Source organism: Aquimarina sp. MMG015 (genome assembly GCF_018100855.1).
Taxonomy (GTDB): domain Bacteria; phylum Bacteroidota; class Bacteroidia; order Flavobacteriales; family Flavobacteriaceae; genus Aquimarina; species Aquimarina latercula.
This window is the reverse complement of the sequence record NZ_JAGJEB010000003.1, coordinates 230,686-288,356: the sequence shown is the minus strand read 5'-3', so window position 1 is coordinate 288,356 and position 57,671 is coordinate 230,686. Positions and strand designations below refer to the sequence as shown.

44 protein-coding genes, 1 tRNA gene and 1 riboswitch (2 of these 46 only partly in view) are annotated in these 57,671 nt (G+C 32.8%); of the genes, 33 read left to right on the top strand and 12 right to left on the bottom strand.

Annotated features, from left to right (window positions below; genetic code table 11):
- Both J8L88_RS07960 and J8L88_RS07955 read left to right on the top strand, forming a co-directional pair.
- Window positions 1-452, top strand: the 3' end of a protein-coding gene (locus J8L88_RS07960; protein WP_211060453.1) for an oligosaccharide flippase family protein. 793 nt of this gene lie to the left of the window's left edge; the window shows 452 of its 1,245 coding nt (coding positions 794-1,245); the start codon falls outside the window, past its left edge; it ends in the stop codon at window positions 450-452.
- 125 nt (window positions 453-577) lie between these two features.
- Window positions 578-1,795, top strand: coding sequence for a glycosyltransferase (locus J8L88_RS07955; RefSeq protein WP_211060452.1), 1,218 nt, complete (start codon window positions 578-580; stop codon window positions 1,793-1,795).
- A gap of 68 nt (window positions 1,796-1,863) precedes the next feature.
- Here the strand turns inward: J8L88_RS07955 and J8L88_RS07950 are convergent, their stop codons facing one another.
- The 3 genes from J8L88_RS07950 to J8L88_RS07940 are packed head-to-tail and all read right to left on the bottom strand — an operon-like array spanning window position 1,864 to window position 7,726.
- Window positions 1,864-3,405, bottom strand: coding sequence for a glycoside hydrolase family 2 TIM barrel-domain containing protein (locus J8L88_RS07950; protein WP_027395033.1), 1,542 nt, complete (start codon window positions 3,403-3,405; stop codon window positions 1,864-1,866).
- The gene (locus J8L88_RS07945) at window positions 3,402-4,634 is read right to left on the bottom strand and encodes a hypothetical protein (protein WP_211060451.1); all 1,233 of its coding nucleotides are present in this window, start codon (window positions 4,632-4,634) and stop codon (window positions 3,402-3,404) included. Before J8L88_RS07945 ends, J8L88_RS07950 begins: the two co-directional genes overlap by 4 nt.
- Window positions 4,634-7,726: a hypothetical protein gene (locus J8L88_RS07940; RefSeq protein ID WP_118387674.1), complete on the bottom strand. Its 3,093-nt coding sequence runs from the start codon at window positions 7,724-7,726 to the stop codon at window positions 4,634-4,636. The genes J8L88_RS07945 and J8L88_RS07940 overlap by 1 nt, the downstream gene beginning before the upstream one ends.
- 202 nt (window positions 7,727-7,928) lie before the next feature.
- On the opposite strand from J8L88_RS07940, the gene J8L88_RS07935 reads away from it, so the two are divergent.
- On the top strand, window positions 7,929-8,750 hold the full coding sequence (locus J8L88_RS07935; RefSeq protein WP_027395036.1) for a dolichyl-phosphate beta-glucosyltransferase: 822 nt from the start codon (window positions 7,929-7,931) through the stop codon (window positions 8,748-8,750).
- A 384-nt stretch (window positions 8,751-9,134) separates the two neighbouring features.
- Here the strand turns inward: J8L88_RS07935 and leuB are convergent, their stop codons facing one another.
- From leuB to leuC, 4 genes are all read right to left on the bottom strand, one after another.
- On the bottom strand, window positions 9,135-10,193 hold the full coding sequence (leuB, locus tag J8L88_RS07930; RefSeq protein WP_027395037.1) for a 3-isopropylmalate dehydrogenase: 1,059 nt from the start codon (window positions 10,191-10,193) through the stop codon (window positions 9,135-9,137).
- A 26-nt stretch (window positions 10,194-10,219) separates the two neighbouring features.
- Window positions 10,220-11,743, bottom strand: coding sequence for an alpha-isopropylmalate synthase regulatory domain-containing protein (locus tag J8L88_RS07925; RefSeq protein WP_118387672.1), 1,524 nt, complete (start codon window positions 11,741-11,743; stop codon window positions 10,220-10,222).
- A gap of 107 nt (window positions 11,744-11,850) precedes the next feature.
- Entirely contained in the window at window positions 11,851-12,447 is a 597-nt protein-coding gene (gene leuD, locus J8L88_RS07920; protein WP_118387670.1) for a 3-isopropylmalate dehydratase small subunit, read from the bottom strand.
- Window positions 12,448-12,465: 18 nt separating this feature from the next.
- The gene (leuC, locus tag J8L88_RS07915; protein ID WP_211060450.1) at window positions 12,466-13,863 is read right to left on the bottom strand and encodes a 3-isopropylmalate dehydratase large subunit; all 1,398 of its coding nucleotides are present in this window, start codon (window positions 13,861-13,863) and stop codon (window positions 12,466-12,468) included.
- A gap of 388 nt (window positions 13,864-14,251) precedes the next feature.
- Here leuC and J8L88_RS07910 point away from each other — a divergent pair.
- The 25 genes from J8L88_RS07910 to J8L88_RS07790 all read left to right on the top strand — a co-directional run bounded on the left by J8L88_RS07910 (window position 14,252) and on the right by J8L88_RS07790 (window position 43,362).
- Window positions 14,252-14,324: transfer RNA gene (locus tag J8L88_RS07910), tRNA-Met, on the top strand.
- A 75-nt stretch (window positions 14,325-14,399) separates the two neighbouring features.
- Window positions 14,400-15,131 (top strand): hypothetical protein, encoded by a 732-nt coding sequence (locus J8L88_RS07905; protein WP_211060449.1) that lies wholly within the window; start codon window positions 14,400-14,402, stop codon window positions 15,129-15,131.
- 209 nt (window positions 15,132-15,340) lie between these two features.
- Window positions 15,341-16,804 (top strand): cobyric acid synthase, encoded by a 1,464-nt coding sequence (locus tag J8L88_RS07900; RefSeq protein WP_211060448.1) that lies wholly within the window; start codon window positions 15,341-15,343, stop codon window positions 16,802-16,804.
- Entirely contained in the window at window positions 16,798-17,805 is a 1,008-nt protein-coding gene (locus J8L88_RS07895; protein WP_211060447.1) for a histidinol-phosphate transaminase, read from the top strand. Before J8L88_RS07900 ends, J8L88_RS07895 begins: the two co-directional genes overlap by 7 nt.
- Entirely contained in the window at window positions 17,796-18,737 is a 942-nt protein-coding gene (gene cbiB, locus J8L88_RS07890) for an adenosylcobinamide-phosphate synthase CbiB (RefSeq protein ID WP_211060446.1), read from the top strand. The genes J8L88_RS07895 and cbiB overlap by 10 nt, the downstream gene beginning before the upstream one ends.
- Window positions 18,730-19,260, top strand: a complete 531-nt coding sequence (locus tag J8L88_RS07885; protein ID WP_211060445.1) for an AAA family ATPase — start codon at window positions 18,730-18,732, stop codon at window positions 19,258-19,260. Before cbiB ends, J8L88_RS07885 begins: the two co-directional genes overlap by 8 nt.
- A 15-nt stretch (window positions 19,261-19,275) precedes the next feature.
- Window positions 19,276-19,479: riboswitch (cobalamin riboswitch) on the top strand.
- Between the two features lie 79 nt (window positions 19,480-19,558).
- Window positions 19,559-20,359: a ferredoxin gene (locus J8L88_RS07880; protein WP_211060444.1), complete on the top strand. Its 801-nt coding sequence runs from the start codon at window positions 19,559-19,561 to the stop codon at window positions 20,357-20,359.
- Between the two features lie 2 nt (window positions 20,360-20,361).
- Window positions 20,362-21,903: a uroporphyrinogen-III C-methyltransferase gene (gene cobA / locus J8L88_RS07875; protein WP_211060443.1), complete on the top strand. Its 1,542-nt coding sequence runs from the start codon at window positions 20,362-20,364 to the stop codon at window positions 21,901-21,903.
- Between the two features lie 18 nt (window positions 21,904-21,921).
- Entirely contained in the window at window positions 21,922-22,860 is a 939-nt protein-coding gene (locus J8L88_RS07870; protein ID WP_211060442.1) for a sirohydrochlorin chelatase, read from the top strand.
- A complete protein-coding gene (gene cobI, locus J8L88_RS07865; RefSeq protein ID WP_211060441.1) occupies window positions 22,857-23,567 on the top strand; it encodes a precorrin-2 C(20)-methyltransferase in 711 nt (236 codons plus the stop codon). The genes J8L88_RS07870 and cobI overlap by 4 nt, the downstream gene beginning before the upstream one ends.
- Entirely contained in the window at window positions 23,564-24,940 is a 1,377-nt protein-coding gene (gene cobJ / locus J8L88_RS07860; RefSeq protein WP_211060440.1) for a precorrin-3B C(17)-methyltransferase, read from the top strand. The genes cobI and cobJ overlap by 4 nt, the downstream gene beginning before the upstream one ends.
- Window position 24,941: 1 nt before the next feature.
- Complete coding sequence (gene bluB / locus J8L88_RS07855; protein WP_211060439.1) at window positions 24,942-25,583, top strand: 5,6-dimethylbenzimidazole synthase; 642 nt, start codon at window positions 24,942-24,944, stop codon at window positions 25,581-25,583.
- Complete coding sequence (cbiE, locus tag J8L88_RS07850) at window positions 25,584-26,780, top strand: precorrin-6y C5,15-methyltransferase (decarboxylating) subunit CbiE (RefSeq protein ID WP_211060438.1); 1,197 nt, start codon at window positions 25,584-25,586, stop codon at window positions 26,778-26,780.
- Window positions 26,781-26,783: 3 nt separating this feature from the next.
- The gene (gene cobM / locus J8L88_RS07845; RefSeq protein WP_211060437.1) at window positions 26,784-28,625 is read left to right on the top strand and encodes a precorrin-4 C(11)-methyltransferase; all 1,842 of its coding nucleotides are present in this window, start codon (window positions 26,784-26,786) and stop codon (window positions 28,623-28,625) included.
- 22 nt (window positions 28,626-28,647) lie between these two features.
- Window positions 28,648-29,403: a precorrin-6A/cobalt-precorrin-6A reductase gene (locus J8L88_RS07840; RefSeq protein WP_211060436.1), complete on the top strand. Its 756-nt coding sequence runs from the start codon at window positions 28,648-28,650 to the stop codon at window positions 29,401-29,403.
- The gene (gene cbiD / locus J8L88_RS07835; RefSeq protein ID WP_211060435.1) at window positions 29,400-30,485 is read left to right on the top strand and encodes a cobalt-precorrin-5B (C(1))-methyltransferase CbiD; all 1,086 of its coding nucleotides are present in this window, start codon (window positions 29,400-29,402) and stop codon (window positions 30,483-30,485) included. The genes J8L88_RS07840 and cbiD overlap by 4 nt, the downstream gene beginning before the upstream one ends.
- Entirely contained in the window at window positions 30,482-31,198 is a 717-nt protein-coding gene (locus J8L88_RS07830) for a hypothetical protein (RefSeq protein WP_211060434.1), read from the top strand. The genes cbiD and J8L88_RS07830 overlap by 4 nt, the downstream gene beginning before the upstream one ends.
- Entirely contained in the window at window positions 31,195-32,862 is a 1,668-nt protein-coding gene (locus J8L88_RS07825) for an AAA family ATPase (RefSeq protein WP_211060433.1), read from the top strand. The genes J8L88_RS07830 and J8L88_RS07825 overlap by 4 nt, the downstream gene beginning before the upstream one ends.
- Window positions 32,859-34,199: a cobyrinate a,c-diamide synthase gene (locus tag J8L88_RS07820; protein WP_211060432.1), complete on the top strand. Its 1,341-nt coding sequence runs from the start codon at window positions 32,859-32,861 to the stop codon at window positions 34,197-34,199. Before J8L88_RS07825 ends, J8L88_RS07820 begins: the two co-directional genes overlap by 4 nt.
- A gap of 68 nt (window positions 34,200-34,267) precedes the next feature.
- Window positions 34,268-34,855 (top strand): cob(I)yrinic acid a,c-diamide adenosyltransferase, encoded by a 588-nt coding sequence (locus tag J8L88_RS07815; protein WP_211060431.1) that lies wholly within the window; start codon window positions 34,268-34,270, stop codon window positions 34,853-34,855.
- Between the two features lie 61 nt (window positions 34,856-34,916).
- The gene (cobW, locus tag J8L88_RS07810; RefSeq protein WP_211060430.1) at window positions 34,917-35,984 is read left to right on the top strand and encodes a cobalamin biosynthesis protein CobW; all 1,068 of its coding nucleotides are present in this window, start codon (window positions 34,917-34,919) and stop codon (window positions 35,982-35,984) included.
- A gap of 65 nt (window positions 35,985-36,049) precedes the next feature.
- Window positions 36,050-39,796 carry a cobaltochelatase subunit CobN gene (gene cobN / locus J8L88_RS07805; RefSeq protein WP_211060429.1) on the top strand — a complete coding sequence of 1,249 codons (3,747 nt, stop codon included), beginning with the start codon at window positions 36,050-36,052 and terminating at the stop codon, window positions 39,794-39,796.
- Between the two features lie 272 nt (window positions 39,797-40,068).
- Entirely contained in the window at window positions 40,069-41,163 is a 1,095-nt protein-coding gene (locus J8L88_RS07800; RefSeq protein ID WP_211060428.1) for an AraC family transcriptional regulator, read from the top strand.
- Between the two features lie 153 nt (window positions 41,164-41,316).
- Window positions 41,317-41,838, top strand: coding sequence for a hypothetical protein (locus tag J8L88_RS07795; protein WP_211060427.1), 522 nt, complete (start codon window positions 41,317-41,319; stop codon window positions 41,836-41,838).
- 111 nt (window positions 41,839-41,949) lie between these two features.
- Window positions 41,950-43,362 carry a S41 family peptidase gene (locus J8L88_RS07790; protein WP_211060426.1) on the top strand — a complete coding sequence of 471 codons (1,413 nt, stop codon included), beginning with the start codon at window positions 41,950-41,952 and terminating at the stop codon, window positions 43,360-43,362.
- Window positions 43,363-43,527: 165 nt separating this feature from the next.
- Here the strand turns inward: J8L88_RS07790 and J8L88_RS07785 are convergent, their stop codons facing one another.
- The 5 genes from J8L88_RS07785 to J8L88_RS07765 all read right to left on the bottom strand — a co-directional run bounded on the left by J8L88_RS07785 (window position 43,528) and on the right by J8L88_RS07765 (window position 49,698).
- Entirely contained in the window at window positions 43,528-44,394 is an 867-nt protein-coding gene (locus J8L88_RS07785; RefSeq protein ID WP_211060425.1) for a hypothetical protein, read from the bottom strand.
- A gap of 156 nt (window positions 44,395-44,550) precedes the next feature.
- Complete coding sequence (locus J8L88_RS07780; protein WP_211060424.1) at window positions 44,551-45,354, bottom strand: DUF4249 family protein; 804 nt, start codon at window positions 45,352-45,354, stop codon at window positions 44,551-44,553.
- A 4-nt stretch (window positions 45,355-45,358) separates the two neighbouring features.
- Complete coding sequence (locus J8L88_RS07775) at window positions 45,359-48,064, bottom strand: TonB-dependent receptor (RefSeq protein ID WP_051336308.1); 2,706 nt, start codon at window positions 48,062-48,064, stop codon at window positions 45,359-45,361.
- A gap of 87 nt (window positions 48,065-48,151) precedes the next feature.
- Entirely contained in the window at window positions 48,152-49,108 is a 957-nt protein-coding gene (locus J8L88_RS07770) for a FecR family protein (RefSeq protein WP_211060423.1), read from the bottom strand.
- A gap of 71 nt (window positions 49,109-49,179) precedes the next feature.
- A complete protein-coding gene (locus J8L88_RS07765) occupies window positions 49,180-49,698 on the bottom strand; it encodes a sigma-70 family RNA polymerase sigma factor (RefSeq protein ID WP_027395234.1) in 519 nt (172 codons plus the stop codon).
- Window positions 49,699-50,060: 362 nt separating this feature from the next.
- Between J8L88_RS07765 and J8L88_RS07760 the strand changes: the two genes are divergently transcribed.
- The 5 genes in view from J8L88_RS07760 to J8L88_RS07740 are tightly spaced (at most 14 nt apart) and all read left to right on the top strand, a layout consistent with a single transcriptional unit that may run on beyond the window.
- The gene (locus J8L88_RS07760; RefSeq protein ID WP_211060422.1) at window positions 50,061-51,569 is read left to right on the top strand and encodes an aspartate aminotransferase family protein; all 1,509 of its coding nucleotides are present in this window, start codon (window positions 50,061-50,063) and stop codon (window positions 51,567-51,569) included.
- Between the two features lie 14 nt (window positions 51,570-51,583).
- Window positions 51,584-52,915: a lysine N(6)-hydroxylase/L-ornithine N(5)-oxygenase family protein gene (locus tag J8L88_RS07755; RefSeq protein WP_211060421.1), complete on the top strand. Its 1,332-nt coding sequence runs from the start codon at window positions 51,584-51,586 to the stop codon at window positions 52,913-52,915.
- Window positions 52,916-52,926: 11 nt separating this feature from the next.
- Entirely contained in the window at window positions 52,927-54,108 is a 1,182-nt protein-coding gene (locus J8L88_RS07750; RefSeq protein WP_233557583.1) for an MFS transporter, read from the top strand.
- A gap of 10 nt (window positions 54,109-54,118) precedes the next feature.
- Window positions 54,119-56,566, top strand: a complete 2,448-nt coding sequence (locus J8L88_RS07745; RefSeq protein WP_247666441.1) for a GNAT family N-acetyltransferase — start codon at window positions 54,119-54,121, stop codon at window positions 56,564-56,566.
- A 13-nt stretch (window positions 56,567-56,579) separates the two neighbouring features.
- A protein-coding gene (locus tag J8L88_RS07740) for a GNAT family N-acetyltransferase (RefSeq protein WP_247666440.1) crosses the window boundary here: on the top strand, window positions 56,580-57,671 show its start. Its footprint extends 1,359 nt past the window's final position; the window shows 1,092 of its 2,451 coding nt (coding positions 1-1,092); its start codon is at window positions 56,580-56,582; its stop codon lies off the right edge, out of view.

Genomic DNA, 57,671 nt, shown 5'->3' with positions numbered 1-57,671 from the left:
TTGTTACTTGGATGTTCGTGATGCTTTTATTACCAGCGGTAATAGAAAAGAAAAAGTTAGGAGAAGCTACAGCACCAATCTTGGTTAAATATGTCGGCTATGTTGTAGGGCTAGCCTCTGTAGTTGTTTTAGGTTGTTATCTTTTTCCAGAATTAGCAATCCACGTTTTATTTGGAGACGCATATTTATCAATGGCTCCGTTACTTTGGAAATATGCTGTCGCAACTGCATTGTTTGCAGTGTCTAACATATTTGCTTATTACTTTTTGTCTCTAGATCAGTATATACCAGTCGTAGTTTCGGGGTTATTGGGAGTTTCTCAAATTTTATTGATCATATTTTTTCATAGTTCTTTGCTAGAAGTAGTATTGGTACAAATAATTGCAATGGCTGTTTTATTAGTTGTTCAGCTAGCGTATTTCTTTTATAAATATGGGGAAAATTCAAACTAAATTAGTATATTTTACATTCGTCGACATAAAATTGCATCTCAACGAAAATAAATGTAGTCCTAAAGAGATATAGTACATATTTGTGGTATCACTTTAGAATCCAAGTTTAATATAAATTTACAATTATGAAATTAGCAATTGTAACTGCGTATCCACCAAGTAAAGTAACATTAAATGAATATGCATTTCATTTAGTGAAGCATTTTAGACAACAACAAGAGGTTACTGAGTTAATCTTGTTGACGGATATTTCGGAATCGGAGGCTAATGTAGAGTTCGAAGAAGCAGGTTGTAAGGTGATTGTAAAGTCCTGTTGGAAATTTAATAGTTATAAAAATATAAGAACGGTTATGAAAGCCGTTAAGCAAACAAAACCGGAAGCGATTCTTTTTAATCTTCAATTTATGAAGTTTGGAGATAAGAAGATTGCTGCTGCCTTAGGTTTATTATTACCTTTTTTATGTAAAATGAAAAAGATTCCAACGGTTGTTTTGTTACACAATATTATGGAGCAAGTAGATTTAGGTAAAGCTGGTTTTACAACTAATGTTGTATTAAAAACGGTGTTTAATTGGATTGGAACAGCATTAACAAGATTCGTATTAGCTTCTGATCGAGTAGCGGTAACGATAAGTAAATATGTTGATATTCTTGAAAAGAAATATAATGCCAAAAATGTAGTACTTATTCCTCACGGTACTTTTGAGATTCCGGAAGAACCTTCTTATGATCTACCGGATGGGCCACTCAAGGTTATGACTTTTGGGAAGTTTGGAACTTATAAAAAAGTTGAAATTTTAATTGATGCAGTAAAAAAAGTAAGAGCTGCTACTGGTGCTAATCTAGAAATAGTTATTGCAGGTACAGATAACCCAAATACACCTGGATATTTAGAAAATGTAAAAAAACAATATCAAGATGTACCACAATTAACATTTACAGGATATGTAGAAGAGGAGGATGTTCCTGTAATTTTTGGAGAAAGTGCCATGGTGGTATTTCCTTACACCTCTACTACTGGAAGTTCTGGTGTATTGCACCAGGCGGGAAGCTATGGTAAGGCTGTAGTAATGCCTGATCTAGGTGATCTTAGTATATTAGTAAAAGAAGAAGGGTATAGGGGAGAGTTTTTTGATCCTAAAAGTACAGCTAGTTTAGCTACGGCAATAGAAAAAATAGTAGTTGATACAGCATATAGGAATCAATTAGCAAAGGCTAATTACAAAGCGGCAACAGCATTCCCTATGAGTAGAATAACTAAAATGTACTTAGATACTTTTAAGAATATTAAGAAAGGTAAAAGCAAAAAGAACGAGAAAGAATTACAAGGAGTATCTGTTTAAATAAACGTATTCTTTATGTATTTCTATTTAATAGTTAAGTGTTTATATGTTTTATCCAAAGATGTTTTTCAATAACTTATAAATTGAAAAGCATCTTTTTTATTTCCTTCAGCATCAATAAATCCAAAATGTTTTTGAGCATTTTTGCGCCAAGGTAATCTACCAACTACTTCCGTAGGAATATTATCAAAATCATATAATGTCCAAGACATATAGTGGAGTTCATTCTGTTGTATAATTTCTTGCATTTTCTCGTGATAAGAAGCTTGATCTTTTTTCGAATTTCCAAACGGAGCCCATAATCCTCTATTAGATGATAGTCCAAATTCTTGTAGCACAAGAGGTTTATCTATTGAGGATATAGTACTAAAAGATTGAGAGAAGTTTTCTAATTCCAGATAGTAATGAAAAGAAATAATATCTAATTCATCACTTAATAAATTTGCTGATTCTATAGATGACCAACCAATTGTTATAGGATGTGTACTATCTAATGATCGTACCTGACGAATCATCTCCTTTAACCAAGCAAGCACGGTTTCTTTTCTTCGACTCTCAAAATCTAAATTAGGCTCATTTTTAATATCCCAGACCAAGAGTGCATTATGATCTTTAACGGCATTTATGATTTGCTCTGCATGTCTATGCGTAAAAGTCCAATCGTCAATGGCATAATTTCCATAAAAATCAAAAAGTGTTAGCACTACTTTTAAGTTAGTGTCTTCTGCTAAGTCCAACACTTGTTTTAGTTTTTGCAGTTTTTCGGCTTTTACATACTCTTTGCCAAATTCTTTATAGGGAACAAAAATTCTAATAGTATTAAGTCCGGCATTTTTAATAATTTCAAAATCTTTTTTTATGGTGGAAATTTTAAAATTATCGCCGAACATATTCCACGGAGTTTTTTGAGGATAATAATTAATGCCTTTTATTTGATAGGTACTACTGTCAACTATAATTTTCTTTCCTTTTACATATGTGGATTTCTTTTGTTGTATGGTATCTGGTTTTGATAAAGGTTGTTTAACGATATGACGCACTCTCCAGAATCCATCTTCTAGGAGCATGGCTATTTTATAATCAGAAGTATCTGTTGCTTCAAACTGTAACTCATTCTCTTTAAAATACTGAGTATAGGATGTTACATTTTGATCTTCGAAAACTACTAACTGACCATCAGCACTATAAAAATCTAAAGCTAGATTGTGATTTATGGTAGTACTAACCACTTTTATATTTTTTTCTAAATTGAATTCGATACTTTTTATCAAATTTTCACGAGCACTTTCTGTATAAAAATCAAAAATCCCTAGTGAGTCATAAGTCTTATATCCTACGTTTCTAACATACCAAGAATTAATATAGTCTTTTTGAATATCCATCATGGTTTGTTTTTCAATAGATCTTGCGGGATTAATGGAGTCTTTCCAAGCGACTTTGGGTATATATGCCTGTTTGTTTTTTACACCAATATGCAGCATCATAGATCGATCTGCACCAGTATTGAGAAAAGATAATGTTTGACTTATACCAAAGAGGATAAGTCCATTTATGATTATAAATGAAATAATAATGAAAGATCTGTATATCATTTTATTTTGTTTCTTCATTCCAATACTATGTGATCGTATTTTTTAGTAATGCCCATTCCTGTAACTTCTAAAGTATATTCTCCCGCTGGAAAGAAATCATTTGATAAATAAAAGTCTACAAACCCTTTAGAAGAAAATTCAGTAAATGTATCTGTCAATGTATCATTATTATATACGTGTAAAGAAATCATGGCGCCATCCGGTATAATTTGATTCATAAAGCTTAAGATAGCTCCTACTTTAATATTTCTTTTTCCTTTATCAAAAGTAATTGTATAGTCCGTTACTGCGGGTTTAAATTCTAAAGTAAGTTGGTCACTATCTGCCATTTCGGGTATAAAGGCCTGCGCAGTCCATGATGATGCTTTAGCTGGATGTATCATATATCCTGTTGCCACACCCTTAATAGTAGTTCCAGAAGCTCGTAATTGTTCATTATGGTTTGTTAGAACGCTAAACTCTACGATACGTCCATCACTTATAGTATTACCATATTCATCTTTAATTTCAGAAGTAAAAAATTTTACAATTTGATTTCCATCGGCATACTCGTGTTTTTTTGAAACTTTTAATTCAAAATCTTGAGCTTGAGCTGGAAAAACATTAAGTGTAAATTCTTTCGAAGCTAAATTATCGGTATTTGCGCTGACAAGTATTCTTCCTGATTTTTGATAAGAGTATATGTTTTTCCAAACAATAAAATCATTGATAAATAGATCAGCATCTTTTTCTAAATCTAAAAATTGATGTTTGATTGTTACCAAAGTGCTATCTCTTATCGGATTGTCATATGTGTCTGAGGGTATTACTGTGAACATTCCATAATCTTTTCCTCCTGCAGTAATGCTGGTCGGACCTAAATAAGATTCTAGAGGTTCTGTAATCATTTTAGAGGCTCTGATGTATAAACTTCCTGAGTAAATCTCTTGCAGATTATGAACTAATTTATAATTAATTATCCCTCTTTTTTGAGATAAAAAAGGAGGAATTTTAAAAACTAAATTGCCCTCTTTTTCTTGAGAATTAAGAACTGATATCCCATAAGAGCTTTTTACAATAAGAGAAATTTCACTAGATTCTTCTGCTTTAAATTTCAAAATAATTTCTTCACCAGCAGTATAAGTGTTTTTAGTTTGCAGCGTTGTAATATCTATTTCTTGAATATTCTGAATAATTGGATTGCTTGTAGTAAACCCTAAAATGAGAATCACTAAAAATAATAGATATGTATATGTTCTCAGTTTCATTAATTGGGGGCTCCTATATAATTGTTAACGTCTATTTTTATAAAACTATAACTAGCTCCGTCTACTGGTATAAAGGAATAATCCTTTTGATCTCTTCTTCTATTAGGGGTTACTTTATTACTAATATCTTTATTAGGCAATCCATTAATAAAAATATTCTCCATGTCCTGACTTATAGATTTTAAATTGCTTATTTCTTTTAATTCATAAGTAAATGGTCTTTTACGCTGAGGTCTGATCCCTTCTCTTATATAAGAATGATCCACCCAAATAAGTTCTTTTTGATCATTATAATACGATATAATCAATTGAGGGATAGTGATTTCTTGTAAACCAGAATTAAATAAGATACCCTGTACTTTATTTTTATCAATTTTAACTTCAGAAAGAGCAAGTCCTTTATATAAATCCGTTGTAGCTACATTACCCGCACATTGTAAGTTAAAAGTTATTGGAGAATCTGTTAGGCTTATCGCAGTAAATTCATCTGGATTAAAGGTTTTAGGTTTTTGTTCACCTTTATTCATCCAGGCAATTCCTTCAAAATTAATTCTAAAACTAGTAATTTCTTTAGGTACGAGCTTATGTTTCATTTGATCTTTAGCATTATAGACGGCCAATTCTTGATTTTCAGAATCATAAAGTGTAGCTTTTATCACAACATCTGCTGGTACATTATCAATATTTTGTATTTCTCCAACTACCGTATATATCGTATCATTTTTAACAAGATTTGCATAGAGAACTTCTAAAACGGGCTGTTTTAAAACATCTTCATGAAAGGTTTGTTCGGAGGATATTCTTCTTCTTCCGTGATTATAAAACTGAGTTTTATTTTGCGAAAATAATTGATCGGGAGGAATGTCAAGATCATAATTAGGTGGTTTTACGAACCATTTTCCTTGATGTTTGACTAATTCTAAGTAAAATACTTTATCTATTCTTTCCAATGGAGTAATCCAATACGTAGTAGCTCTGGCTTTTGCAGTGTTATCGGTTTGATCTAGAATTTCAACATTGATTTCATCCATCTTAGCATAAGAACTCAATAAACCATCTGTTACAGCGATTTCTAACATATATTGATCTTCTTCTTTATTACTTTCAGGGTCAATATAACTATATGCTCTTTTAAACTCTTTGAAGTCTAACGCATCATAATATGCTTTTACCACGTTTTGTGGACTTATTTGGGTAGCATTTTTGATGTAAAAAATATAACTACCATAACTTATGACTAATAAAAGTAATATGGCCCAGATATGCTGTAAACGAATCATATAATTTTTAAAGTCTTTGTATTTTATTCCGTACTTAAAAAAATCTGGATGTTTTTGATCTCTGGTTTTAAGAGCTTGGATCCAGATTACTTGAATATTGATAATAAAAGCAAGTAAAACTGTTATTACCGGGATTAGACCCCACATTAGTTTTAGAGGTAAAGCAACATCATCTTTTGGAATAATGTTAGGTATGGGCGGGATGTTTAATTTTTCCCAAACCATTATCCCGTTTTCTAATTGTCTTAGTCGCTGCCAACCACAGAAATAAAGAATTGGATCATAAAACTTATCATTAGAAAACACATATTTTAAATTGTATTTTTCAGGGACTGTTAGAAATTGTTGTAATGACCCAATACCTTCTACTCCTCTAAATTTGGAGTTTTCTAATCTTTCGACAGCTCTAGAAGTCAATTCTGGAAGTCTTCTTGCAGAATGATAATTACCATCTACTGTCATTGCATTGGTTTGAGCAGATAACCAAGCCATTTGATCTCCAAAACCTAGTGGTAGATACCGCCAATGATCATGCTGATCTTGTTTCAGAAAATTCAAAATCGGAAGCATTTTTATTTTTTGAGGCTGAGAAGGTCTAAAATATCCTAGACTCATGGTAAATATGCATACGAAAATATAGGCCCCGGCTAGAGAACCTCCCAATATTCGATGATAGACGCTACCAAATTTTCTTTGGAGGGCACTCTTAATATCTCCTTCTATAAAACGATAACAGAATTCTCCAAACATGGGCAACGACATAATAGAAGCCCACAATGTAAATCTATCTAGTGTTAGGATATTAAAAGCATTATCACCTAGTAAGACTTTAGGAATAGGAGTTGTTCCTCCTGTACCTAATATACTTAGTAAGGTCAAGGATAAACCAAAAAATAAGTATCTTTTACTATAATACCGATAAAATAAATAAGGAAAAATAAACAAAAGTACTCCCCATGGTATTAAGAAGAAAACGAGTCCAGATGAAGTAATTTCTAAAAAATTATCTCTAGAACCATGCGGGATAGGAACCTGAGTAATAGGGTTATTTTTGGTGTTAATCCAATAAGGTAAAATGCAAAAAATAATAAGCGTTAAAGACCCCATGCCAAAACCTACAATTCTCCAAAAAAGCTTAAAGAATGTATTTAAAAATGTTTTAAATCGAATAGCAGAATACGAACCGACTTGATCTTTAGCACTATCCATAATTACCATTCCGATAAGCGGAAATATAAAAAAGATCATTCCGAAAATTGGAGTAACATGATGAGAGGTTACTGTAACAGCTAACAGACTAAAAGCTCGAATTAAATATTTGTATTTTCCGGTTTTGATCCACAAATAAATTTCCGGTAATGCATGCATCAGAACTGAGATTCCAATAATACTTGGTAATTGACCAAAAATATGTAAGGTTTCTACAAAAGAAGACGAGAATACAGCAACCAATGCAGCATATCCAGCAATATTTCTCTTGCCAGTCATCAGTAACGAAAATCGATATACTCCTGTTATAAATAGAATGATAGCAATGATACCTACTGTAAAAAGCCCAAACTTAAGACCTCCTATAAGAGATAATAATCCTATGCTTTGGTGTACTAATGGAGGGTATCCCATAACCGTAAAACCAGTGTACCAACTATAGTTCCAAGGCTCAAACCAGCTGGATGCGTAATGGTCCGCAAAAAATAGATGAATCAATGCGTCATAAGTAGTTTCTAGTGTAAAGAAGATACTAGAACCATGGAATAAAACTCCAATAAGTAAAGCACTGATTAAATATTTGTTTGTAATTCTTTTCTCCATTCAATAACCCTAAGCGGAAACTTCCCTTTAAATATACACGAAACTTTCTTTGGATTAAATATACAATAAAGCTTTGGGTTTCGACGAGTGGTACGTCTTTCGATCAATACCATTCATCGATAGCTTTTTTATAATGGTCGAATTACCCGACTTTCGGCTACCTACCTATCATACTTTTGACCTGTAACCCAAAATAATGTTTATGAAAACCGGAATTATCATACCGTGCTATAACGAGGAAAAAAGATTAAACGTAACAGCTTTTAAAAAATTTATTAGTAAAGAAAATGACTATCATTTATGTTTTGTAAATGACGGAAGTAAAGATAATACACTAAAAGTTCTACAAGAAATCAAAGAAGTAAATCCTGCTAAAGTAAGTATAGTGGACATGAAAAAGAATGGAGGTAAAGCTGCAGCTGTAAGAGCTGGATCTCGATACTTATATAGTTTTGTGGAAATAGACTATATAGGATTTATCGATGCAGATCTTTCTACGGATTTCGAGGATTTTGGTGACCTATTAAAGACTTTAAAAACAAACAATGAATTAAACTTTGTTTTTGGTTCTAGAGCGAAAAATGCCTCAGAAGCAATAGAAAAAGATAAAATAAGATCTTTATTGTCTAAGGTAATTAATATACTCATAGTTTTGATCGTAGGACTATCAATAGATGATACACAATGTGGAGCTAAAGTATATAAAGCGGAATTAGTTCCTATTGTTTTTGCAGAGAGTTTTATGAGTAAATGGCTTTTTGATGTAGAGATGTTTATAAGAATGAAGAAGTATTTTGGAAAAGAACAGACGGCAAGAAGTATTTTCGAACAGCCATTAAAAAAATGGGTACATATGGATGATTCTAAAATAGGATTAAAGGACTCTCTAGAAATCCCTTATAAATTGTTCTCGATATGGCTTAATTATAATGTTTTACCTACAATGTCAACTAACGAGGATGTTATGATTAGTGAACCCGTAGTTGAGATTTATAATAATTCAGCTCCAGCTATGGTGGCATAACTTTAAATCTACTCAAATCTTATAACCTAAGCCTGGAAATTATGATTAACTATCCCATTAAGTTCGAGCCCATACTTAAAGAAAAAATATAGGGTGGTAATAAATTAAAAAACGTTTTATGTAAGAAAACTACTAAAAGTAATATTGGAGAGAGTTGGGAAATTTCGGATGTAAATAAAGATATATCGGTTATTTCTAATGGTGTTGCTATAGGTACTACTTTAAGAGAATCGATCAATTATTGTGAACTATTAGAAGTTTTTATTTAGTATCAGATTTAGGTAAGAAAAGGATAGTAAATAAGTTTGTTTCACGATTAATTGTAGAAAAGGAAAATCCAACAGTTTGAGAAAACTGCAAAATTTTCCTTTTTTTATTTTAAAATTAAATGTTTTGAGTAAGCCAATCTCCAACTTCGCTAGTTTTATAAGCTTTTTGATCTCCAGCTAAATCTTCGGTTACTACACCTTCATTTAACGATTTGTCAACTACATTACGAATTACCTGAGCTTCTTCTTGAAGTCCAAAAGCTGTTTCAAACATCATAGCTGCAGATAATACTGTTGCCAGCGGATTGGCAATGTCTTTGCCTGCAGCTTGCGGATATGATCCGTGAATAGGCTCAAACAAAGCCGTTTTTTCTCCAAGAGATGCAGAAGGCATTAATCCCATAGATCCAGATATAACAGAAGCCTCATCTGTAAGAATATCTCCAAATAAATTTTCCGTGATTAATACATCATAAGAATTCGGCCACTGTACCAATCGCATGGCTACAGCATCCACAAATTCATAACTAACCTCTACTTCTGGATATTCTTTTTCCATAGCTTGTACTGTTTCTCTCCATAATCGAGAAGATTCTAATACATTTGCTTTGTCTACACAACATAATTTCTTTTCACGTGTCATAGCCATCTCAAATCCTTTTTTAGCTAAACGCTTAACTTCTTCTCTTGTATATGTACACGTATCATAAGCAGTATCTCCATTATCCTCTCTACCTCTTTTTCCAAAATAAATACCGCTAGTTAATTCGCGGAGAAAAACTAGATCGGTTCCCTCAATTCTTTCTTGTTTTAAAGGAGATTTATCAATTAGAGAAGGGAATGTAAAAGTTGGTCTTACATTAGCAAATAAACCTAATTTCTGGCGCATTTTCAGTAATCCTTGCTCCGGACGTACTTTTGCAGAAGGATCGTTGTCAAATCTAGGATGACCAATAGCTCCAAACAACACAGCATCTGCATTCATGCAAATTTCATGAGTTTCATCGGGATACGGTTCTCCAACCGCGTCAATAGCAGCGGCACCAGTTAATGCCGATGTCCAATTTATTTGATGGTTATATTTTTTCGCAACTGCATCGCAAACCTTTACAGCTTGATCGATAACTTCGGGACCAATCCCATCACCAGCTAGTAGTGCTATGTTTAATTCCATATGTTTATATTCTCAGTTCTATTTTATTATAATTCAATAATATTTAGCATTTTTTCTGTTGCTTTAATGGCAGAAACAGTTTGATCAGAATCTAGTCCCCTGGTCACAAATTCTTTTGTTTCAGTTTTCCAGGTGATCACAGTTTCACAAAGCGCATCAGAATTACTTCCTGGTGGGATCCGAACGGCATAGTCAATTAATTTTGGTAAACTCTTCTTTTTTTGAGTATATACTTTTTCTAAGGCATTTATAAATGCATCATACTGACCATCACCTTGAGCATGTTCTTCAAGAACCTCATCATCCATTTTAATAGCAAGTGTTGCAGAAGGTTTTAACCCTTTTGCATGGTTTAAGACATAAGATTTGATTTTTACTTTGTCTTGATAGAGTTTACTATCTAATACATCCGAAATGATATATGGTAGATCTTCTTGAGTTACCACTTCCTTTTTATCACCTAACTTAATGATCTTCTGAGTAACTTTTTTGATATCTTCGGCACTAAGCTTTAACCCTAATTCTTGAAGGTTTTTTTCAATGTTAGCTTTTCCTGAAGTTTTTCCCAATGCATATTTACGTTTTCGTCCAAAACGCTCAGGCATTAGGTCATTAAAGTATAGATTGTGCTTGTTATCTCCATCAGCATGGATTCCTGCTGTTTGTGTAAATACATTATCTCCAACTACAGGTTTATTAGCAGGGATTTTAAATCCAGAAAAGGTTTCTACCAGTTTACTTACTTTGTAGAGAGCGGATTCTTTTACGTTAATACGAATTTCTGGAAGGTAGTCATTAATTACAGCAACTACACTTGCTAAAGGAGCATTTCCTGCTCGCTCTCCCATACCATTCATAGTAAGATGTAAACCATTTACACCAGCCTTAACTCCTTCAATAGCGTTCGCAACGCCAAGATCATAATCATTATGAGCGTGAAAGTCAAAATGTATATGAGGATATCTATTTCTTAAAGAAGATAAATATGCATACGCCTCGGAGGGTATAAGGACTCCTAATGTATCAGGGAGTAAAATTCTTTTTACAGGCTGTGTAGATAGGAAATCCAGAAACTGGTATACATATTCAGAAGAGTTACGCATACCGTTACTCCAATCTTCTAAATATACATTTGTAGTAATTTCTTCTTGTGTTGCTTGTTCAAAAGCCTTTGTAATATCTCCAAAATGTTGTTCAGGAGTTTTTTTTAATTGGTATGTTAAGTGGTTTAGTGATCCTTTGGTAAGAAGATTCTGAACTTTAGCCCCAGTATCTTTCATCCATTGTATAGATTTACCACCATCTACAAAGGTTAATATTTCTATCTGGTTAATATACCCATTCTCATTTGCCCAATCAATAATATTCTTAACTGCTTCGAATTCACCTTCGGATACTCTAGCGGATGCTACTTCAATACGATCTACACCTAATTCTTCGATTAATAGCCGAGCTATTGTTAGTTTTTCTGAAGCAGAAAATGAGATCCCAGAGGTTTGTTCACCATCTCGGAGCGTAGTGTCCATGATTTCTATTGATCGTTTACTCATACGATTTGTTTTTGCGTTAGGGATAGTAATGAAAATCCCACAGCTTGAGGAACGAAGTGCGAGGAATTGAAATGATAGCCCGCTTGAACGCCCAAAAAATTATATAGTTAGAAAGGTCGGGCTGTTGCGAACTCTTGAATTTCTGACTTCATTTTGGTTAGATAATCAATATCATCGTACCCATTGAGCATATTCTCTTTTTTATAGCTATTAATATCAAAAGATTCTGATTCCCCAGTAGCTTTGATTGTAATGGTTTGTTGAGGTAGATTTACTTCAATCTCAGTATTAGGATTTGTTTCAATAGCTTTAAATATTTTTTCTAAAAATTCTGGACTTACCTGTACAGGTAAAACACCAATGTTAAGGCAATTACCTCTAAAAATATCTGCAAAAAAACTTGATACTACACACCTGAATCCATAATCATATACAGCCCAGGCGGCGTGTTCACGGGAAGATCCTGATCCAAAATTTTTACCTCCAACAAGTATTTTACCACTATATATAGGGTTATTTAGTATGAACTCTTCTTTTGGAGTATTATCATTGTTGTATCTCCAATCTCTAAATAGGTTATCTCCAAAACCTTTACGCTCTGTAGCTTTTAGAAAACGTGCCGGAATAATCTGATCCGTATCTACATTTTCTATTGGTAATGGTACAGCAGTAGAGGTTACTACATTAAATTTATCGTACGCCATTTTGTTTATTCTTTTTAATTATGCTAAAAGTGTTCTTGGATCTGTTACTACTCCAGTAACTGCTGTTGCAGCTGCAACCAGAGGGCTTGCGAGTAAAGTTCTCGAACCAGGTCCTTGTCTTCCTTCAAAATTTCTGTTAGATGTACTAACTGCTAACTTTCCTGCTGGAATTTTATCTGCATTCATTGCTAAACATGCAGAACATCCAGGCTCTCTCAATGTAAATCCTGCTTTGGTGATGATGTCTAACAATCCTTCTTCTTTAATAAGTCCTTCTACTTCATGAGATCCAGGAACCAGCCATGCAGTAATATTTTCTGCTTTCTTTTTGCCTTTTACAATAGAGGCGAAAGCTCTAAAATCTTCAATTCTACCATTAGTACAACTTCCTAAAAAAACATAATCCACAGACTTACCTATCATAGCATCTCCTTCGTTAAAATCCATATATCCTAAAGATTTTTTATAGGTAGCAACACCACCTTCTATAGTTTCTGCATCTGGTATAGTATTGGTAATACCAATACCCATTCCTGGATTAGTACCGTAGGTAATCATAGGCTCAATATCGGCTCCATTAAAAGTAAGTTCTTTGTCAAAAACTGCATCTTCTTCTGTTTTTAGGGTTTGCCAATATTCCATAGCAGTATCCCAAGCTTCTCCTTTAGGAGTTAATGGTCTTCCTTTAATGTAGTCGAATGTTTTTTGATCTGGAGCAATCATTCCTCCTCGTGCTCCCATTTCTATACTCAGATTACATACAGTCATACGACCTTCCATTGTCATATTACTAAAAACATCGCCAGCATACTCTACAAAGTAACCGGTAGCACCAGAGGTTGTTAATTGAGAAATAATATATAATGCAACATCTTTTGGCGTTACCCCAAAACCAAGTTCTCCATTAACATTGATTCTCATTTTCTTTGGCTTAGGTTGCATAATACACTGTGTAGATAATACCATCTCTACTTCTGATGTTCCAATACCAAAAGCAATAGCTCCAAAAGCACCATGCGTAGATGTATGAGAATCGCCACAAACAATAGTTGCTCCTGGTAATGTTATTCCATTTTCTGGTCCTACTACGTGAACGATACCATTTTTTTGATGCCCTAATCCCCAGTGAGAAATGCCCCAAGCTGCTGCATTTTCTTCTAAGGCTTTTAGTTGATTTGCGGATAAAGGATCTTCTACAGGCAAGTGTTGATTTATAGTTGGTGTATTATGATCTGCGGTTGCAAAAGTGCGTTCTGGATATAAAACAGTATTCTTTCTACTTTTTAGACCTAGAAAAGCAACAGGACTAGTCACTTCGTGAATGAAATGGCGATCAATAAAAAACACATCAGGTCCATTCTCAATGTTTCTTACTACGTGTGAATCCCACACTTTGTCAAATAATGTCTTATTCATTTTTATGATCTTTACTACTATATAGATGATGTATTTAGCATCTTCTTATTAAAATGTTAAAAAGGAGGTAAATTTACGAGTTACGATAGATTTCAGCTAATAAAACTATAAAGAGAGGAGTAGTTTTAAGTATATCTCAATTTTAGCTAGAATTTTAGATAATTTGACAAAAAAGATATTGATTTTAATGAATACTATTATTTTTAATTAGAGTATATGATTTAAAATCAAGGCATAAGAAAATTTGGGGTAAAAAAAATGTTAGTTTTTGTTAATTATCCTTTGTAAAGCTAAAAAAGGTTGTATATTTGCCGTCCGCAAGGAAAGATAAAAACTTGTTGAGCTCATAACTCAAAGTTTTAAAGACAAGTAAGTTGTTATCTTATATCGCGGGATAGAGCAGTAGGCAGCTCGTCGGGCTCATAACCCGAAGGTCACAGGTTCGAGTCCTGTTCCCGCTACTAGGTAAAGCCTCACAGAAATGTGAGGCTTTTTTTTGTATAATATTCCGAAGTTAATAGATAAAATTACATTTTATGAGTGATGAAAATATAATAAAGATTAATGAAGTGATAACTCATTACTTTGCGACAAATACTTCGATTGATTGGATTCCTGTAAAAACAATTATGCCCTCATTAATTGAAGCAGGAGTTTTTAATAAGGATGAAAAAAAAGGATTACCAATTCGTAAAGTATTTCGGAAATTAGATTTAGAATCGAAACTTGATGAAATTCCAACTGTGCATGCAGAAAGAAGATCGGATAGCGTATATTGGTATTTGGTAAGACCTGGGAAGAAATATGCTCCAAAAGAATTAATAAACTCTATCACCAAAAAAGAACAGAATTTACTTGCTATCCAAAATAGTGACGAGTATTATCTAGTGAATTTATGTGATGAATTATTAAAACAAAAAGCATCAAGAAAACATACCTTTCCTAATTTAGTAGGGAATCTTCATAAAAAAGGAAAAAGAAGAACAAAACTCCCTTTAGATGCCTATTATGAAGATTTGAAATTGGTTCTCGAGTTTTTTGAAAAAAATGCAATAACTAATGAGTTGGATGAAAAAGAACAAGCACGTAGAGCTCAGATAAAGTATTATAACCAGCTTAAAAAGAAAGCTGTTCTTGCTAAAAATCTACACTTAATTGAGGTTAATTACGGCTTATTTGAGCGTAATAATGAAAATAAATTGGTTAGAAATACGGATAACGATATGTTGGTTCTAAAAGATGTTTTAAAAGATTTTGTATTGAATTAATAACCTAAAAACAGAGAGGTGAGTTAGTGGGGATTTAGTTGGTAATATCAAGATTAAAGAGTCTGTGCTGTACTTGATTCGGTATTGTAATCCTTTTTATCGGTTGTAATAATATGAAGGTGGGTGCGCACTACTATAATAACTTTATCATTAAGCTCATATAAAATATATATAATTCAATATTTTTGTTCTTCGAAAAAATGTTGAATATGCAAAAAATACAGCCTATAATGTTAGTAGGTACTGGCTCTGATGTTGGTAAAAGTTGGATAACAACAGGTATTTGCAGATGGCTGAAACGGAAAGGATACAATCCTGCTCCGTTTAAAGCTCAAAACATGTCATTAAATAGTTTTTCTACACCCAATAATCTAGAAATTGGAAGAGCACAAGCGGTGCAGGCTGAAGCTTGTGGTATTCCACCAACGGTAGAAATGAATCCTATTCTGTTAAAACCTTCATCCGTAAATAAATCACAAATTGTTTTACACGGAAAACCAATTGGTGATCAAACTGCTAAAGAATATTTTTTAGGAGATAATAAAAAACAGCTATTTGAAGAAGCTAAAAAATCATTTAGGCAATTAGCATCAAAACACAATCCTATCGTAATAGAAGGTGCTGGAAGTATTAGTGAACTTAATTTAAAACATAGAGATATTGTAAACATGCGAATGGCGGATGCAGCAAATGCGTGTGTTTATTTAGTAGCAGATATAGATAAAGGAGGTGTATTTGGTAGTGTATATGGCACTATTGAATTACTCGAAGATTGGGAACGAAAACTGATTAAAGGAATTATAATTAATAAATTTCGTGGGGATACAGCTTTATTCATTGATGGGAAAAAGAAATTGGAATCACTCACAAATCTTCCTGTTTTAGGTGTTTTACCTTATGCTAAGGATATAATTATTGAAGAAGAAGATTCTGTTGCGTTGAATCAACGAATTACAACTGCTTCTGATAATAAATTAAATATTGCTGTTGTAAGGCTTAATTATATGTCTAATTATACAGATTTTCAAGCTTTGGAGCAAGAACCATTAATCAATTTATATTTTACTAGAGATGTAGAAGAGTTAAATAAAGCAGCCATAATTATTATTCCAGGGACAAAAAATACTATTGAAGATTTAATTGCCTTAAAAAAAGATAGGTTAGATATTGTTATCAAAAAACGATATACACATATTCCTATAATTGGAATATGTGGTGGTTATCAAATGCTAGGTAAGGTGGTAAAAGATCCTTTTTCGGTGGAAAGTAGTACAAAATTTGAAGAAGGTTTAGGGTTGTTTGATATTGAAACAACTCTTTCTAAAACGAAACAAACCATACAACGTAACTTTCAGTTTAAAGATTTTGCAACATCTTGTGAAGGGTATGAAATTCATATGGGAGAAACTATAGTGCCAAAAAAGAAAGGCTTAAACCATGTTGATGGTAAGGAAGAAGGTTATTTTGATGGAAATAAAAGTTGGGGGACTTACTTTCATGGAATATTTGATAATCAAGAAATAGTTACAGAATTACTACAATTAAAATACCCTAATGCTAAGGCAAAAAACTACAAAGCGTTTAAGGCAGCACAATTTGATAAATTAGCAGATTGGATAGATGAAAATTTAGAAATGTCAACCATCTTAAAAAATAGTTTACAAGAATGTTAAACGGACATGGTGATGATCTTCATTTAATCGAAGGAAAAATTACGCATAACTTTAGTTCAAATGTGTATTACAAAGGGTGCCCTAAAACATTATTGGCGCATATTTCAAAGAATGTTTCTCTAATTCAAAATTATCCTTCACCCGCGGCAAGTGAGTTAAATAAACTGGCGGCTCATAAATTTCAACTCCCTAGTGAACAGTTCTTATTTACCAATGGTGCGACAGAAGCGTTCTATCTTATAGCGCAATTGTTTTCTAATAAAAAAGCAACTATTGTGGCCCCTACTTTTTCGGAATATGAGGACGCTTGTAAAAATTTTCAGCTAGATTATCTGTTAGTTTCTAGAACCGAAATAAAAGATACTGATGCCGATTTAGTGTTTATATGTAATCCTAACAATCCTAATGGAGCTATTTTCTCTAAAAATGATTTAGAGTTTCTTTTTAAACAAAAACCAGAGACTACATTTGTTATTGATGAGGCGTACATAGAGTTTACCAACAGTGTTGAATCCATCATTTCATTAACAAAAAACTACAGGAATTTAATTGTTGTTCGTTCATTAACCAAAACATTTACAATTCCGGGATTGCGTTTAGGATATATCGTTTCAAACACTTTAATCATCAAAAAGCTATTAACTTTAAAAATGCCTTGGAGTGTTAATTCATTAGCGATAAAAGCAGGAGAATATATTTTCAAAAATTATGAAGCATTTCAATTTGAGGCTGCTGAATTAATAGAAGAAACAATCATTTTTAAGGAACAACTTGAGCAATTAGATGGAATGAAGGTTTGTGAAAGCAACACCTCTTATTTTTTAGTTGAATTGTTGCAGAAATCTGCAATGGAGCTAAAAGAATATTTAATCGTAAAACATCAAATCCTGATTAGAGATGCGACAAATTTTAAAGGGTTAACAGGAGAATATATTAGACTTTCTACACAAAGTAAAGAAGCTAATAAGATATTGATTCAAGCGTTGAAGGAATGGATGTAAACCAAATGTACATAGTAGTTTTTGCTTTTGGTTTAGATGCAGTATTGGGAGACCCTAGAAAATTGCCGCATCTTATTGTGGGCTATGGAAATAGTATTGCTCTTGGAGAAAAATGGCTAAATAAAGGTTCATATAAATTCTTAAAAGGTGCCTTATTAACGATTGTATTAGTAGGGCTTTCTTTTACGATACCTTTTCTAATTATTAGATCGTTAAACACGTATGGTTTTAAAATTTTGGCACTTGCTTTTTCAATACTTATGCTGTTTTATTGCTTGGCCAACAAAACATTGATAAAAGAAGGATATGCAGTATTTAATACTTTGAAAAATCAAGGGCTAGAATCAGGACGCAAACGTTTGTCTTGGATTGTGGGACGAGAAACTGATAATTTAAATGAGCAACAAATTAGAGTTGCTACTTTTGAAACCATGTCTGAAAACTTAAGTGACGGCGTTATTGCACCCTTATTTTATTTTTTGATTTTAGGTGTTCCTGGAGCAATGGGGTATAAAATGATCAATACTTTAGACTCTATGATCGGGTATAAAAGTGATCGTTATATACAGTTTGGTAAGTTTGCCGCAAAATTAGACGATGTTGCTAATTATATTCCTGCTCGAATTACTGCACTGTTAATATTAGTTGTTCAAAATAAGTTAAGCGGACTTTCTTTTTTGTTTAGAGAAGGAAAGAAGCATAGTAGTCCTAATGCGGGCTATCCAGAGGCTGCTCTAGCATATGTTTTAAATTGCCAATTCGGAGGACCAAATTATTATCATGGAAAATTGGTTAAGAAACCTTTTATAGGTGTTAATAATCGCGAAATTAAACACGAGGAAATTAAAAGAGTAAGTAAAGTAAATTATGGGGTAAGTATTGTATTTTGTTTATTAATAGTAGGTGTGTTATTAGTATTCCAATATGCATAATTTTCAAAAAAAACATATTATTACCGGGGCTCCTGGGACAGGTAAAACAACATTAATAAACAATCTAAAAAACACCATACCGTGTATGGATGAGGTTTCCAGAAAAGTAATTATTGATGAACAAAAAAACAACAAAAAAGGAACACCTTGGGGGGATATTAATCGATTTACTGAACTTGTGTTTAGGCGTACAAATCAAGAATTATTGAACACTAATACGCTAATTTGTGATAGATCCTTGTTAGATCTAGAAGCTTATTTAACGGTAGAAGATAAGGTGATTCCAGACTACCTAACAGACTTTCCTTATCAAGAAACATATCATAAAATTGTTTTTTTTACGCCAACATGGTTTGAGATTTATTGTAAAGATGGACAACGATTACAGGAATTTGAATATTGTTTAAGATTAGAAAAATCCCTGTTAAAGCTTTATAAAAATAAAGGATTCGAAATCATAATATTGCCTAAATCCTCTCCTCTAGAAAGAACAAAAGTCATTTTAGAAACTATTTACTATTAAATCAAAAATTAACAATACATTTGTGTCGCTTTTGGTTTCTTATTCTTTTCTTTTAAAAGAATATAGAATTAAAAGGGAATTTGGTGAGAATCCAAAACTGTTCCCGCAGCTGTAAGCTCTGCAAAAAGCTTTTAACATAGTAGTCACTGTTTTAAAAAAAATGGGAAGGCGTTAAAAGTAGAGTGAGTCAGAATACCTGCCTAAAGCAAAACATAATATTAACTTTCGGGAATAAAAGTTTAAGTGTTAGATGGCTATTTTGTGGCTTCTTACCCTACTTTCCCCCATAATAATAAGAATGGGAAAAAACATAGCAAATACAAAAGATACTTTTTTCTTTTGTGATGGAGGTTCTTGTCAAAAAGCAGGATCAGAACAAGTTATAAGAGCTGCAAGAGCTTATTTACGTAATAACGAACTTTGGGATACTACACATACAATTAAAACCAGATGTAATGGAAGGTGTGAAGATGCACCCACCTGTATTGTACATCCTGGAGAGTTTTGGTATAAAGAATTAACTGCAGAAAAAATAATTCCTATTGTAAAAAGACATCTCAATAACGAAAACCCTGTCGAAGAGGAGTTATTGTATCAAAAAGGTTGGGAACAACAAGCTTCAAGTAATGAAAGAACTCCTATTAAACCAAAACCTTTTGAGTTAAAAGATGACACGGAATTAGGTGAATGTTATATTACCAAAGGGTTTAGTTCAGATCAATATTTATATCCATTATTTTTGTATCTGTTAGAAAACCCAAAAGGCGTACTCCTATATATAGATGATAAAAACCCTATTTCGTTTGAAGAAATAGATGCAGTAGAGTACTCAAAGCCACACACACTAGAATTGCATACCAAAACTGAGAGTATTGCACTAACTATTGCTGCCGTTCCCAAAGAAAATAAGGAATTACAACAATCAAAAATTTCTAATACAGAATATTTCCATCAAAAAGGAACAGAACAAACTGGTATCCGTTTCAAGAATAAATTTGGAGAAATTTTAGGGAAAATTGAATTTGATTCTGCTCAAAATAAAGCTTGGGAGTATTGTATAAAAATTCAATTACAGAATACAAGTCTAGTTTCAATATAGGCATGAATAGGCATATCTCTATATTAGGATTGGGTTGGTTAGGATTACCACTTGCGTTGAAACTTCAAAAAAATGGATATTCAATTCACGGAAGCACGGCTGAATTAGATGCATTGAAATCATTATGTAAGCATTCATTTCTAACAAGTAGAATAAAAATTGAATCTGATAACATTATAGGAGATTGGGAATCTTTTATAGATGAAACATCGACACTTATTATCAATTTCCCTCCAAAACGGATCGATGATATAGAAACGATACACCCGTTTCAGATCAAACAGATTATAAAACATACGCCTGCCTCTACAAAAGTTATTTTTGTAAGCTCCACGTCAGTATATCAAAATAGTAATAGTCTCATAGATGAAACTGAAGATTGCGTTCCAGAAAAAGCATCTGGTAGGGCGTTAATAAAAGCAGAACAATTATTGCAACAGCATTTTGGTGATAATGTAACTGTTTTGAGATTAGCAGGACTAATTGGACCACAACGTCATCCAGGAAGATTTCTAGCAAATAAAAAACAATTAAAAACTCCTAATGTACCTGTAAATCTTATTCATCAAAAAGATGCTATAGATCTAATCGAGGCAGTTTTGGAAAAAAAATGTTTTGGTGAGATTATTAATGGTTGCGCAGATATACATCCAAAACGAAAAGAATTTTACGAAAATGCAGCTATTAAATTAAACTTGCCGGCACCAGTTTTCGAAACTACAACAAAAGAAAATTTTAAAATAATTGATAATTCAAAATCAAAATCACTACTTAATTTTGAGTATCAATTTTCAAATCCAGAATGGATTTTTACAAAACAACATTTACCTGAAATTAATATTATTGGAGCTGGACCTGGGAATAAAAATTTATTAACCTTAAAAGCTCTTGAAGCTATTGAAAAAGCAGAGGTTATTTTACATGATAATTTAATTTCTGATGAAATATTAGATGTGAATACGAAAGCTAAGCGGATGTATGTGGGTAGAAAATTTGGTGATTCAGAAGATCAAGAAACCCGACAAAATAAGATCAATAGATTGATGAAAAGCCATTGCGAGCAGGGAGAAAAAGTTGTTAGATTAAAGTCTGGAGATCCTTACGTTTATGGCAGAGCGGCAGAAGAAGCTCGTTTTTTAAAGAAACATCAGTTGCCTTTTACAGTTGTACCAGGAATTTCGGCAGCCTTGGCGGCAGCTAATATTTGTAATATTCCTATTACCGAACGTAACCAATCTAATGCCATGTTAATATGTACTGCGCATACTGCTGATTATTCATTTGAGCAGTTAAATGGAATTGCACATATGCTAAAAGCAGGAAATACGATTTCTATTTATATGGGATTAAAGAGCTTGCATAGAATTGTTCCTAAACTATTAGAAGTATGTAAAGATGATACGATTCCTGTAAATGCAATCTCAAACGCATCAAGAAAACAACAAGTGATTGTTACTGGCAACCTAGGAAATATAGAAGAAAAAGTAGCTAAAGCTACGATACAAATGCCAGTAGTTTTTATTATCGGCGCAACACCTATTTAATCTAAAAACTAATAGTAAATGAAAGAAGGAATTTTATTATGTGGACATGGTACGCGAAGAGAAGCAGGCGTAAAATCATTTAAACGATTTGTTGCTATTCTTAAAGAACGCTATCAAGATTCATATGAAGTAGATTATGGTTTTTTAGAATTTAATCATCCTACGTATGAAGCTGCGGTAGAACGTATGTATGCAAATGGTATCCGTAAAATTTATGCCTTACCTGTTATCTTATTTGCAGGTTCTCATGCCAAAAATGATATTCCTTATGAATTAAATACGTTACAAACCTATCACGATGATTTAACCATTTCTATGGGGAAACATATTGGTGTAAGTTCTTTTTTACTGGATTTATCTTTAAAACGTATTGAGGAAACAGAAAAAAACTTGCCTAAAGTAGATAGAAAAGATACGTGTTTGGTGGTAGTTGGAAGAGGGACTACGGATCCTGATGCTAATAGCGATGTTGCTAAATTAACCAGTATGCTTTGGGACGGAATGGGATTTGGCTTTGCAACTACATCGTATAGCGGAACAGCATATCCTAAAATTGATGAAGGTTTACAATTGGTTGAAAAATTAGGCTTTAAACGTACCATTGTAATTCCATTTTTCTTTTTTACAGGTGTTTTATTAGAAAGAATTTATAAGAGTGTTTCTGAAATGGATGCCAACTCAGATTTAGAATATGTCTATACGGATCCTTTTGGTGCAGATGAATTGATTCTACAAGCTTTTGATGAACGTTTACACGAAGCCAAAAATGGAATTGCTAATATGAATTGCCAGATGTGTAAATATAGAAAACAAGTTATTGGTTTTGAAGAATATCAAGGAAAAGAACAAATGGGGCATCATCTAAATGTAAAAGGAATTTTATTTGAGGAAGATGAAAAACCTAATGAAAAACAAAACAGTCTAGGGAATAAAGTTAAAAAGATGTTAGGTATATGACGGCGGGCCAAATATATGGAGTTTCCTTGGGGCCTGGTGATGCTGATTTAATCACATTAAAAGGACTAAAAACTTTACAGAAAGTTGATAAAATCTATTATCCAGGTTCATTATTTAAGGACGGGAGGAAATCGAGTTATTCGTTATCTATTTTAAATCAATATGATTTAAATATGGAGAAACTCCAAGGATTCTATTTGAAAATGGATTTAGAAAGAGCCCAAGCAAAAACAGTTTACGAAGCTACATTTCAACAAGTATATACGGATTATAACAAAGGATTATCTGTTGCTATTGTTAGCGAAGGAGATATTAGCACATTTAGTTCTTTTTCTTATTTATTGGAAAAAATACAAGCGTGTAAATTAAACATCAACTTAATTCCTGGTATTAGCTCTTACCTGCATTTAGCATCTGAAAGCAAAATACCTTTATGCTTGCAAAATGAAAAAGTGGTGGTAATTCCTAGAATTCAAACAAGAGTAGAATTACAGGAAGCTATTGATAATTTTGACACTGTGGTTTTGATGAAAATAAAAATGGTTATGAATAGTATTAATGAAGTAATCGATACGAAAAAGCATAGTATTACGTATGCCGAACGCTTAGGAACCGAAAAACAATTTATTACCAATAATTGGGCAATTGTAAGTTCAAGAGAGATCCCTTATTTCTCTCTTCTTATTATAAAAAAAAATAACCAATGAAAATAACAGTTGCAGGTTTAGGACCTGGAGATATCAATTATATGTTACCTGTAGTTAAGAATGTTTTAGAAAAAGCAGACGTAGTTATTGGTTACGATTATTATTTTCAATTTGGAGCATCGCTTTTTAGAGAAGATGCAGAACTCATTTCAATGCCCTTAGGTAAAGAAGAAGCAAGAGCACATAAGGCGATTGAAAAAGCGAATGAAGGTAAATATGTTGTAGTTATTGGTTCTGGTGATGCTAGTATTTACGCAATGGCAGCTATTGTTTATGAAGTAGTTTCTAAAGAAAATCACGATGCTATTGAATTAGAAACATTACCGGGTGTTTCTGCTTTCTTAGCTGCTGGTAGTAAATTAGGAGCACCTTTGGGTCATGATTTTTGTTGTATTTCTTTGTCGGATTTGATGACGCCTTGGAACAAAATAGAGCAAAGAATTAGAGCTGCTGCATTAGGAGATTTTGTAACAAGCTTATATAACCCAAAGAGTAAAAAAAGACACTGGCAACTAGGTAGGTTGCAAAAAATATTTTTAGAAGAACGCTCTCCCAATACACCTGTTGCAATTATAAGACACATTACACGACCAGAAGAAGAGCTAAAAATCACCACCTTAGGAGAATTTAACCCTGAAGATGTGGATATGTTTTGTTTGGTGATGATTGGAAATTCGCAAACATATCGTTTTAAAGATTACTTGGTAACGCCACGTGGGTATCTTAATAGAAAACCACATACTGGTAAAGAAATTCAACAAGAGAGTTTTAGAATTGTTACCCAGCACATTACCGATATACCTTTTTCTATTTCAGATAAATGGGCAATAACAAGAGTTATCCATACTACAGGAATTTTAGAAGATTTTAACCATTATTCGGCAACACCAGAAGCGATTGAAAGTTGGCATAATTACCTTAAGAGTGGAGGAGAAATTATTACTGATGTCACGATGGTAAAAGCTGGAATCACAAAAGCTTTCACAAAAGAATACGGAAATCAGATTCATTGTTTATTAAATGATGAAGACGCGCAGTTATTGGCAAAATCAGCCAATATTACACGTTCTCAAGCGGGTATCAGAAAAGCCATTGAAAAACATCCAGATGCTTTATATGTTGTTGGGAATGCACCTACTGCATTATTCGAAATTGTAGAGCAATTAAGAGAAAATATAACTTTTAAACCTGTTGGAGTTGTTGGTGTACCTGTTGGTTTTGTAAATGTTTTGGAAGCAAAAGAACAGTTATCTCAAATTAAAACTACGGATTGGGCAATTGTAGAAGGAAACAGAGGTGGTAGCAATGTTGCCGCCGCAATTGTAAATGCTGCTTTTACTTTACCCGAAGCTTTAAACTATTTTAAATCTTAAGATGATCAAATTTACTTCAGAACATATAGAAACTTTGGAACAGATAATCCTTGCACGCCGAGACGTAAGAGGAAATCGTTTTATAAATACACCGGTCTCTCAAAAGGATATAGATAAAATTCTATTTGCTGGAGTAAATGCACCTTCTGTTGGGTTTTCGCAACCTTGGGAATTTGTGATTATTAAAGATTTAGACATTAGAAATAAAATCAAGCAAAGCTTTTTTGAAGAAAATGAAAAGGCGAAGCAACTTTTTAATGAAAAAAAAGCAGAGGCCTATACTCAATTAAAACTGGAAGGTATTATAGAATCTGCTTTGAATATTGCTGTTTTCTATAAACCAAGCGAGCACCCTACTTTAGGGCAAACGGCGATGAAGGAAGCCGGAGTGTATTCTGTGGTTTGTGCAATTCAAAATATGTGGTTAATGGCAAGAGCTTTAGATATTGGTCTAGGGTGGGTAAGCATATTAGACCCAAATAAAATTAAAACCATTTTAAACGCTCCTGAAGACAGACAACTCATAGGTTATTTATGTTTAGGACACGTAGATAAGTTCTATGAAAACCCGGAATTAGAGCGCTTGCAATGGGAGAAACGTAAGAATATGAATGATGTGGTTATAAAAGAGTCTTATAAATAGGTGAATAAAACGAATACACATATCGATTTTTATTTGATTGGAATTAGCAATCATCCTATTCCAAAATGGAGTGATGAAATTTTGCAATTAATCAAAAAGCATACTGTTTTTTCTGGTGGAAAACGCCATTATGAATTGGTGAAATCATACTTGCCTAAAAACCATACATGGATTGAAATTTCTGGAAAAATGGATGCGTTGATTCAGCAATATAAAACGGTTGAGGTTTCCATTGTGATCTTTGCTTCGGGAGATCCTTTTTTTTATGGCTTCGGAAATACGTTGCAACGTTTAGTCCCCGATGCACAACTAAAAGCATTTCCGTATTTCAATAGTATTCAGATACTCTGTCATAAAACACGGACCAATTATAATAACATAACATCAATATCTGTTCACGGTAGAGATTGGTCAGCTTTAGATGAAGCATTAATCAATAGAAATGAGTTGATTGGCGTTTTAACCGATCATAAAAAAACACCGTCTGCAATAGCAAAACGTATGTTACAATACGGTTTTGATAATTATTCAATCACCATTGGTGAATCTTTAGATGGTGACGCAGAACATATTGAACAACTTGATGTATCTACTTGCTCGACCAAAATACATCATACTTTAAATTGTGTGTTATTAAAACAGATAAGATCTAAAGAAAAATCATTTGGTATTCCTGATACTGCTTTTATTCCTTTGGAGAATCGAGCAAATATGATTACCAAAATGCCTATCCGTTTAAGTACTATTAGTGCTTTAGGATTACAAAATAAACGTGTCTTTTGGGATATAGGTTCTTGCACAGGTTCCGTAGCTATTGAAGCAAAGCAACAGTTTCCGCATTTAAAAATAGTTGCTTTTGAAAAGCGAGCAGAATGTAGCACTATTATTCAACAAAACACAGAATGTTTAGCAACACCAGGTATTGAAATTGTTATTGATGATTTCTTTAATCTAAATTTAAAAAATTTTCTTATGCCCGATGTAGTATTTATTGGTGGGCATGGAGGTCGTTTAAAAGAGTTGATACATACTGTTCATCAATTAAATCCAAAAGTTCGATTTGTAACCAATGCCGTAAGAGAAACCAGTAGTACCATATTCATTTCAGCACTTTCGAAGTTAAAATATACGATTAGCACGAATACCCTAAAGTTAAACGAACATAATACGATTAGCATTCACAAAGCAGAAAACTAATACATGAAAAAAATAGCCATCATAGCAGTTACTGAAAAAGGGATTGAAAAAGCCCTCATTATTCAGAAAGAATTTCCAAAATCATTGGTAATTACAACATTGCAATCCAATGATGAAAATGTATCGACCATTGCATCTATTTCGGACTATCTAAAGGAAAATTTTATAAAATTAGATGGTATTTGTTTTGTTACTGCCTTAGGCATTTGTGTACGACTAATTGCACCTTATATTCAAGATAAAAATATGGATCCTGCAGTAGTTTCTGTGGATGATTTAGGGTTGAATGTACAATCAGTATTGAGTGGACATAAAGGTGGTGCAAATGATTTTACATCAAAAATTGCTGTGATTTTAGGAGCAAAACCTATTATATCTACCTCGAGTGATGTGCAAAACATATGGGCATTAGATACGCTAGGTACTCAATTTGATTGGCAAGTAGAAAGTTCTCCGTCAATGAACAAAACGATGGCGTTGTTCGTAAATAATAAACCAACAGCTTTGCTATTAGATATTAAAGATAAAGGAACAAAGCATTTAGAAAAAACGGTTCCTTATTTTGTTACTGTTTTTTATAGTGAAGCAGATATTGATTACTCACAGTTTGAATTACTAATAGTTGTAAGTTACAAAGTGTACGAGGCAAGTATTCCAAGTTTATTTTATATCCCAAAAGTACTCTCTATTGGTTCAGGATGCTCCAAACAGTTAGATTCAGTGCTGTTTGAAACTACTTTAAAAGAAGAACTAAAGCGTAGAAACATTTATTTTTTAGCGATTAAAAACTTTGGTTCTATAGACATAAAAGCAAAGCAACAAGCATATTTAGATTTCAGTAGCAATAACAAGATTCCATTTAGCACATTTACAGCGGATGAAATCGATACGATTACAGTGCCAAATCCAAGTGAAGTAGTGAAATCTAAAATTGGTGTACATGGTGTGTCAGAATCTACGGCAATGTTGTTTTCTGGAAATAAAAATGTATTGGTTGAAAAACAAAAAATCCATTTAGATAATGGTGAGAAATTTACATTTTCCATAGCTGTAGACACCAATGCAGAACGTAGAACTGCTGTTGCCATTATTGGAGCAGGACCTGGAGATGAGGACTTGATAACTGTAAAGGGAAAACAATATTTACAAGAAGCTGATTGTGTATTATATGCAGGTAGTTTAGTGCCAGAAGAAATGACTAGTTGGTGTAAACCAGGTGCTATTGTTAGAAACTCTGCAATGATGACCTTAGAAGAGCAAGTATCTATAATGCAAGAACATTATAGAAAAGGAAACTCAATTGTGCGTTTACAATCTGGAGATCCATCTTTATATGGGGCGATTCAAGAGCAAATGACCATTTTTGATGAGTTGGGGATGGATTATTTTATTGTACCAGGAATTTCTGCTTTTAGTGCAGCGGCAGCCGTCTTAAAATCAGAATTTACTATTCCTGAAGTTGTGCAATCTATTGTATTAACTCGCGGAGAAGGCAAAACACCAATGCCTTCTAGAGAGAGTATTTCAGCTTTTGCGGCAACGAATGCTACCATGTGTATTTTTTTAAGTGCTGGAATTGCTAAAAAAGTAGAAGCACAATTGTTAGAACATTTTGATGCAGATACTCCTGTGGCAGTGATGTACAGAATATCATGGAAGGATGAAGAAATTTTTCAAGGAAAATTATCGGAATTAGCCGCTATTGTAAAGAAAAGCAAGAAAACAAGAACCGTATTAATTGTAGTAGGTCATGCTATTGGCGCACGTAAAAACCGTTCTCAATTATATAGCCCAGAATGGAAACATATTTTTAGAACTAATAAGAAATTTGTAGTAACAGAATAATAATTCATCAATAAGAAACAAAATGACACTAGTTTTTGGAGGTACAACAGAAGGTAAAAAAACAGCCACTTTATTAGAAGGTATTGCGCTGCCTTTCGTGTATTCTACAAAAACAAACATTCCTTTTATAACCACTAAAATTGCCAGTTACAGATATGGCGCTTTAGATGAAAAGCAATTAGAAAAATACATCATAGATAACTCTATAAAAACAATTGTTAATGCTTCTCATCCATTTGCAGAACTATTACATAATACCATAGCCAAAGTTGCTGAACGTATGCAAATACCTGTAATACGCTTTGGACGACAATTACTCTCTAAAACAGCACATTCATTAGTGTCTTATGTCAACACATATAATGAGGCTTTAGAGTTATTGCAAGAAAATCAAAGAGTATTAGCGCTAACTGGAGTACAATCGATTAAAAGATTAACACCTTGGTGGAAGGAAAACGCTACGTGTTTTAGAATATTAAACAGACCTGAATCATTAGCAATTGCAGCAGAAAGTGATTTTCCAAAAGAACAGTTGATTTTAGGTTTGCCTTCTTCAGATCTGAAAAAAGAAATAGACTTAATTAAGAAGCATCAGATCGATGTTGTTTTAACCAAAGAAACTGGAAGCAGTGGGTTTTTAAGTACAAAAATTGAAGCGGCTTTAAAAACAAATGCACAAATTATTATTATTAAGCAACCTAAAATACCGGAGTACTTTAAGATAGTATATACTATTGATGAATTGGAGTTGCTTATTTCTAAAACGGAGGTAGTATGAGTTTAAGGAAAGTTCCAAAAGGTCCATTAAGAGATGGGTTTACAACGGGTACTTGTGCTACTGCTGCCGCTAAATCAGGTTTGAAGGCTATTATTCACCAGAAAAAAAGTAAAGTTGTTAAAGTATACTTACCTATAGATAAAATCCTCGAAATACCTATTCACCATTGCGAGTTTACAGAAAGCACATCCAATTGTTCAGTAATTAAAGATGCTGGAGATGATCCAGATGTTACCAATGGGGTAGAGATAGGTTGTATGCTAAAATTAACACGAGAAAAAGGTATTCAGTTTATTGCTGGAGAAGGTGTTGGCACAGTTACTCTTGAAGGTTTAGAGCTTGCTATTGGCGAACCTGCTATCAACCCTGTTCCAAGAAAAATGATAACTAGCGCTCTTCAAAAACTATTGCACGATTACGATTTAGAATGTGGTGTATCTGTTACTGTTTATGTTACTGATGGGAAAAAATTAGCCAAACGAACCCTTAATGAAAGAGTAGGTATCATGAATGGGATTTCTATTTTAGGAACAACCGGAATTGTGAAGCCTTACTCTGCGTCATCCTATATAGCAAGTATAGAACAAGGAATTGATGTTGCTATTGCAAACAAGGTAACAGAATTGGTTATTAATTCTGGTGCTAGAAGTGAAAAATATTTATCCAGTAAATTCGATTATTTACCAGAATACGCTTTTATCCATTATGGAAACTGGATAGGAGAGACCCTCAATAAAATTAATCAATCATCAATAGAAAGAGTAAGTATTGGCATTATGTTGGGCAAGGCTGTGAAACTAGCTGGTGGAGTTACGGATACGCATAGTTGTGTCTCTAGTTGGAATAAAGGTTTTGTAGTGGAATTAGCGCAAAAGGTTGGTTATAAGGATGCAGATAAAATCAAATCCTTAAATATGGCTGGACGGTTGATTGAATTATTTGATTTTGAGCAAGACTCTTCTTTTTTTCAGTTGCTATTAAAACATTGTTATCAGCATACACATGTAAAAATTAAACAGGTAACGCTCGATATTTACCTTATTCATAAAAACGGAACATTTATTAAATATAATAAAAAATGACTTTTACTTCTTTAATTAGACCTTTGATGGCGGGGATTTTACACTCTTTTGAGCCAGATCACGTAACAGCAGTTTCTGTGCTAGCTACGGAGAATGCTATTAATAAAAAAAAGGTAAGCTTTAAATCAGTATTCAAAGCATCTCAATGGGCATTTGGCCATTCGGTTACCTTATTACTATTTGGAGGAGTGGCATTATTTTTTAAAAGTATGGCCACTTTAGTGGTACATGATATTTCGTTTTATGCAGAATTAGCTGTTGGTCCTATTATGATTTGGTTAGGTATTGTAGCCATTAGAAGAAATCACGCTATTAATGAAATGGTAAAAGATCATAAAAAAATTGAACCTCACGAACATGAACTTTCTAACCCAATTCATTTACATGGAACCAAAGGTGAAGAAATAGCCGTAAATCCAATGAATAGATCGTTTTGGATTGGTATGTTACACGGATTGGCAGGTACTGGTGGTGCATTAACTTCTGCGCTAGTCTTAAGCAGTGCTACAATTGGAGATGCGCTTCTTGTTTTAGCTATAGAATCCATAGGGATCATTGTAGCAATGGGAGTATATAGTTATGTTTTGATTGTTGTGATGAGTCGGTTTTTAGAACGTAATTTATCTATTTTCAAGTGGATGAACGGTATTGCTGGATTAGCGTCAATAATTATTGGTTTGATATGGATCTATAATAATAGTACGGTATTATGATACAAGACAAAAAACAAATCAATTTTCCTTTTTCGGCTATTGTTGGTCAAGATGATTTTAAGCTAGCACTTATATTAAATTTAATTGATCCTCTTATTGGAGGAGTATTAGCTATTGGTGATAAAGGAACCGGAAAAACCACGTTAATTAGATCGTTAACAAATCTAATGAGTCATCAAGAACATTATCCTTTTGTGAATTTACCTATGGGTGTTACAGAAGATCGACTTATTGGAAGTATTAATTTGGAAGAATTAATTAATGCTAAAAAAGAAGTTGTTAACCTGGGATTAATGGCACAAGCGCACCAAGGTGTTTTATATGTAGATGAAGTTAACTTACTACAAGACTACCTTACAGACATCTTATTAGATGCCGCCGCCTCTGGCAGCTATTATGTAGAAAGAGAAGGCGTATCTCGTTATTTTAAAAGTCAATTTTGTTTGGTGGGCTCTATGAACCCTGAGGAAGGAAATGTAAGGCCGCAATTAAAAGATCGTTTTGGATTAAGCGTCAATATAACAACACCTACAGATCCTAAAGTGCGTCAAAAAATCATCAAACAACGTTTTGAGTTTGATGATAATCCTGTCGAATTTGTCACTAATTATAAAAATAAAGATGAAGAGGTAGCAATACAAATAGAGATTGCTAAAAACAATTTAAAATCTGTAAAAGTAAATGATTCGATTATTGAATATTGTAGTGAACTAGCTATTCAGCATCAAGTAGAAGGTTTGCGTGCAGATATCTTACTATTAAAAACAGCAAGAGCCTATACTACATATCAAAATGGATCAGAAGTTACCAAAGAGTCAGTAGATAAAATTGCCGATTTTGTATTAAATCATAGACGTTTAAGCAATCCGTCGAACCAACAAAACTCATCACAAAAACAACATAATCAACAAGAGCAAACTCCTTCTAAAACAGGCATTTATAAAGAAGAAAAAATAAATATTCTACCTCCTCAAAACGAATTTAGGAAGCCAAAAGAAATAACAGCAAATACAATTGATAATCAAAATTCAATTCGAAACAGCAAAGGAAATGTTACTTCTACGGATACAAAAAAGACAGTAAGTCAATATGTAGCCACAGATAAATTTGAATTAAAAACCAAAAGGAAGAGCAACTTTTTGAAACAGCATCATATCTTTTTAATAGATTCTAGTGGCTCTATGCTTAAAGATGAAATCATAGCATATGCCAAAGGTGCTGTGCATAAAATTGCAGAACAATCGAAAAAACAAAACACGCAATTCTCTATTATTTCTTTATTTGATGGTGAAGCACAACATATTCTAAATCAAACGGGAATATTAAAAGAAATAGAAATTGTATTAGCAGGTCTTAAAACGGGAGGAAAGACCAATTTAATTGCTGGTTTTAAAGAAATAAAAGGGATTTGTGCAGATATAGCGTTTCATCACAATCTTCATATTATTACGGATGGGAAATTAAACGCAACGCATATATTAGAAGATATAGTACTAGCTTTTCAAACCTATTGTAAAGGAATACATAGGACTCAAATAATTGATGCAGAAAAAGGGATGGTGAAAGTTGGAGTTGCTCAAGAATTAGCAAATCGCATTCAGGCTAATTACGAAATTTTAGTAAGAACAACAGTTTCTGAAATCCCAACACATACCATAGGATGAGCAAACAATTTATCATATCTGCTCCAAGTAGTAACGCTGGTAAAACTACTGTTACTTTAGGATTATTGCGGTTGTTTAATCGTCAAGATAGAGCAGTCCAACCTTTTAAAGTCGGGCCAGATTATATTGATCCAAAATTTCATGAATTAGCTAGTGGAAAAATAGGTGTCAATTTAGATCTATTTATGATGACTCAAGCTGAAATAAATAACAGTTTAAATTTCTATGGAAATAATACTCAGATTAATTGCATAGAAGGTGTTATGGGATTGTTTGATGGTGCAAAAAAAGACCAAGGTAGTACCGCCGAAATGTCAAAAAAACTACAAACACCTGTTTTAATGGTGATTGATGCTAAAGCAGTTGCTTATTCTGTAGCTCCGCTTATTCAAGGTTTTACAAATTTTGATGCAGCCGTAAAAATAATGGGAGTTGTGTTTAACCGAGTAGGTTCAGAAAGACATTACACTATGTTAAAAGAAGCTTGCGAAGATATTGGTATAGATTGTTTTGGGTACCTGCCTAATTTAAAAAATATTGAAATTCCGTCAAGACACTTAGGTTTAAATATACAAGGAATTGAAAAGTTTGATAGTGTAATTGACAGAATAGCTACTCAATTAGATAAAACGGTTGATTGGGAAGCGATTTTAGAAGCTTCAAAAGAAGTAGTACCAAAAGCTATTTCAGAAAAGAAATCAACAGTAGGCAAGAACATAAAATTTGCAGTGGCCAGAGATGAAGCCTTTAACTTTATATATCCTCAGAATATTTCAGCAATGAAAGAGGTAGGTGAAGTAACCTATTTTAGTCCTTTGCACGATGCTATGCTTCCTGATTGTGATTTTGTCTATGTACCAGGTGGCTATCCAGAATCCTATTTAGGAGAACTGTCTAGTAATAAAGCGATGCTTTCTAGTATTAAAGAATTTGCTCAGAATAATGGTCAGATCTATGCAGAATGTGGGGGCATGATGTATTTAGGAAAGTTTATGATATCTGAAAATAATGAGGCTTTTGAAATGGTTAATTATTTTGATTTTGAATCGACAATCGCTAATAAAAAATTGCATTTAGGATACCGCACCTGCAAAATTAATGGTCATACTTTTAAAGGACATGAGTTTCATTATTCAAGCTTAGTAAATGATAATGAAACGACTATAGAGGTTATGATTACAAACGCAAGAGGTGGTGAAACTACCACAAAAATTCATAAAAAAAATAAGGTAATGGGTTCTTATGTACATCACTATTTTGGTACATCAGAAAAATTATTACAATTGATTAACCAAGTAAACTACCTCGGGGAAAGTCCGCGAGACATTGATAGGTAATTAAATTTTAATTTCGAGGCAAACCTCGGGTATTATACCCTTTGGCGGTGCCAATAAATAAGTAACGTATGAAGATTTATACAAGAAAAGGAGACAAAGGAACTACCGGAGTTTTTGGAGGCAAAAGAACTTATAAAAATTCTGCACGAATTGAATGTATCGGAACCTTAGATGAGGTGAATTCTACCATTGGGTTACTGCGTTCTAAATTAGAAAATGATCACGAATGGCAACCCAATCTACATCGTATTCAAAAAGATATGATGAATATGATGTCGCATTTAGCAAGGCCATCGGATTCTAAAAAAGAAAACCCTAATCCAGAACCTAAAGATGGTGCTGAATTTTGTGAACAATGGTTAGACGAAATGGAAGATAGTATTAGTTCTCCTTCTGATTATTTTTTATTACCAGGTGGAAACGAAATCTCCGCACTTTGTCACGTTTGTAGAACGCAGGTAAGAAGAGGAGAAAGAACGTTGGTTACCTTAATGCAAGAGGACCCAGAGTGCGTACACGATTATATTATGAGTTATGTAAACAGAATGTCTGATTTGTTTTTCACAATGGCAAGAGCAGAAATGGACAAGCACGGTGTTGCGGAAGAAAAATGGAATTTATTTTTATATAAGCGTAAGAAGAAGAAAACAACATAGTATTATCAATACTAATAATTTAAACATACAATTCATCATTAAGAACTTATAATTTAAAGAAATGAATAAAATACCAATTACCATAGTTACCGGATTTTTAGGCGTAGGAAAAACGACTTTAGTACATAACATGTTAAAGAACGCTAATGGAAAGCGTATCGCTGTTTTGGTAAATGAATTTGGAGAAGTAGATGTAGATGGACAATTAATAGCATCTTCAGAATGTGATGATGATGGTTGCAATTTAATTCAATTACCCAACGGATGTATCTGTTGTACGGTGCAGGAAGAGTTTTTACCGTCTATGTTACAGTTGTTAGAGCGTAAAGAAGAAATTGATCATATTGTGATAGAAACTTCGGGTTTATCTATGCCTAAACCTTTAGTAAAGGCAGTAAACTGGCCAGATTTAAAACCTCATATTACTATAGATTCTGTAATTACTGTAGTAGATGCTGTTGGAATTGCCACTGGAGAAATTTGCGATAGAGAACGTGTGCAAGCGCAACGTTTGGCGGATGATACGTTAGACCACGAAACACCAATTGAAGAATTGTTTTTAGACCAATTATCCTGTGCTGATTTAGTTTTAGTAAGTAAAAGAGATTTGGTGGATGATGAAAGTTTTTCAGCCATCACTAAAATAGTTACAGAGAAAGCAAGACCAAACACTAAAATTGTTCCTGTTGTAAAAGGAGAATTAGATAATTCTATTTTATTAGGTATTCAGGCCTCTGCAGAAGATGATGTAGATAATCGTCATTCTATTCACGAAGAGCATCATAAACACGGACATCACCACCACCATAATGATGATATTAAAACGGTTTTATTAGAATACCCTGAAACAGCAGATATTAAAGCGTTAGTAAAAGATTTAAAAGCACTTGTAGAGAAACATGAAATTTATAGAATTAAAGGTTTTGTAAATATCCCTAACAAACCCATGCGTATGGTTTTACAAGGTGTAGGCTCTCGTTTCGATTATTATTTCGAAAGATCTTGGGGAACTAATGAAACTCGTAAAACAAGTATAGTGGTTATTGGTCGTAATATAGAACTAACCAAAGAAAATAAAATGATCACTCATTCACATAGTCACAATCACGGACATGCCCATTCTCATTAATAGATGAATAATTTGCTGTTCCATTGTAAATCAATAGTATTTAGGTTTCATAAAAATCATAAGACGTGCATTTAATATCTACGATACCAGGTGGCTGGAATCCTAATGATGAAGGAGTTTTTTATATTGATCAATCTCCAGGAGACATTGTTTTTTTGTCTTCCGCAGATTCTGATTTATTTATGATGAATAATGCTTATAAGTTAATTCATAATGCAGTAGAAAAAGCACCCTCATTTCGGTTTGCAAATCTTAGTTATTTTAAACAAGAATTAACGATAGATACGTATATCGATGAGGTGATTGCTGAGGCAAAAATTGTAGTATTAAAATTGTTGGGAGGAAAAGCCTATTACAATTATTTGTGCGAAGCGGTTACAGAATGTTGCGAAGAAAACGATATCCAATTATTGTTTTTGCCAGGTGATAATAAACCAGATTTAGAGTTGATGCAATCTTCTAATATTCCGTTAAAAGATGTCGATTTAATCTGGAAGTACATGCAAGCTGGTGGTATTGAAAATTGCCAAGCTGCTTTACAATTAATTAGCAATAGAATTACGGATGCAACAGTAATACCTGATGCTATTAAAACCATTCCTGATTTATTTTTATATCACCCTAAAGAAGGGATTTATAGTACACAATCCCCTGCGTTAAAGAGAAAAAAAGCTATTGTTTTTGGATATCGAAGTTATTATTTATCCAATAATTTAGCGCCTATTCATAGTATTATTGATGCTTTAGAATCACACAATATTTCAACAGTTGTTTTAATGGCCGCTGGCTATCGCGAACACGATATTAAGCAACAAATATTTGATTTACTAAAAATGCATCAAACAGAAAAACCTCAAATTATTATTAATACTACAGGTTTTAGTGTGCAAGGTTTTCATGACACCGCACAAAGTTTGTTCGATGTGTTTAACGTACCCGTTATTCAAGCTATTATAGGAAGTTGTAATCGCGAAAGTTGGCTCGAAGGAAATTTTGGGCTACCACCTACCGATATCGCTATGAATATAGCTTTGCCAGAAGTGGATGGTAAAATTATATCAAAAGTCATTTCCTTTAAAGAGTCCATAGAAAAAGACACACTTACCGATTCCGAAGTAGTTTCTTATGCGCCTAATGTAGAAGGTTGCCAGTTTGTTGCCGAAATGGCAAAAGCTTGGATTAATTTACAGCAGAAAACGAATGCCGAGAAGAAAATCGCATTAATATTACCTAATTATCCGAATAACAACAGTCGTTTGGCGAATGGTGTGGGGTTAGATACTCCACAAAGCACCTTGCAAATTTTAGCGCAATTGGCTCATGAAAACTATGCATTAGCACCTAATTTTCCTAAAACAACCAAAGAGCTAATAGATAAATTAACCAACTCGGTTACTAATAATGTAGAATCGATAAATACCTTAAACGAGCGCCACGCTATTAAATTAGACGAGGCTGTTTTTTATCAGTATTACAATCAGCTTTCAAAAACTCTTAGGGATACCATTGAAGCACAATGGGGAAATCCAAATGAGTCTCCTAATTATCAAAAAGGTTATTTTTTAATTCCTGGCTTTATTTCTGAAAATGTATTAGTAAGTATCCAACCCAGTAGAGGTTATAATTTAGATTTACAAGCCAGTTATCATTCGCCAGATTTACCTCCACCACCGGCTTATTTAGCCTATTATATTTGGTTGCAACATAGTTTTAAGGCGGATGCTTTAGTGCATATTGGTAAACACGGAAACTTAGAATGGTTACCTGGAAAAAGTGTTGCTTTGAGCAAAGAAACCTGCTTTCCTGCAGCTATTTTAGGAGCGATTCCACATTTTTATCCTTTTATTATTAATGACCCGGGAGAAGGAACACAAGCTAAAAGAAGGAATCAGGCGATTATATTAGACCATTTAATTCCACCAATGACAAGAGCAGAAAATTATGGTGATTTATTAAAGTTAGAATTGTTAATTGATGAATTTTATGAATCTGCTTTAGTTGATAAAAGAAGAGCTGAATTAATTAAAACTAAAATTGAAAACCTTGTAAATGAAACCCATCTGAAAAGTGATTTAAATCAAGATGGAAAAGATATCGATGCTCTATTAGAAGTTATTGATGGTTATTTATGTGAACTCAAGGAATCTCAAATTAGAGGTGGATTGCATATTTTAGGAGTGTTACCTAGGCAAGAAAAATTAGCGGATTTAATTGTTGCTTTACATCGTTTACCTCAAGGTAATTTAAAAGGAATTACACAATGTTTAGCTGAGGATTTACAATTGAATTTTGATCCGATAGATGTTTCTTATGCAGGTCTTTTTGAAAAAGAAATTTTCGGTATTTCATGTCGTACATATGGGCAAGCAGTAGAGCTTCTAGAGAACAAAGCTAAAAACCTTGTTGGTCAATTAGTGAGTAATAATCAAAACGAAAACCTAGGTGAATATGCACAAGAGATATTAGCCTATATACAACAACATACATTGCCTGTTTTGCACAAAACAAGAAATGAAATTACACATTTAATTAAAGGATTAAACGGTCAATATATTCCTGCTGGTGGTTCTGGCGCTCCTACTAGAGGGAGATTGGATATTTTACCTACAGGAAGAAACTTTTATTCGGTAGATGTTCGTACCGTTCCTTCGGAAGCTGCTTATCAATTAGGGCAAAAAAGTGCGCAGAATATTATTGACCGCTATTTACAAGAAAATGGTGAGTATCCAACTTCAATTGGTTTATCGGTTTGGGGAACATCTACCATGCGTACCAGTGGTGATGATATTGCACAAGCTTTGGCTTTAATTGGTGTACAGCCTGTTTGGCAAGGAAGCAATCGAAGAGTGAAAGATTTTAAAGTACTTTCTATTTTAGAATTAAAACGTCCGCGAGTAGATGTAATGCTTCGTATTTCTGGATTTTTTAGAGATGCTTTTCCGGATTTAATTTCCTTATTTAATGCCGCTGTTGAAAAAGTAGCTTCTTTAGATGAAACTAATGAACAGAATCCTATAAAAAAACGATTTGATGAAGAGAAACGGCAATGGCAAGAAGAAGGTTTAGACGAAAAGCAGGCTAATGAACGTGCTTTGTATCGAGTTTTTGGTTCAAAACCAGGTGCTTATGGTGCAGGATTACAAGGTTTAATTGACGGTAAAAACTGGACAACCTCGGGTGATTTAGCACAAGCTTATATCAATTGGAGTGGTTATGCCTATTTCGGAAAAAGTAACAGTGGAAAATCTGCTCACGAAACCTTCAAAAAACGATTATCGAATATTGAAGTAGTAATGCAAAATCAAGATAATAGAGAACATGATATTCTAGATTCTGATGACTATTATCAATTTCAAGGAGGAATGACGGCAGCTGTAAATACGATAAAAGGAAGTCAACCCAACACTTATTTTGGAGACCATTCTCGACCTGAGAATCCGAAGATAAAATCGTTGAAAGAGGAATTACTGAAAGTATTTCGTTCAAGAGTTATAAACCCTAAATGGATGCAAGGAATGCAAGAACATGGTTACAAAGGCGCCTTTGAAATGGCAGCTACTATGGACTATCTTTTTGCTTATGATGCCACCACGAATCTAATAGAGGATTTTATGTACGAACAAATTACAGATAGGTATTTGTTTGATGATGAGAATAAAGCTTTTATAGAAGAGCATAATCCTTGGGCTTTAAAAGATATGTCAGAGCGCATGTTAGAAGCCATCCAAAGAGGTATGTGGGAGAATCCTTCAGAAGCAATTGTAGATGAATTAAAGGAAATTTATAAAAATGCAGATGCCATCACAGAATAGAAAATTTAATATTCAACTCTAAGATTAGAAAGGTAATATTAAATTTAAATCATAAAATGCATAGTTACAACCTGTGCATTATTAGATACATGTATTTTAAAAAGAAGTTTTATTATTTAACTATTTCTTTTGATAATACTTTCCGTCCTATTTTTTAGCAGGAATCTTACATTTAAAGATAAAGTCTTTATAATTTTTATTATTACATAATGTAACACTACACTTTTAAATTCGTTATGAGTATAATTGGTTATAATTAATTTTTACAAGGATTGGATATAAAACTATTAGACCTCGCTATTATTGTTAGTGGAATTATTGGATACTTTATAAGTATCTCATTAGTGACCACTTCTTTTTATAAAAGTCGTGCTAATAAATATCTGGCGTTATCTCTATTCTTGTTAACAAGTTTAACCTTTTTAGGTTGGTATGAGATAGGGAATTTTGTCTTACAATTTTTAGACAATATTATGTTAGAGCTTTTGGTTGCAGTAGCTTTATTTACATATTTTTTAATTCATATCGAACATAAGTATCTTACAAAAAAATGGTATAGATTGCTTTACTTTCCTTTCATCGGTTCTGTAATTCTTGAACTTGGTGTTTCTTTTTTTGATATTGTTTTAAATATTTACAATCCTGATTTTGATGCAATAACATATGATATTAAGGATCAATTATCTTTTTTATATAATGTATTATTAATTTTTTGGGGGAGATATTTGATAAAAAAAGCAAATACGATTTCTATAGAAAAAAAGCGTTGGTTATTAAGACTCAACCTTTTTATTATATGCATTATTATTTGTTGGCTTTTATCTAACATAGAACTTTATATATATGATTCAGAATTTATCACCAGTTTTCTGTGGATACTACTTTCTTTTCTGTCGTGGTGGATATTATATTATGGGGTTTTTAAACTACAGATAATAGCCCAAAAAGATGAAATACACCAGTATTTAGTTTCACAAAAAACAACTAATACTTTTGTGAAAAAGAAAATAAATGAAACCACCGTTTCTAAAATCATTACAGAATTATATAAAGTAATGGAAGAGGAAGAGTTATATAAAAATCCACTTTTAAGTAGATTAGATTTAGCAAATCGCTTGGGAACAAGCGAAGGATATTTATCGCAGATCATAAATCAAGAAATCAGTAAGAGTGTTATTCAGTTTGTAAATGAATATCGTATTGAAGCTGCTAAAAAACTATTACAAGATCCTGTATTTAATAAATATTCGATCGTAGCTATTGGTATGGAATCAGGTTTTAAATCTAAAAGTGCTTTCTACAAAACTTTCAATACCACTCTAGGAATGTCTCCTGGAGCCTTCAGAAAACTTCAACAAAAGTCCTGATTCGTAATATTCCATTGTTTCAGGACTTCTCCTGACTTAAAATTACTTTTTATTTTTTTGACACTTATACTTTTACATAAGTAATTCAAAAATGTAAAAATGTAAAAACGCTACTTAATCTTATTAATAAAACCTTTCAAATTAATGTTAAGTATGAGAAAAGTAGTTTTTGTCTTGTTGTTATTTCCTAGCCCTTATTTTGGGTTTTCACAGAATATAAAAGAAGCTTCAGTAGAAACATCAATTTTTGGTATTCAAATTGGAGTTTTGAATATATGGACTCATAATGAGCTAAAATTATTCAATCAAATTGTTTTGCGAAGTGAAATTGGTTTAGGAGGCCCTAACACAGCGAATATTGCACCTGCTTTAGCGTTAGAACCACGTTGGTATTATAATCTGAAAGCACGAGCGAAAAAGGGTAAAAGAATAGATGGTAATAGTGGAAATTACGTGTCGTTTAGATCGAGCTATCATTTTTATGATGTTTCAGAAGATGATAAAAATTCACTAAACAATCTACTACTGGCACCAACTTGGGGTATTAGAAGAAATATTGGTAATCATTTTAATTACGAAGCAGGGTTAGGTTTAGGACTTGGTTTTGGGAACGATAAGGAGAGAGGTATTAACACGATACCCTATCTGAGTCTCAAAATTGGATATCGCTTTTAAAAACAGCGAGTACCTTAAAAATTAGGTTCGATTTTCTTCAGTTGTAATAAATAGAACCTGATTAATCTTTTTAAAACAAATTACTTTTTATAAAAATCAAAAAACAGAATTATGATATTACGAACAATCAAAAAAGAACTCTCTTTTTCAATTAGTAAAAAATGGTATCTATATATAATGGTGTTTTTTATTTTCTCTTGTCAATCTGATGATGACGCCACCATTCTTCCTGTGGAAGATCCAATGAATGGTTTTTGGATGTCAGAAGAAAAAGGATACATTTTAGAGTTGACTGATGATAATAACATTTTTTATAATATAAATACAGTAGGATGTTCCATTCAGGACGATGATTTTGTTCCAGAAGATTACTTTGGATTGCACCTAGAACTGGCTAACGAAAATGAGCTTGTAGCTTCTACAGATTTATCAGACTCAGAAATAGTATTTACTCGGTTATCAAGTCAAACTCCAAACTGTTTACCTGATCAGGTTTCCAGTACAGAAGATCCAAAAGTAAATTTTGATCATTTTTGGAATATTTTTAATGACCATTATGCTTTTTTTGATACTAGAAATGTAGACTGGTCTCAATATGAAGATTTAAGAGATCAAGTTACAGAGGATAATTTTTATGATGTTTTAGAAGAGCTTGTTGTTTTATTAGAAGATGCCCACGTAAGTGTCTATGATGAAGATAATGATATTGAAATTAACTCAGGAGACCCCAAATTATTAGAAAGATTAAATGCTAACCTAACTGGAGAGTTGGTAATAGAAAGTGAGGACGATTATTTTAATCTTGTTGATCAAAAAATAACTACAATCGTCACGGAGTATTTAGGAGGAAGTTTTGAAATAGATGATAGTGAGAACATATTATGGGGATTGATCGATGATACAGTAGGATATATTGTTATTGGAACTATGGAAGGGTACGGAACAAATTTCAGTAATGAGTTATCAACATTAAATACTGTACTAGACACTATAATGAACGACCTAAGAGAATCAGGAGTTTCTAAATTAATTATCGATATACGTTTTAATGATGGAGGCTATGACACAGCTGCTTTAGATATGGTATCTCGTTTTATGGATCAGGAACGGATTTCATATTTTAAGAAAGCTAGGTTAGGAGATAGCTTTACGGAAAATAAGTCTTTCTCTGTAGGACCAAAAGGGGACTTTCAGTTTACAGATGATATTATAGTACTAACGAGCCCTTATAGTGTAAGTGCAGCTGAACTCTTTGCGTTATGCGTAAAAGACTTGCCATATGTAACTATAGTAGGAGAAAATACAGCAGGTGCTTTTTCTACTATTCTTACTCATATATTACCTAATGGAGCAGAAGTAGGATTATCTAATGAAGTATATAGTGATGCGCAAGGAGAAGTTTTTGAAGCAGTTGGAATTGGTCCCGAAAATCAAGAAAACAGGGTACCATTTTTATCAACTCTAGATTTTCAAGAAGAAAAAGATGGTGGAATAGAACGCGCTTTAGAATTACTAAATAATTAATAAGACACTTAATGAAAAGATTATTTTAGATAGAAGATTATTAATAATAGTAAAGCCAGTTATTTTGATAACTGGCTTTTTTGTAGTTAAAGTAAAATACTCGATTTTATTTAAAACTGCTTCAAAATCTATGTTTTTACTATTTATAGATAGTAGTACTATCAATTATTGCAATGATATATCAAACGTCTCTTCAAAACCTTGCTCAATGAAGTCATTAATCGTTTGGTCGTGGTCTCCGGAACCTGTGATTATGTTTGTGTTTTTAGACTGTAGAAGTTCAATTTCTGAAGTTGTAAGTCTACCAACTGCTTGATCTACTTCTCCGTATACGTAGGTAATACTAGATAAGTCATCAAAAGAATCAAGAAGTTCAGTGTATCTATTCATTGCAAATCCGGCAGCTAATCGGTTTAAGTTTCTATCGATAACATCCATTTCTGGTTCTTGATCCGGAATTGGATTAGTTCCGTTTTCGAAATACCCAGCCCTTCCTTCAGAAAAAGCTTCCCACATAACAGTTTCCATATCTAATCTACCTGCCATAATCAAATACTTATCTGCGACATCTATCCCTTTCTTTGCGATAAGATCTTGTGTCACGAAAGCTCCAAATGAAATTCCTAATACATAGACTGTTCTGCCTTGATTTTTAAAATAATTGACAACCTTGTACAGCATTTCTACACTTTCTGAATTAAAGTTAATTGCTTGATTAAATGTAATATCATCATTTTCGAACGGGCTTGGGTTTAATGTTTGTGCTTGGTGTACGTTTACAGCTAAAAGGTCGGTAGTATCAAAAGTTTGAAAAATTTCGTCTACTTCACCTGTACTAAGTTCTGTATCAGGACCACTTTGCACATTGATCAGAACGATAGGAGCATCTTCATCACCTTTAAAATAAATTAAATCCTTAATTTCTTGTGATATTTCAAGAGGTTCATCAATAACGATATCATCATCAGAGTCGCAGCTGATGAAAAATAATGATAAAATAAGGACCGTTGTGTACATGCGATAATGTTTCATAATAATTTAATTTTTGAATTGTTTATAATAATCTGATAGGGTACACCTCTATTAAGGTAACCTCCTAAAATGTTGTAATTGATTAAAATCAAAGTATGGGATCAGGATAGGTTAGTATCCTGATTTATTTATTAAAAAAGTATTCTAGGTAGTTGTTTAGAAATCTATGGTAATAGGAGTTAATCCTGACACACCAAAATTACCTAGTACCAATTCATTTGTTGTCATATTGGTGATATTACCAACTAGGTTGACAGGTAAAAACAAAGAGGATAATTCTGGTTCATTTCCTTGGTTACTAATGACATTGCTATAAAACTGAAACGTAGTGAAGTTAATGTTACTGATGTTTACATTTAATGTTTCGCCTTCGTTCATACCAGTTATAACAAGAATTTTTTCTTCCTCTTCATTGATGATTCTGTCATTGGATACGATCAATTCATCAGAAATTAATGTACCATCTTTAAGAATTTCTAACTGAATTAAATAGAAATTTTGTACATCAATTGGACCGGTAAAAGTAATTCGAATGCTATCATTGGTCTTTTCCATATCCGTAATAGGAATAGGGGGTCTTAAAATTTCCTCTTCTGATATAAGTACAGTTTGGTCTTGTAATATGGTTTCTATCCAATACGTATTTCCTATAATAGGAGTAATCATTTCTGAAGTAGTATACGTTCCATTATTTACTGTAAAAGAATCCGAAACCAATGATACATCATCAGATGAATCTTTCATAAATAAGGATATTTGAGCATCATTTACAGGATTAAAGATCGTGTCGGTTACTGGAACGGTTTTTTGAACCTGAATTGAAACAAATCCCACTTCATTAGTCAATAATCCTGAGATAAATACCTGTTCTTTAAACTCAAAATCTTGACTAATATCCTCAACACAACTTATTAATGTGAATAATGAAATAAATGCTATGTATATATGTAGTTTTTTCATGGTTCTAAAATTTAAAATTGTAGGAGATGAATGGAATTGGTGCGGCGATAAATGAAATTTGAGACGTTTCTAATTGGTTATTGTCAAAAACAGAATTAATCGAAAACGCATTTTTACGACCATACACATTATATAAACCAAAATTCCAGCTTCCTTTCCAGTTCGTTTTAGGATTATCGGTAGGTGTATATGTAAACGAGATGTCTGCTCTATGGGTATTCGGGATTCTAAAAGCGTTTCTATCAGAATACGTAATGAATGCATCTCCATCGATAATCAACCTACCATTAGGCTCGGTGATGGGTCTTCCTGTTTGATAGGTAAAAAAAGCTCCAACTTCCCACTTTTTAGATAATTTATAATTTGCCGTAAGATTGAATATATGAGGTCTATCAAAATTCGAAGGAAAATAAGTGTTTCTATTAATCTGTTCTGAGGAGAAATTGCTTTTTGTTTTCCGTTTTGATACAGAATAGGTGTAGTTTACATTTCCAGTTAGTTTTCCTTTGTTCTTATGAGCGGCAAATTCTAGTCCATAAGAAAAACCTTTAGCGGCCACTAATTCAGTTTCTAAATTATCAAAGACTCCTAATCGAGCACCATTTTTATAAACTATTATATCATCAAATGTTTTGTAGTATCCCTCTATCGAAAAATTATAATTTTGATCCTTGGTGTCATAGGCATATCCGGCAGAAAATTGATTTACTTTTAAGGGAGCAATATGCTCACCAGATGGTTTCCAACTATCGTTTGGTAATGTTATCGTTTGTCTATTGATGGAATGGACGTATTGAAAAATTCTATTATATCCTATTTTAAAAGCTTTTCGATCATTAATATCATATTTTACAGACATGCGTGGTTCAAGTCCAAAATAAGTTTTCGATATCTCATTATTCTTTACCCTTCTGTTTCCTACAATTGAGTTTTGTGTTTGCGCAAGATTAGGGTCGTAGATAGCAATGTTTTCTTCCCCAAAATTTGCAAACCAAGAATATCTTAAACCGGTCTGTAATGATAATTTATTCCATTGTTTTTGAATACTATAATAGGCGGCGAGTTCTAACGCTTTTTCTTTGTCCAGAACTTGTTTGCCTGCTGTACCAGTAATTTTGGGAACGAATTGATATAAGTTGCCAGAAAGCCCAAATCGCATTTGGGTATTAGGATTTAAATAATAAGTAAAATCAGGTTTAAAAATCCAATTCTCAATAGATCTCTCAACAGTTTCTTCAATGTTTTCCTCAATTTCTTCTTCCCGAAGATCTTCTCTTTGCCCTAATGAGAAATCATATTTACTATAAATACCTGTTATATTAGAAAATAATCTATTTGAAAAAGTGTGATTCCATCGTATAGTAGTGGTAGTGTTTGTCCATCCTAGGTCCAAATCAGTATCAAATCCACCTTCTCCATTTTCTTCTTCTTGATTAAATTTTAAGACATCTGCAGCAAAAATACCTGATACATATAACCTATTATTTTTATTGATATTCCAGCTAAGTTTTGTGTTTAAATCATAAAAATGAAATTTATCGACAGCCTCGTTACCTTTAAATAAAGGAAAAAATACATCAAAATAAGAACGTCTTCCAGAAGCTAAAAAACTTATTTTATCCTTTTTAATAGGACCTTCTATTGTTAATTTAGAAAACAATAATCCCAATCCACCTTCTCCTTTAATTCTCTTTAAACTTCCATTTTTTTGTCGAATTTCTAATACTGATGATGCTCTTCCTCCAAAGCGAGCCGGTATTTCGCCTTTATATAATTTTAATATTTTAACTGCATCTGCATTGAAAATGGAAAATAATCCAAACAAATGAGAGGTGTTATACAAAGGTGCTTCGTCTAGTAGAATTAAATTTTGATCCACATTTCCACCTCTTACATTAAAACCACTGGTTCCCTCACCAATACTACTGATACCTGGTTGAGTTAAAACTGCTCGTGAAATATCTGGTTCTCCTAAAAGAGATGGTAATTTCTTAATTTCTGAAGTTGTTAAATTGGTAGTTCCTCCTAAAATTGGTGCTACCTGACTTTTGTTATTCTGATTTGTCTGTATTATTACCTCGTCTAATTCATTTGAGGATGGCCTAAGCTCTATCTTTATGCTCAAATCATTGTTTAACTGAATATCTAAGGTTTTAGTGGAATAGCCTAAATAAGAAATCTCCAAAAGATAGCCTCCTTTAGGTAACGTTATAGAATAAAAGCCATATTCATTGGTAAATACTCCGTTGTTATTATTTTTGATAATAATACTGGCACCCAAAAGTGTTTCGCCTGTATTCGCATCTCTAACAATCCCGCTAATAGTATAATCATCATCTTGTTTTTTAGCTTTAGAAAGAATAATGTGATTTTTCTTAATTTCATAAGAAATTCTAGTATCCTTAAAAAGCAACTCGAGCGTTTCGGTTATATCTTTTTTTATAACAGTTATACTAAAATTTTGATTGACATCGATTACGTCATTGCTAAATATAAAAGCGTAAGACGTTTGTGTTTCAATTTTATTGATAATTGATTGTAAAGAACTATTTTCTTCTTCTAGTGTAACATTTTTTTGAGAAAACCCATTGAATCCCAAGAGTTGAAAACAAAAAACCAAATAAAAAAAGAAAGATAATTTCATTAAAAAAGAGGGTTTTCCATAACTATTTTTTGGCCATGAAATGACCCCAAAATGGTATATTTTCATACATTTGAATATTGTTAATTAATACTGATTTCGCGATTAGAATTTTTTAACTTTTATAGTGGGAAAATGCCAGTTTTCCCACTTTTTTTATTTTATTATCCACTCATTTGTTTTCGTATTTAGTTGATATGTAAAGCTTTTTGAAATTGTAAGTATTTCAAAAATTTCATTTATAGGAGTTGTATTGTCGAAAGCCCCAGTAAATCTAGCAGTGGCAATGTTTTCATTTTTTAAGAGTATTGATGTGCCAAAATGCGCTTTTAAGTCGACTGCTATTTCTCTAAAGGTTTTATTTTCGAATTGTATTTTCCCTTCTTTCCAGGCAATATGGGATTCATTAGTGCCCATATTAGATTTTAGGACTTCTTTAGTTTTCTTGTAGAAGGTTACTTTTTGATTTGGAATTAAGAATACACTTTCTTTGAACTGAGTATTGGAAGTAACGGCTACTTTACCAGTTAATAGCTTTGTTTCTGTAATTGCACTATCTGTATATGATTTTACATTAAAACTGGTGCCCAAAGCTTTTACGGTGATATGATTCGCTGTAGTTACAGTAAATGGGTGTAAGGTATCTTTAGCTACCTCAAAAAATGCTTCTCCTTCTAGATATAAAGTTCTTGGATCTTCTGAGTTATAGGATAGATTACTAGAAGCATTTAGCCATACAATAGAACCATCTGATAGTTTGATGTTTTTTTGTTCACCAAAAGTTGTTTGCACAACTATTTGATTCTTATTGGAGGATAAGGTATTGTAGAAATATACTCCAGAAATGAGTATAACAAATATAGCCGCATACTTTAGCATTTCTTTCCAAACTACTGTTTTGGGTTTCACTGTAGTAAAAAAACGTTTTTTGGCTTCTTCAACAGAAGGGTCTTTCGTAGCAGTATGGTTATAGATGGTTGTTATTTTGGTAAATAGTGCTTTATCAAAATCGGGAGAGTTTTTCCATTTTTCTACTTTCAGAATAGTATTATCATCCGCGGTTTGCGAAATATATTCCCAAAGTTCAGTTTCTGTAATTTTAAAATGCTCCATACCCAAAAGGTGTTAATTAGATATAAGACGTTTGCGGAGCAGGAGTACCCTATTAAAATTTTGATTTTTTTTTATAAATAATCTTTTAAGCCTTTCTTAAATGCTGCTAAGGCTTTTGAAATATGGAGTTCTACAGTTTTTATAGAAATGCCTTTTTTTTGGGAAATTTCTTTGTAGGTAAAACCTTTATCTCTTGATAATTTAAAAATATCTGTTGTTTTTTGTTCCAAAGTAGTATAGATATTTTCGATGCGCTCTAGCAATTCCCATTGTTTATCAATCTCAGTTTCTAAAGTAGTATGGAGCGCATATACATTTGTATGTTTCTCTCTAGTTCTTTTCTTTCTATAAGAATCGATGATTTTATTTTTTAGTGTAGTGATTAAAAATGATTCTATAGAACGTTCGGATTGGTTAATATGCTCAAAGTTTTCCCAAAGCTTTATAAATGTTTCTTGTACTAACTCTTCAGAAAGCTCGGTTTCTTCTAAAACTTTTAAAGCGTAATTGTACAATCTGTTATAGTGCTTGTCAAACAAATTGGAGAATTTAGCTTCTTTGGTAGAATTCGATGTAGTTTTTTTATCCAAATATTTTAATAAAGAGAGATTACTAAATTATATAAAAAAACGCTCAAAACTAATTACTGTTGCACTTTACTTTGTGTTCATAATCTTTTAGTGATTAAAAGTGTTATGTATACTATTTAAAAGGGTTTTTAGAAAGTTTTAGATCGTGTGATTTTGCTAATAAGTATTATAGAATAGGTGTATTGTGATCTTTTTGTGAAAAACCGTAATATACTTTTAAATAACTCTTACGCTATCGTTAATTCAAGATTAATTAGCTCCTTTATATTCTTACGACGTCTTTTTTTATCCGAAATACGTCATAAATATACTTTTGTTTGATTCTAAATTTGCTAAGCTTATTTAGACCAAATAAAAATAATATGTTCCTCGACACACAAACCAATCTTGCTTTTGATCAAAAAGTTGATCATTTTTTCGATCCTCAATCCAAATATAGCTATGAAGAATATATGCATAAAGCGCTGCAATATGTAAAGTCTTTTTTGGATAGAGATCATTTTTATCCAGGAGAAGTATCTGACTTTCGGGAAAAGAAAGATTTACTCTCTCCAAACGCGAATGAAACCTTATCAGTGGATCAGGCTCTTAATGAAATTAAAGAATTGTATCTCGATCATACCATTGCTTTTCATCATCCTAACTATGTTGCGCATCTTAATTGCCCTGTATTGCTTCCCGCTTTGGTTGGTGATTTAATCGCTTCATCCGTAAATACGGCCGTAGAAACTTGGGATCAAAGTATTTCTGGAACGTATATAGAACAGGAAATGATTCGATGGATTTGTGATAAAATGAACTTACCATCTACTGCTGATGGTGTTTTTACCAGTGGTGGAACCCAATCCAATTTTATGGCCTTGTTATTAGCACGAGATAATTATGCGTTTAAACATTTTGGATTGAATTTAAAGGAGAATGGCTGGTCAGATGTAGTTTCTAAATTTCGTTTTTTCTGTTCGGATAAAGCTCATTTTAGTATTAGAAAAAATGCTGCTCTTATGGGCATGGGATACAATTCGGTGATTCCTGTGGCTACGGATGAAAAGATGAAAATGGAGGCAGATGCGTTAGTACAAGCCATTGAAAAAGAAAAACAAATAGGAAATATACCTATTGCTATTGTAGCTACCGCAGGAACCACCGATTTTGGTAGTTTTGACCCTTTGGATACCATTGCAAAAATCGCTAATGAATATGATATTTGGTTCCATGTGGATGGCGCTTATGGTGGTAGTTATGTACTCACTGAAACACATCGCCATCTTTTAGAAGGAATTAAACATGCGGATTCTGTTACTATTGATTTTCATAAAACAATGTTTCAACCTGTTTGTTCTAGTGCTTTCTTAGTTAGAGATACAGAACACTTTAAGTATGTTTCATATTACGCAGATTATCTAAATCCATTAGAACATAGAGATGAAAAATATCCTAATTTGATAGAAAAGTCAATCCAAACTACTAGACGATTCGATGCTTTGAAACTCTGGTTTACCTTAAAAATGACTGGAGAAAAAAATATAGGAGCATTTTTAGAAAAAGTACATTATCTAGCATTAGATCTTTATCATAGCATTAGAGATGATATCTATTTTGAAATGGCTCATAAACCAGAGCTAAGTACATTAGTTTTTCGATATAAAGTTCCAGGTGTATCGTCAGATGCACTTCTTGATAAAACGAATCTTTATATTAAAAATACCTTGTTTAAATCGGGTCAAGCTTCTATAGCGAGCACAAAATTTAATGGAAAAACATATCTAAAATTTACATTATTAAATCCTAAAAGTACCATTGACGATCTGTTAAATATCATTCAGATGATTAAGGAAACAGGTAAGACTTACAATAGCGAAAAGCACAATTAAAAATAGAAAGCATAATGACGAAAGAAGAAAAGATACTTGATTTTATTGGGATTGGAGTAGGTCCTATGAATTTAGGACTAGCCTGTTTGTCCGAGCCAATTACAGAGTTAGATGGACTGTTTTTAGATAGGAAAGAAAAATTTGACTGGCATCCAGGTATGATGCTTCAGGATACTACATTACAGATCCCTTTTATGGCAGATTTAGTAACCTTAGGAGATCCTACAAATCCATACAGTTTTCTAAATTATATCAAGGAACAAGGAAGAATCTATTCATTTTATATTAGAGAAAATTTTCTTTTACTAAGAAATGAATACAATCAGTATTGTCGTTGGGCAATTGATAAATTATCTAATGTTCAATTTGGGACCGAAGTGGTTGAGATTGCCTATGATGAAAAGGAGCAATATTATACTGTTCTTTCGGAATGTACAAAAACGAATAAACGTAAAGTTCATAAAGCTAGAAGACTTGTTTTGGGAACCGGAACAAGTCCGTATATACCCAGTTGTTGTAATTCTTTAAAAGAAGATGCGATTCATTCTAGTTCTTATTTGCCAAATAAGAAGAAGTTACAATCCAAAAAATCTATTACAGTTTTTGGCAGTGGTCAGAGTGCTGCAGAGATTTTTTATGATCTCTTACAAGAAATAGATGAAAAAGGATATGAATTGAATTGGATTACGAGATCGCCAAGATTCTTTCCGTTAGAATATTCAAAACTTACTTTAGAGATGACGTCTCCCGAGTACGTAGATTATTTTTATAATCTGCCTAATCATAAACGTAATGAGTTGATTAAAAATCAAAAGCATTTATACAAAGGGATCAATCAAGATTTGATTGCTGATATATTTGATTTGATATATACGAAACGATTGCTCACGGATGTCAAAGTAAATCTAAGAACAAATTCAGAGTTACAGAATGCGGTTTATGATGATACTTTGGACACCTTTTATCTAGAAATCCATCAACACGAGCAAGATAAATACTATCGTCATAGAACAGAAGGACTAGTATTGGCTACAGGATATCAATATCAAAAACCAACATTTGTCGATGGGATTAGTGATCGAATTCGATGGGATGAAAAAGGTAGATATGATGTACATCGTAATTATGCTATTGATCAATTGGGGCGTGAGATATTTGTACAAAATGCCGAACTACATACACACGGATTTGTAACTCCCGATTTAGGTATGGCAGCTTATCGCAATTCATATATCATCAAAGAATTAACAGGCACAGATTATTATGCTATAGAAAAGAGAGTTGCATTCCAGCAGTTTGATGTGTTAGAAGAAGAGGAAATTATGATAGAAACTCCAACAACTTAACAAAAATTCTAATGAAGAACTTTTTGATCATAATGACCTTAGTAGCTGTAGTAAGTGATTATTTATTACATCCTTTTTATCCTCAATTTTTCGAAGCTCGATTCGGAGTGACAAATCCAGAATTGGTAGGTTATTATTTTGCTGCGATATGCTTTATGGTGATGATTTCGTTTCCTTTTTGGGCATATGTTTCCAAAAAAATAACAGAGCTAAATATTCTTATATACACACAGTTTGTGGCAGGAATATTGGCTTTATGTTGTTATACAACTACATCATATGTTAACTTCTGGATCATTTCTTTAATGATGATCTTATTTAAAGGAAGCTATTTACTAGTATATCCGTATATCCTAAAAATAATCACTAAAAAAGAACATCCTAAAACCATTGGTTTATTATCCGTAGTGGTACATCTTGGTGGAATATTAGGAGCAGTGATAGGAGGTGCTACTGTAGATTTAATTGATGCTAGCTACATTTTTGTGATTATGGCGATTGGAGATTTTATACAAATGGGTATGAGTGCTTATTTATTAAGAAGTAACAAATACAATACAGCCAAAACCTTGGAACCGGAAGGGTCTATTAAACAGAACTCAAAAATGATTCCTAGAGGTTTTATTCTCAAAATTGGATTGATTACTATGATTTTGTATTTCAGTGATTTTTTGATAAGACCATTTTTTGCAACTTATTGGGAAAGCATTTCAGTATATAATACTACACTAGTATCAGGAACAGTATATGCAATACCTGGTTTTGTAGCGCTGATTGCTTTATGGATAAATACGAAGAGAAAAGAAACAAATAATGTATGGCAACAGATGGTGCCAATATTATTAATAGGTATTACTGGATTATTTCTTCAAGGGCTTTCTACAGAAATAACAGTAATAATAGGTAGAATAATTTATGGTTGGGCAATTTTTCAAGGAGTTGTAAAATTTGATGTATTGCTCTTTAAATTTAGTACACCAGATTCTTATGCTATGGATTATAGTAAGGTACATTTTTTTCAAAACCTAGGAGTGTTGCTATCGTCTTTTTCTGTGGGGCTACTAGTAGATAATTATGGATTGAGAATTCCATTTTTGGTTGCTTTAGGTGGTTTTAGTATCACTTTATTGCTGTATTATTTAATTTTTAAAGTTGCTCCAAAACTCACTTCTAAACAATTAGTTAAGTCATAAGAAATTCTGAATGGAAAAAACAGCCAATAACATACAGCATCAGTATCATAAAATCTATTCAAAAAGCTTTTCTGATTTTGGGATCATAGAGATACGACCTTTTAGGATATCTGAAGACAGCGAGATATTGCACAAATGGGTAAATATGGACTATGCTATTTTTTGGGGAATGCAAGGGTACGATTTACAACAGGTACGACAAGAATATATAAAATTGATGGAGCCGGAACATTATGATGTTTTTGTAGGTGTTTTTAAAGGTAAACCGGTTTTTGTATTAGAAAGATATAATCCCAAAGAAGATATTATAAGTACACTCTATAGCGTGGAAAAAGGAGACTGTGGGATTCATATCATCGTTGCTCCGCCACGTGTTAAGATCCCAAATTTTACATGGTATTTATTTACGGCTATAATGGATTTTGTGTTTAAAGATTCCTCCGTAAATAGAATCCTAGTAGAACCTGATATCCGTAATAAAAAGATGTTTGCATTATGTCAGCGGATAGGTTTTCAGCTCGATAAAATTATAGAACTCCCAAATAAGACTGCTCAAATAGCATTTTTAGACAAAAAACAATATCAAGATTTTACATCAATTTCAAAAATTAATAAAAGAAGTGCTATGAATACTTTAGATAATGCTGTTTCGCCCCAACAATCGATAGCTCATTTACAACCCGAAGTTTGGGTTAAAGTAAATACTCTTTTTGTAACCAAAGCAATTTGCGAATTTAGTCATGAACTTCTGATCACACCAGTTGTTCTAGAAAAATTAAAGGACGGTTGGAATAGTTATATTTTAAAATCAGATAATCCTACCATTCAATATCAATTTAACGCAAAACCATTAGCGTTAAACCATTTATATATTGAATCAGGATCGATCAAAAAATATGAAGAAAGTGAATCCGTTGTCATAGACGGTGTTTTATTTATAAAGGAGTTTAGAAAACAGCTCGGTATTAAGGATACGCAAATGCCATTATATCTAGAAGAGATCATTAGTACCTTATATGGGAGCGCATTTAAATTTTTAAAAGGTAATCCAACTTCAGAGGAGCTAGCGATCGCCGATTTTCAAACTATTGAACAGTCCATGACAGAGGGACATCCTGGTTTTGTTGCTAATAATGGCCGTATAGGTTTTGATAGTAGTGATTATAGGTCGTATGCTCCCGAAGCTGGTAATTCTTTTTCATTAATATGGTTGGCAGGTCATAAAAGCAGAGCTGTATATGCAGCAACCGAGGTATTATCTTATGATACTTTAATACAGCAAGAATTAGATAATGAGACGATAACATCTTTTGAGACGATTATAAAAAATAAAGGTTTTGATCCGGAAGATTACTTCTTTATTCCTATGCATCCATGGCAATGGTTTAATAAATTAGCTAATATATTTTCGCCAGAACTTGCTACCGGAAACCTAATATGTTTAGGATATGGTCCGGATCAATACCTTGCTCAACAATCTATTAGAACATTATTCAATAAAACGAATCCTAAAAAATTCTATACCAAAACAGCGCTTTCAATTCTAAATATGGGGTTTATGCGCGGGCTTCCGCTGTATTATCTTGGGACTGCTCCTAAAATGGCAGTTTGGTTAGAAGAGTTACTTTATAATGACTCTTATATTCAGGAAACGGGTTTTAGGATGCTAAGTGAGATTGCTTCGATAAGTTATGTGAACCCTTATTTTGAAGAGTTTGGTCCTCACAACGATTATAATAAGATGTTAGCATCCCTTTGGAGAGAAAGCCCCATTGCCAATGTAAATGGAAACCAACAAGCCATGACTATGGCAGCATTGCTGCATGTAGATCAAAATGGAGAAGCTTTATTACCAAAAATTATTGAAAAATCTAGTCTAACTATAACGGATTGGTTGCGTTTATATTTAAAAGCATATTTAAGCCCACTATTGCATTGTTTTTATCATTTTGACCTGGTTTTTATGCCTCATGGAGAGAACATTATCATAGTATTAGAAGATCAAATTCCTGTAAAATCTTTCTTAAAAGATATTACGGAAGAAGCTTGTATTCTAAATCCAGAAGTTGAGCTGCCAGATCATTTAAAACGCATGTATGCTCCAGTTCCAGAAGATGTAAAATTACTTTCAATTTTCACAGATATATTCGACGGTTTTTTCCGATTTATGTCTCATATTTTAGTTGCACATGCTAATTTCAAAGAAGAAGAATTTTGGAAAGTGGTTGCAGATGTAATTCAAGAATATCAGGGTCGTTATCCAGAAAAAGAAGCAAAATTTAAGCAATATGATTTATTTGCTCCAGAATTTCAATTGTCTTGTTTAAATAGATTACAACTAAATAATCACAAACAAATGATTGATTTAGATGACCCTGTAGCATTGCTTCAGTTTGCTGGTAAACTAGAGAATCCCATTGCTGCTTTTAGAAAAGATTTAGTAGGTACAACTTCATAATTAAACGAGCATTATGGAAAATACTGAAATCTCACAAAACATAGTTTTTTCAAGAACAATTGAAAATTTTGGAACTATACATTTACGCCATTTAGATTTTGATTATGATATTTCTACTATTCATAAATGGGTAACAAAAGAGTATGCTACATATTGGGGTATGCTAGAAAGTTCTATAGAAGAAGTACGCTCAGAATATTCGGCGCTAGTTTCCAGAAAAGACTATGATGTTTTTATAGGTGTATATAATGGAGTTCCCATCTTTTTAATGGAAAAGTACAAAGCAGCAACAGATAGGATTTCTGACTATTATTCTGCTAAAGATACTGATTACGGCATGCATATTTTGGTAGCGCCATCAGATTATAAAATCACTGGATTTACCTGGAATGTATTTACTACAGTTCTTGAATATTTCTTTGAATTACCGGATGTAGAAAGAATAGTGGTAGAGCCAGATGTTAGAAATCAAAAGATTCATACCCTTAATAAAAAAGCTGGGTTTGTATACCAAAAAGAAATCGAATTACCGGAAAAAACTGCAGCATTAGCTTTTTGTGAACCAGAAGATTATAAAAAAGCCAAAAATGCTTTTAGAGAAAAAATAAAACCAATGACCAACTTAAATATATCTGATTCATTAAGAGTATCTCACGCTCACCTTAATCCATCTAACTGGAAAATTGTAAATAGAGCTCTTGTAAGCAAAGCAATTAGCGAATTTTCACACGAATTACTTTTTAAACCTCAACAAGAGACAAATAACCAAAAGTGGAATAAATATGTGCTAATTGCCGATACTCCTGGAATAACATATGAATTTACTGCGCAAAAATATAAGCTTGATCATTGGGATATTGATAAAAGCTCTATTATTAAAAAAGTAAATGATATTCAGGTTCCAATCGATGCATTAACGTTTATCGTAGAGTTTGTGTATACCTTAGAAATACCAAAACATTTACTTCCTGTATACTTAGAAGAAATATCTAGTACATTATCCGGTGCTGCGTATAAGAAAGGTCATCATTCATTTTCATCAAGCGAACTAGTAGATAGCTCTTTCCAGGTCATAGAGCATGCAATGACAGAAGGACATCCTTGT

What these genes read in the sequence shown, in the direction of transcription:
- cbiB (WP_211060446.1), top strand. Translation starts at nt 17,796, where the DNA reads ATGGATGTAAACCAAATGTACATAGTAGTTTTTGCTTTTGGTTTAGAT.
- J8L88_RS07815 (WP_211060431.1), top strand. Translation starts at nt 34,268, where the DNA reads ATGAAGATTTATACAAGAAAAGGAGACAAAGGAACTACCGGAGTTTTT.
- J8L88_RS07870 (WP_211060442.1), top strand. Translation starts at nt 21,922, where the DNA reads ATGAAAGAAGGAATTTTATTATGTGGACATGGTACGCGAAGAGAAGCA.
- J8L88_RS07750 (WP_233557583.1), top strand. Translation starts at nt 52,927, where the DNA reads ATGAAGAACTTTTTGATCATAATGACCTTAGTAGCTGTAGTAAGTGAT.
- J8L88_RS07775 (WP_051336308.1), bottom strand. Translation starts at nt 48,064, where the DNA reads ATGAAAATATACCATTTTGGGGTCATTTCATGGCCAAAAAATAGTTAT.
- J8L88_RS07760 (WP_211060422.1), top strand. Translation starts at nt 50,061, where the DNA reads ATGTTCCTCGACACACAAACCAATCTTGCTTTTGATCAAAAAGTTGAT.
- J8L88_RS07820 (WP_211060432.1), top strand. Translation starts at nt 32,859, where the DNA reads ATGAGCAAACAATTTATCATATCTGCTCCAAGTAGTAACGCTGGTAAA.
- leuB (WP_027395037.1), bottom strand. Translation starts at nt 10,193, where the DNA reads ATGGAATTAAACATAGCACTACTAGCTGGTGATGGGATTGGTCCCGAA.
- leuC (WP_211060450.1), bottom strand. Translation starts at nt 13,863, where the DNA reads ATGAATAAGACATTATTTGACAAAGTGTGGGATTCACACGTAGTAAGA.
- J8L88_RS07950 (WP_027395033.1), bottom strand. Translation starts at nt 3,405, where the DNA reads ATGAAGAAACAAAATAAAATGATATACAGATCTTTCATTATTATTTCA.
- J8L88_RS07885 (WP_211060445.1), top strand. Translation starts at nt 18,730, where the DNA reads ATGCATAATTTTCAAAAAAAACATATTATTACCGGGGCTCCTGGGACA.
- J8L88_RS07785 (WP_211060425.1), bottom strand. Translation starts at nt 44,394, where the DNA reads ATGAAACATTATCGCATGTACACAACGGTCCTTATTTTATCATTATTT.
- J8L88_RS07840 (WP_211060436.1), top strand. Translation starts at nt 28,648, where the DNA reads ATGACACTAGTTTTTGGAGGTACAACAGAAGGTAAAAAAACAGCCACT.
- J8L88_RS07780 (WP_211060424.1), bottom strand. Translation starts at nt 45,354, where the DNA reads ATGAAAAAACTACATATATACATAGCATTTATTTCATTATTCACATTA.
- J8L88_RS07925 (WP_118387672.1), bottom strand. Translation starts at nt 11,743, where the DNA reads ATGAGTAAACGATCAATAGAAATCATGGACACTACGCTCCGAGATGGT.
- J8L88_RS07830 (WP_211060434.1), top strand. Translation starts at nt 30,482, where the DNA reads ATGACTTTTACTTCTTTAATTAGACCTTTGATGGCGGGGATTTTACAC.
- cobW (WP_211060430.1), top strand. Translation starts at nt 34,917, where the DNA reads ATGAATAAAATACCAATTACCATAGTTACCGGATTTTTAGGCGTAGGA.
- J8L88_RS07935 (WP_027395036.1), top strand. Translation starts at nt 7,929, where the DNA reads ATGAAAACCGGAATTATCATACCGTGCTATAACGAGGAAAAAAGATTA.
- J8L88_RS07955 (WP_211060452.1), top strand. Translation starts at nt 578, where the DNA reads ATGAAATTAGCAATTGTAACTGCGTATCCACCAAGTAAAGTAACATTA.
- J8L88_RS07900 (WP_211060448.1), top strand. Translation starts at nt 15,341, where the DNA reads ATGCAAAAAATACAGCCTATAATGTTAGTAGGTACTGGCTCTGATGTT.
- J8L88_RS07790 (WP_211060426.1), top strand. Translation starts at nt 41,950, where the DNA reads ATGATATTACGAACAATCAAAAAAGAACTCTCTTTTTCAATTAGTAAA.
- cobJ (WP_211060440.1), top strand. Translation starts at nt 23,564, where the DNA reads ATGAAAATAACAGTTGCAGGTTTAGGACCTGGAGATATCAATTATATG.
- J8L88_RS07905 (WP_211060449.1), top strand. Translation starts at nt 14,400, where the DNA reads ATGAGTGATGAAAATATAATAAAGATTAATGAAGTGATAACTCATTAC.
- J8L88_RS07745 (WP_247666441.1), top strand. Translation starts at nt 54,119, where the DNA reads ATGGAAAAAACAGCCAATAACATACAGCATCAGTATCATAAAATCTAT.
- cobA (WP_211060443.1), top strand. Translation starts at nt 20,362, where the DNA reads ATGAATAGGCATATCTCTATATTAGGATTGGGTTGGTTAGGATTACCA.
- cbiD (WP_211060435.1), top strand. Translation starts at nt 29,400, where the DNA reads ATGAGTTTAAGGAAAGTTCCAAAAGGTCCATTAAGAGATGGGTTTACA.
- bluB (WP_211060439.1), top strand. Translation starts at nt 24,942, where the DNA reads ATGATCAAATTTACTTCAGAACATATAGAAACTTTGGAACAGATAATC.
- cobI (WP_211060441.1), top strand. Translation starts at nt 22,857, where the DNA reads ATGACGGCGGGCCAAATATATGGAGTTTCCTTGGGGCCTGGTGATGCT.
- J8L88_RS07825 (WP_211060433.1), top strand. Translation starts at nt 31,195, where the DNA reads ATGATACAAGACAAAAAACAAATCAATTTTCCTTTTTCGGCTATTGTT.
- cobM (WP_211060437.1), top strand. Translation starts at nt 26,784, where the DNA reads ATGAAAAAAATAGCCATCATAGCAGTTACTGAAAAAGGGATTGAAAAA.
- J8L88_RS07795 (WP_211060427.1), top strand. Translation starts at nt 41,317, where the DNA reads ATGAGAAAAGTAGTTTTTGTCTTGTTGTTATTTCCTAGCCCTTATTTT.
- leuD (WP_118387670.1), bottom strand. Translation starts at nt 12,447, where the DNA reads ATGGCGTACGATAAATTTAATGTAGTAACCTCTACTGCTGTACCATTA.
- J8L88_RS07880 (WP_211060444.1), top strand. Translation starts at nt 19,559, where the DNA reads ATGGGAAAAAACATAGCAAATACAAAAGATACTTTTTTCTTTTGTGAT.
- J8L88_RS07770 (WP_211060423.1), bottom strand. Translation starts at nt 49,108, where the DNA reads ATGGAGCATTTTAAAATTACAGAAACTGAACTTTGGGAATATATTTCG.
- J8L88_RS07895 (WP_211060447.1), top strand. Translation starts at nt 16,798, where the DNA reads ATGTTAAACGGACATGGTGATGATCTTCATTTAATCGAAGGAAAAATT.
- J8L88_RS07755 (WP_211060421.1), top strand. Translation starts at nt 51,584, where the DNA reads ATGACGAAAGAAGAAAAGATACTTGATTTTATTGGGATTGGAGTAGGT.
- J8L88_RS07940 (WP_118387674.1), bottom strand. Translation starts at nt 7,726, where the DNA reads ATGGAGAAAAGAATTACAAACAAATATTTAATCAGTGCTTTACTTATT.
- J8L88_RS07945 (WP_211060451.1), bottom strand. Translation starts at nt 4,634, where the DNA reads ATGAAACTGAGAACATATACATATCTATTATTTTTAGTGATTCTCATT.